The sequence below is a fragment of the Intrasporangium sp. genome (genome assembly GCF_040414665.1).
Classification (GTDB): Bacteria; Actinomycetota; Actinomycetes; order Actinomycetales; family Dermatophilaceae; genus Intrasporangium.
On record NZ_JBEDUL010000062.1, the window covers coordinates 1 to 44,083 of the forward strand.

At 68.8% G+C, this 44,083-nt stretch carries 41 protein-coding genes; 28 read left to right on the forward strand and 13 right to left on the reverse strand.

Annotated features, from left to right (window positions below):
* The first annotated feature begins 193 nt into the window (after positions 1 to 193).
* Together ABF401_RS06685 and ABF401_RS06690 are read left to right on the forward strand one after the other, a co-directional pair.
* The gene (locus tag ABF401_RS06685; protein WP_353508763.1) at positions 194 to 916 is read left to right on the forward strand and encodes a hypothetical protein; all 723 of its coding nucleotides are present in this window, start codon (positions 194 to 196) and stop codon (positions 914 to 916) included.
* A 2-nt stretch (positions 917 to 918) separates the two neighbouring features.
* Positions 919 to 2,298 carry a DUF2252 domain-containing protein gene (locus tag ABF401_RS06690; protein ID WP_353508764.1) on the forward strand — a complete coding sequence of 460 codons (1,380 nt, stop codon included), beginning with the start codon at positions 919 to 921 and terminating at the stop codon, positions 2,296 to 2,298.
* On the opposite strand, the gene typA is transcribed toward ABF401_RS06690, so the two are convergent.
* Positions 2,295 to 4,133 carry a translational GTPase TypA gene (gene typA, locus ABF401_RS06695; protein ID WP_353508765.1) on the reverse strand — a complete coding sequence of 613 codons (1,839 nt, stop codon included), beginning with the start codon at positions 4,131 to 4,133 and terminating at the stop codon, positions 2,295 to 2,297. The two genes, ABF401_RS06690 and typA, sit on opposite strands and share 4 nt — an antisense overlap.
* A gap of 13 nt (positions 4,134 to 4,146) precedes the next feature.
* Positions 4,147 to 4,632, reverse strand: coding sequence for a (deoxy)nucleoside triphosphate pyrophosphohydrolase (locus ABF401_RS06700; protein ID WP_353508766.1), 486 nt, complete (start codon positions 4,630 to 4,632; stop codon positions 4,147 to 4,149).
* Positions 4,633 to 4,860: 228 nt separating this feature from the next.
* Here ABF401_RS06700 and ABF401_RS06705 point away from each other — a divergent pair, with 228 nt between their 5' ends.
* The 5 genes from ABF401_RS06705 (at position 4,861) to ABF401_RS06725 (ending at position 10,872) form a co-directional block, all read left to right on the forward strand.
* The gene (locus ABF401_RS06705) at positions 4,861 to 6,543 is read left to right on the forward strand and encodes an ABC transporter substrate-binding protein (protein WP_353508767.1); all 1,683 of its coding nucleotides are present in this window, start codon (positions 4,861 to 4,863) and stop codon (positions 6,541 to 6,543) included.
* Between the two features lie 101 nt (positions 6,544 to 6,644).
* Complete coding sequence (locus tag ABF401_RS06710) at positions 6,645 to 7,655, forward strand: ABC transporter permease (protein ID WP_353508768.1); 1,011 nt, start codon at positions 6,645 to 6,647, stop codon at positions 7,653 to 7,655.
* A 6-nt stretch (positions 7,656 to 7,661) separates the two neighbouring features.
* Entirely contained in the window at positions 7,662 to 8,660 is a 999-nt protein-coding gene (locus tag ABF401_RS06715; protein ID WP_502908201.1) for an ABC transporter permease, read from the forward strand.
* Positions 8,661 to 8,665: 5 nt separating this feature from the next.
* On the forward strand, positions 8,666 to 9,697 hold the full coding sequence (locus tag ABF401_RS06720) for an ABC transporter ATP-binding protein (RefSeq protein ID WP_353508769.1): 1,032 nt from the start codon (positions 8,666 to 8,668) through the stop codon (positions 9,695 to 9,697).
* Positions 9,694 to 10,872 carry an ABC transporter ATP-binding protein gene (locus ABF401_RS06725; RefSeq protein ID WP_353508770.1) on the forward strand — a complete coding sequence of 393 codons (1,179 nt, stop codon included), beginning with the start codon at positions 9,694 to 9,696 and terminating at the stop codon, positions 10,870 to 10,872. Before ABF401_RS06720 ends, ABF401_RS06725 begins: the two co-directional genes overlap by 4 nt.
* An 11-nt stretch (positions 10,873 to 10,883) precedes the next feature.
* Here the strand turns inward: ABF401_RS06725 and ABF401_RS06730 are convergent, their stop codons facing one another.
* Complete coding sequence (locus ABF401_RS06730) at positions 10,884 to 11,105, reverse strand: helix-hairpin-helix domain-containing protein (RefSeq protein ID WP_353508771.1); 222 nt, start codon at positions 11,103 to 11,105, stop codon at positions 10,884 to 10,886.
* 300 nt (positions 11,106 to 11,405) lie between these two features.
* Here ABF401_RS06730 and ABF401_RS06735 point away from each other — a divergent pair, with 300 nt between their 5' ends.
* The 6 genes from ABF401_RS06735 to ABF401_RS06760 all read left to right on the forward strand — a co-directional run bounded on the left by ABF401_RS06735 (position 11,406) and on the right by ABF401_RS06760 (position 17,030).
* Complete coding sequence (locus ABF401_RS06735; RefSeq protein WP_353508772.1) at positions 11,406 to 12,110, forward strand: DsbA family oxidoreductase; 705 nt, start codon at positions 11,406 to 11,408, stop codon at positions 12,108 to 12,110.
* 131 nt (positions 12,111 to 12,241) lie between these two features.
* On the forward strand, positions 12,242 to 13,213 hold the full coding sequence (locus tag ABF401_RS06740; RefSeq protein ID WP_353508773.1) for an alpha/beta fold hydrolase: 972 nt from the start codon (positions 12,242 to 12,244) through the stop codon (positions 13,211 to 13,213).
* A gap of 136 nt (positions 13,214 to 13,349) precedes the next feature.
* A complete protein-coding gene (locus tag ABF401_RS06745; protein ID WP_353508774.1) occupies positions 13,350 to 14,963 on the forward strand; it encodes a serine/threonine-protein kinase in 1,614 nt (537 codons plus the stop codon).
* A gap of 17 nt (positions 14,964 to 14,980) precedes the next feature.
* Positions 14,981 to 15,361 (forward strand): ArsR/SmtB family transcription factor, encoded by a 381-nt coding sequence (locus tag ABF401_RS06750; RefSeq protein WP_353508775.1) that lies wholly within the window; start codon positions 14,981 to 14,983, stop codon positions 15,359 to 15,361.
* 53 nt (positions 15,362 to 15,414) lie between these two features.
* Complete coding sequence (locus tag ABF401_RS06755) at positions 15,415 to 16,113, forward strand: cation diffusion facilitator family transporter (protein ID WP_353508776.1); 699 nt, start codon at positions 15,415 to 15,417, stop codon at positions 16,111 to 16,113.
* Complete coding sequence (locus ABF401_RS06760; RefSeq protein ID WP_353508777.1) at positions 16,113 to 17,030, forward strand: cation diffusion facilitator family transporter; 918 nt, start codon at positions 16,113 to 16,115, stop codon at positions 17,028 to 17,030. The genes ABF401_RS06755 and ABF401_RS06760 overlap by 1 nt, the downstream gene beginning before the upstream one ends.
* 44 nt (positions 17,031 to 17,074) lie before the next feature.
* On the opposite strand, the gene ABF401_RS06765 is transcribed toward ABF401_RS06760, so the two are convergent.
* Positions 17,075 to 17,455, reverse strand: a complete 381-nt coding sequence (locus tag ABF401_RS06765; protein WP_353508778.1) for a DUF8817 family protein — start codon at positions 17,453 to 17,455, stop codon at positions 17,075 to 17,077.
* Positions 17,456 to 17,539: 84 nt separating this feature from the next.
* Here ABF401_RS06765 and ABF401_RS06770 point away from each other — a divergent pair, with 84 nt between their 5' ends.
* Complete coding sequence (locus ABF401_RS06770; RefSeq protein WP_353508779.1) at positions 17,540 to 17,848, forward strand: hypothetical protein; 309 nt, start codon at positions 17,540 to 17,542, stop codon at positions 17,846 to 17,848.
* A 68-nt stretch (positions 17,849 to 17,916) separates the two neighbouring features.
* Here the strand turns inward: ABF401_RS06770 and ABF401_RS06775 are convergent, their stop codons facing one another.
* The 5 genes from ABF401_RS06775 to ABF401_RS06795 form a co-directional block, all read right to left on the reverse strand.
* Positions 17,917 to 18,078 carry a hypothetical protein gene (locus ABF401_RS06775; RefSeq protein WP_353508780.1) on the reverse strand — a complete coding sequence of 54 codons (162 nt, stop codon included), beginning with the start codon at positions 18,076 to 18,078 and terminating at the stop codon, positions 17,917 to 17,919.
* A 215-nt stretch (positions 18,079 to 18,293) separates the two neighbouring features.
* Entirely contained in the window at positions 18,294 to 19,397 is a 1,104-nt protein-coding gene (gene ychF / locus ABF401_RS06780) for a redox-regulated ATPase YchF (protein WP_353508781.1), read from the reverse strand.
* 192 nt (positions 19,398 to 19,589) lie between these two features.
* A complete protein-coding gene (locus ABF401_RS06785; protein ID WP_353508782.1) occupies positions 19,590 to 22,130 on the reverse strand; it encodes an ABC transporter permease in 2,541 nt (846 codons plus the stop codon).
* A gap of 2 nt (positions 22,131 to 22,132) precedes the next feature.
* Positions 22,133 to 22,933 carry an ABC transporter ATP-binding protein gene (locus tag ABF401_RS06790; protein ID WP_353508783.1) on the reverse strand — a complete coding sequence of 267 codons (801 nt, stop codon included), beginning with the start codon at positions 22,931 to 22,933 and terminating at the stop codon, positions 22,133 to 22,135.
* A 125-nt stretch (positions 22,934 to 23,058) separates the two neighbouring features.
* Entirely contained in the window at positions 23,059 to 23,904 is an 846-nt protein-coding gene (locus ABF401_RS06795; protein WP_353508784.1) for a thioesterase family protein, read from the reverse strand.
* Positions 23,905 to 23,998: 94 nt separating this feature from the next.
* On the opposite strand from ABF401_RS06795, the gene ABF401_RS06800 reads away from it, so the two are divergent.
* From ABF401_RS06800 to ABF401_RS06815, 4 genes are all read left to right on the forward strand, one after another.
* The gene (locus ABF401_RS06800; protein ID WP_353508785.1) at positions 23,999 to 24,505 is read left to right on the forward strand and encodes a hypothetical protein; all 507 of its coding nucleotides are present in this window, start codon (positions 23,999 to 24,001) and stop codon (positions 24,503 to 24,505) included.
* 20 nt (positions 24,506 to 24,525) lie between these two features.
* Positions 24,526 to 24,594, forward strand: a complete 69-nt coding sequence (locus ABF401_RS06805) for a M15 family metallopeptidase (protein ID WP_502908202.1) — start codon at positions 24,526 to 24,528, stop codon at positions 24,592 to 24,594.
* Positions 24,595 to 24,672: 78 nt separating this feature from the next.
* A complete protein-coding gene (locus tag ABF401_RS06810) occupies positions 24,673 to 25,878 on the forward strand; it encodes a DNA recombination protein RmuC (RefSeq protein WP_353508786.1) in 1,206 nt (401 codons plus the stop codon).
* Between the two features lie 128 nt (positions 25,879 to 26,006).
* Complete coding sequence (locus tag ABF401_RS06815; protein ID WP_353508787.1) at positions 26,007 to 27,713, forward strand: substrate-binding domain-containing protein; 1,707 nt, start codon at positions 26,007 to 26,009, stop codon at positions 27,711 to 27,713.
* 43 nt (positions 27,714 to 27,756) lie between these two features.
* Here the strand turns inward: ABF401_RS06815 and ABF401_RS06820 are convergent, their stop codons facing one another.
* Entirely contained in the window at positions 27,757 to 28,776 is a 1,020-nt protein-coding gene (locus ABF401_RS06820; RefSeq protein WP_353508788.1) for a 4-hydroxy-3-methylbut-2-enyl diphosphate reductase, read from the reverse strand.
* Between the two features lie 240 nt (positions 28,777 to 29,016).
* On the opposite strand from ABF401_RS06820, the gene xseA reads away from it, so the two are divergent.
* Together xseA and ABF401_RS06830 are read left to right on the forward strand one after the other, a co-directional pair.
* The gene (gene xseA, locus ABF401_RS06825) at positions 29,017 to 30,333 is read left to right on the forward strand and encodes an exodeoxyribonuclease VII large subunit (RefSeq protein ID WP_353508789.1); all 1,317 of its coding nucleotides are present in this window, start codon (positions 29,017 to 29,019) and stop codon (positions 30,331 to 30,333) included.
* A 10-nt stretch (positions 30,334 to 30,343) separates the two neighbouring features.
* A complete protein-coding gene (locus ABF401_RS06830; RefSeq protein WP_353508790.1) occupies positions 30,344 to 30,634 on the forward strand; it encodes an exodeoxyribonuclease VII small subunit in 291 nt (96 codons plus the stop codon).
* A 68-nt stretch (positions 30,635 to 30,702) separates the two neighbouring features.
* Here the strand turns inward: ABF401_RS06830 and ABF401_RS06835 are convergent, their stop codons facing one another.
* A complete protein-coding gene (locus ABF401_RS06835; protein WP_353508791.1) occupies positions 30,703 to 31,287 on the reverse strand; it encodes a DUF4245 family protein in 585 nt (194 codons plus the stop codon).
* Positions 31,288 to 31,383: 96 nt separating this feature from the next.
* Here ABF401_RS06835 and glpX point away from each other — a divergent pair, with 96 nt between their 5' ends.
* The 8 genes from glpX to ABF401_RS06875 all read left to right on the forward strand — a co-directional run bounded on the left by glpX (position 31,384) and on the right by ABF401_RS06875 (position 41,230).
* Positions 31,384 to 32,376 carry a class II fructose-bisphosphatase gene (gene glpX / locus ABF401_RS06840; protein WP_353508792.1) on the forward strand — a complete coding sequence of 331 codons (993 nt, stop codon included), beginning with the start codon at positions 31,384 to 31,386 and terminating at the stop codon, positions 32,374 to 32,376.
* Positions 32,377 to 32,387: 11 nt separating this feature from the next.
* Complete coding sequence (locus ABF401_RS06845) at positions 32,388 to 33,374, forward strand: PfkB family carbohydrate kinase (protein ID WP_353508793.1); 987 nt, start codon at positions 32,388 to 32,390, stop codon at positions 33,372 to 33,374.
* A gap of 119 nt (positions 33,375 to 33,493) precedes the next feature.
* Positions 33,494 to 35,227, forward strand: a complete 1,734-nt coding sequence (locus ABF401_RS06850; RefSeq protein WP_353508794.1) for a substrate-binding domain-containing protein — start codon at positions 33,494 to 33,496, stop codon at positions 35,225 to 35,227.
* A gap of 292 nt (positions 35,228 to 35,519) precedes the next feature.
* On the forward strand, positions 35,520 to 36,872 hold the full coding sequence (locus tag ABF401_RS06855; RefSeq protein ID WP_353508795.1) for an ABC transporter substrate-binding protein: 1,353 nt from the start codon (positions 35,520 to 35,522) through the stop codon (positions 36,870 to 36,872).
* Positions 36,869 to 38,017, forward strand: a complete 1,149-nt coding sequence (locus ABF401_RS06860; RefSeq protein WP_353508796.1) for a carbohydrate ABC transporter permease — start codon at positions 36,869 to 36,871, stop codon at positions 38,015 to 38,017. The genes ABF401_RS06855 and ABF401_RS06860 overlap by 4 nt, the downstream gene beginning before the upstream one ends.
* Positions 38,014 to 38,877 carry a carbohydrate ABC transporter permease gene (locus ABF401_RS06865; RefSeq protein WP_353508797.1) on the forward strand — a complete coding sequence of 288 codons (864 nt, stop codon included), beginning with the start codon at positions 38,014 to 38,016 and terminating at the stop codon, positions 38,875 to 38,877. Before ABF401_RS06860 ends, ABF401_RS06865 begins: the two co-directional genes overlap by 4 nt.
* Positions 38,878 to 38,996: 119 nt before the next feature.
* Positions 38,997 to 40,718, forward strand: a complete 1,722-nt coding sequence (locus ABF401_RS06870) for a fumarate hydratase (protein ID WP_353508798.1) — start codon at positions 38,997 to 38,999, stop codon at positions 40,716 to 40,718.
* Entirely contained in the window at positions 40,715 to 41,230 is a 516-nt protein-coding gene (locus tag ABF401_RS06875; protein WP_353508799.1) for a beta-class carbonic anhydrase, read from the forward strand. The genes ABF401_RS06870 and ABF401_RS06875 overlap by 4 nt, the downstream gene beginning before the upstream one ends.
* 55 nt (positions 41,231 to 41,285) lie before the next feature.
* On the opposite strand, the gene ABF401_RS06880 is transcribed toward ABF401_RS06875, so the two are convergent.
* Both ABF401_RS06880 and ABF401_RS06885 read right to left on the reverse strand, forming a co-directional pair.
* A complete protein-coding gene (locus ABF401_RS06880; RefSeq protein WP_353508800.1) occupies positions 41,286 to 42,470 on the reverse strand; it encodes a low temperature requirement protein A in 1,185 nt (394 codons plus the stop codon).
* Between the two features lie 117 nt (positions 42,471 to 42,587).
* Positions 42,588 to 44,083 (reverse strand): M3 family metallopeptidase (locus tag ABF401_RS06885; RefSeq protein ID WP_353508801.1); only part of this gene is annotated, 1,496 nt, incomplete at its 5' end.

Consider the following 44,083-nt stretch of genomic DNA (forward strand, 5'->3'; position numbering starts at 1 on the left):
GGGGACGAGCCAGATCCAGCGGCTCGTGATCGCCAAAGAAGTGCTGCTCCCCCGCCAGGCCGAGGAGCCGACGCCCGAGGCCGAAGCGCTCGCCGCGAAGGAGTCCGAGGAAAGCCAGGCAGAGCAGGCGGCGGCGACCGTCTGAGACGGAGCGGTTGCCACCCTCGATCCAGGTGCTTAGGATCGAGGGACGATGGAGGCTGGCCGCAGGCAGATCAGCGTCGGCGACGTCCTCAACGAGACGTTCTCGATCTACGGGCAGAACTTCGGCGCGCTGATCGGCGGTGCGATCGTCGTGTTCGTTCTCGTCGGGATCGCGTCGGGGCTGCTCCAGAACTCCGGCGGCCTGGTGCTTGGCACCCTGGCCTTGATCGTCGAGCTGGTCGGGCGAGCGATCTTCGTCGGCTTCGTCGTCAGGCTGGTCGAGGACGTCCGCGACGGCCGCCGCGACCACACGGTCGGCGACCTTTTCTCATCGGCCTCCGACGCGATCGTGCCGCTGATCGGGTTCGGGATCCTGTTCGGGATCGGTGTCGGGATCGGGTTCATATTGCTTGTCATCCCCGGCCTCTTCCTGTTGACGATGTGGTCGGTCGGCGCGCCGGCGATCGTCGTCGAGAAGGAGGGGGTGATCGGGGCCTTCGGGCGCAGCTGGAATCTCGTCCGCGGCGACGGCTGGAGGGTTTTCGCGGTCCTGCTCGTCGTCTTCCTGATCGGGCTCGCGGTGAGCGCTGTCCTTCTCGCGATCGGGAACTCGATCGGCAATGGTGCCTCCCTGGTCGCCGGAATCGTCGCCGCTGTGATCACCGCTCCGATCTACGCGATCGCCGTCAGCGCCCTCTTCTTCGACCTCGGCGGCGGTGGGCAGGGCGCCTCCGCCCAGGCTTCCACCGCGACGGCGCCGCCGGCAGCCTAGCGATGGACCTCGCGGAGCGCGCGGCCACCGGCAAAGAGGCGCGCACGCGGGTGCCGCGCTCTGACCACGCGGATTGGGCGCCGCCGGCGGAGCGGGGCGACCCGGTCCAGGTCCTCGAGGAGCAGGCGACGTCGAGGGTCCCGGAGCTGCTTCCGATCCGATACGGGCGGATGGCCGTCTCGCCGTTCACCTTCTACCGCGGCGCCGCGGCGGTCATGGCCGCCGACCTGGCCGCGACGCCGACCTCGGGGCTCGAGGTGCAGATGTGCGGCGACGCGCATCTCTCCAACTTCGGCGTCTTCGCCGCCCCCGACCGCCGCCTCGTCTTCGACCTCAACGACTTCGACGAGACGCTGCCGGGGCCGTGGGAGTGGGACGTCAAGCGGCTCGCCGCGAGCTTCGAGATCGCCGCCCGCGACAACGGCTTCAAGCGCAAGGAGCGGCGATCGGCCGTCGAGACGGTCGTCCGCTCCTACCGAGAGTCGATGCGCGAATTCGCGAAGATGCGGAACCTCGAGATCTGGTACGCCCGGCTCGACGCAGAGGAAGCGCTCGAATCGCTGCAGACTGAGCGTCGGAAGGGCGTGAAGAAAGTCGAGAAGGCGGCGGCGAAGGCCCGGGCGAAGGACAGCGTGCGGGCGCTGGATCGCCTCACCGAACGGGTCGAAGGGGAGCTGCAGATCGCGAGCAGGCCACCGCTGCTGGTCCCGATTGACGAGCTGGTCGGGGACTTCGCCGGCGATTTCGATCCCGAGGAGGCGATACAGACCGTCCTCAAGGAGTACACCGACTCGATGAAGGGCGACCGGCAGCACCTCCTCTCGGAGTACCGCTACCGCGACCTCGCTCACAAGGTCGTCGGCGTCGGCAGCGTCGGGACCAGGGCCTGGATCGTGCTGATGACCGGCCGCGACGACTCCGACCCGCTCTTCCTCCAGGCGAAGGAAGCGGGGGCCTCCGTTTACGAGCCATATGTCGGCAAGAGCCGCTTTCGCAACCACGGCCGCCGCGTGGTCGAGGGCCAGTGGCTGATGCAGGCCGCCAGCGACAGCTTCCTCGGCTGGTGCGCCGGCGTCGAAGCCGATGGCCGGGCGCGCGACTACTACGTGCGCCAGCTCTGGGACGAGAAGGGCTCGGGCGACATCGAATCGATGCGCCCACGGTCGCTCGAGATCTACGCCAAAGGCTGCGGCTGGACCCTGGCCCGAGCCCACGCGCGCTCCGGCGACGCCGTCGCGATCGGCGCCTATCTCGGATCCAACACCGCGTTCGACGACGCGATCGCCGAGTTCTCGGACGCCTACGCCGACCAGAACGAGCGCGACCACGCCGAGCTCCTCGCCGCGATCGACTCCGGCCGGCTCGAGGCCGTCGACGCCTAGCGGGGAGCTGCTGCGCCCTGGCGGGCCGCCTTTTGGCGCCTGATCTTGTCCAGTTCCACCTTGCGCAGGCGAACCGAGGTGGGGGTCACTTCCAGGCACTCGTCGTCGCGCAGGAACTCGAGCGCGGCTTCGAGCGTCAGCTCTTTCGGTGGCGAGAGCCGGACCAGGACGTCGGCGCTCGCCGCCCGCATGTTGGTCTGCTGCTTCTCCTTGATCGCATTGACGTCGAGGTCTTCGGAGCGGCTGTTCTCGCCGACGATCATCCCCTCGTAGACCTCCTCGCCGGGCCCGACGAAAAGGGTGCCGCGGTCCTGCAGGCTGAGCAGCGCGTAGCTCGCGCTCGAGCCGCGACGGTCGGCGACCAACGAGCCCGTCGGCCGGGTGCGAAGATCGCCCGCCCAGGGCTCCCAACGGTCGAAGACGTGGTGCATGATCCCCGAACCGCGGGTCTCGGTCAAAAACTCGGTTCGCAGGCCGATCAAGCCCCGGGCCGGGATCAGGTAGTCCATCCGCACCCATCCTGTCGCGTGGTTGGTCATGTGGTCGAGGCGCCCCTTGCGGCCGGCGAGCAGCTGGGTGACCGCGCCGACGTGCACCTCGGGGACATCGATCGCGAGCCGCTCGACCGGCTCGTGGACCTTGCCTTCCAGCTCGCGGGTGATCACCCGTGGCTGCCCGGCGGTCAGCTCGAACCCTTCGCGGCGCATCATCTCGAGCAGGACGACCAGCTGCAGCTCACCGCGGCCCTGCACCTCCCACGCGTCGGGGCGTTCGGTGTCGGTGACGCGGATCGAGACGTTGCCGACCAGCTCGGCATCGAGCCGGGACCGGATCTGCCGCGCGGTCAGCTTGTCGCCCTCGGAGCCGGCGAGCGGCGAGGTGTTGATCCCGACGACGATCGAGAGCGAGGGCTCGTCGACGGTGATCACCGGCAGCGGCCGCGGGTCGTCGGGGTCGGCCAGCGTCTCGCCGATCGTCACGTCGGGGAGGCCGGCGATGGCGATGATCTCGCCTGGCCCGGCCTCCTCGGCGGCGACCCGGTCGAGGGCCTCGGTGACGTACAGCTCGGTGATGGCGGCGCGCTCGATGCTGCCGTCGGCGCGGCACCAGGCGATCCGCTGGCCGTTGCGGATCATCCCGTTGCGGACCCGGCAGAGCGCCAGCCGGCCGACGTAGGGATCGGCGTCGAGGTTGGTGACGTGCGCCTGAAACGGATGATCGGGGTCGAATTCAGGGGCCGGGATCTGCTCCAGCATCAGGTCCAGGAGGGGGGACAGGTTGGTTCCCTCGACGCCCTCCTCGAGCGAGGCCCAGCCGGCTTTCGCGTTCGTATAGACGATCGGGAAGTCGATCTGCTCGGAGTCGGCGTCGAGCTCGATGAAGAGCTCGTAGACCTCCTCGACGACCTCCTCGATCCTCGCGTCGGGCCGGTCGACCTTGTTGACGACGAGGATCACCGGCAGCCTCGCCTCGAGCGCCTTGCGGAGGACGAACCGGGTCTGGGGCAGGGGGCCCTCGGAGGCGTCGACCAGGAGCAGCGCCCCGTCGACCATCGTCAGCCCGCGCTCGACCTCGCCGCCGAAGTCGGCGTGGCCGGGGGTGTCGACGATGTTGAGCTTCACCTCGCCGTAGCGCACGGCGGTGTTCTTGGCGAGGATCGTGATGCCCTTCTCGCGCTCGAGGTCCATCGAGTCCATCACGCGCTCGTTCACGTCCTGGTTGGCGCGGAACGCGCCGCTCTGCCAGAGCATGGCGTCGACGAGCGTCGTCTTTCCGTGGTCGACGTGGGCGACGATGGCGACGTTGCGGATGTCCGCACGGGTCTGCAAGGGCATGAGGGACAGTCTCTCAGGATTTGGAGGGGCCGCTGAACGCGCCGCCGAGCCGGTCGGCGAGGGCCCCGACGATCGGCAGGTCGGCCGGCAGCCAGGCCACGTCGTAGAGGTCATCGGGACCCAGCCACCGCAGCTCGTCGTGGTCCTCGATCGGCGCGGGCTCGCCCTCGACGACTTCCGCGGTCCAGACCAGCATCTCGTAGCGGTCACCGATCGCCCACGTCGTGCCGGGCAGCGGACCCGGGACGTGGCGCCCGAGCCGGACCGTCACGCCCAGCTCCTCGAGCACCTCCCGGTGGAGCGCGGAGAGCGGCGACTCTCCCGGGTCGACCTTGCCGCCCGGCAGCTCCCACCCGCCGGCGAGGGCTGACGGCTCGGTGCGGCGTGCCGCGAGCAGCCGAGTCGGATGCTCCAGGTCGTCGACGATGGCGGCGCCGACGACGAGCAGCAGGGACGATCGCTCGTCCTGTCCCTCTGAGATCGGGTCGTTGGTGCTCATGTCGCCTTGGATCGTGTCACAAGCGATCCGGGAACCGTGCGGTCGCCCAACGGAGGTCCAGCGACGTTGCGTATCGGACGGATAAACATTGTCCGCGATGTGGGATTTCGCTCCCGATCTTCACTAGGTTCGTCCCCAGCCGGTCGCGGCGGCGCCATCTGCAGCCGTGGAAGGTCTCCTCTTGGCCGGCCCACTCCAGGGCCGCCATTGCACTAGAGCGAGGTAAACATGAAGTTCTTCCGGAAGGCCGCCCCGGTCGCGATCCTCGCGACTGCCGCGCTGGCCCTCGGGGCATGCGCCCAGTCCGAGCGCGACACCGGCAACACCGGTGCCACGAACGGCGGCGGCGCGAGCGGTGGCACCCTCACCTTTGGTGCCGCTGGAGCCCCCAAGCTGTTCGACCCCTTCTATGCCACCGACGGCGAGACGTTCCGCGTCACCCGCCAGATCTTCGACGGCCTGCTCAGCATCAAGCCGGGCACCGCCGAGGTCGTTCCGGGTCTCGCGGCGGAGATGCCGACGCCGTCCGCTGACGGTCTCAAGTGGACCTTCAAGCTCCGTACCGGGGTGAAGTTCCACGACGGCACCGACTTCAACGCCGACGCCGTCTGCAAGAACTTCGAGCGGATGTTCGACCAGAACCCGGCCGCGCAGAGCAGCGCAGCGTCCTACTGGTCCGACGTCATGGGTGCGTTCAAGGACAAGGCCGCCGATGCCCTGTACCAGGGCTGCAGCGTCACCGACCCCTCGACCGTCGTCATCTCGGTCAGCCGGCCCACCTCGAAGTTCCCCACCGCCCTCAGCCTCTCGTCGTTCTCGATGCAGAGCCCCACGGCCATGGAGAAGGGCAACGCCAACGACGTCAAGGCGCAGGGTGACGGGTTCGTCTTCCCCGCGTACTCGCAGAACCCGGTTGGCACCGGCCCGTTCAAGTTCCAGGGCTACGACCAGGCCAACGGCACCGTGACCCTGGTCCGCAACGACAACTACTGGGGCGAGAAGGCCAAGCTGGACAAGCTCGTCTTCAAGGTCATCCCCGACGAGTCCACCCGTCGCCAGGAGCTCAAGGCCGGCAGCATCCAGGGCTACGACCTGCCCAACCCGGTCGACTGGCAGGGCCTCAAGGACGAGGGCAACCAGGTGCTCGTCCGCCCGGCGTTCAACATCCTCTACATGGGGCTGAACCCGAAGAAGAACCCGAAGCTCGCCGACCTCAAGGTCCGCCAGGCGCTCTACTACGCGCTGAACCGCGACCAGCTCGTCAAGACCCAGCTCCCGGAGGGCGCCTCGGTCGCGACGCAGTTCATGCCGGACACCGTCAAGGGCTACAACAAGAGCCTGCAGGCCGTGCCCTACGACAAGGCCAAGGCCCAGCAGCTGCTCAAGGATGCCGGCGCCGAGGGCCTGCAGCTCCAGTTCGCCTACCCGACGGAGGTCTCACGTCCGTACATGCCGGACCCGCAGAAGATCTTCGAGGCGCTGCGCACCGACCTCGAGGCCGCTGGCGTCAAGGTCACGGTCGTTGCCAAGCCGTGGAACGGCGGCTACCTCGAAGGCATCGACCAGGGCCTGTTCGACGCGTGGATCGTCGGCTGGACCGGTGACTACGACTCGGCGGACAACTTCATCGGTACGTTCTTCTCCTCGGACCAGAACGACTTCCAGACCCACAGCCAGCCGTGGGGCAAGGAGCTGTCCGACAAGCTCAAGGCCGCCGACGCGATCATCAACCCGGACGAGCGCGCCACCGCCTACGAGCAGGTCAACAAGGACATCATGGAGATGTACCTGCCCGGTCTGCCGCTGACGCACTCCCCGCCGGCCATCGTCGTCGGCCCGAACGTCCAGGGACTCGTCGCGTCCCCGCTGACGGCCGAGGAGTTCGACACGGTGACTGTTAGCGGCAAGTGATTCTCACCCGAGGACTCATAGGGTAGGGACACTTCACATCGGCCGGGGGCCGTCCCAAGATTGGGACGGCCCCCGGTCGTGAGAAAGGATGGCGCCAGACCATGTTGCGATACCTCGTGCGACGGCTGCTTCAGATGGGCGGCGTGGTCGTGGTTCTCTCGATGCTGCTCTTCCTCTGGTTGCGATCACTCCCCGGTGGCCCGGTTTCGGCGTTGCTCGGTGAGCGGTCGACCCCCGAGCGAGCTGCGGAGCTGTCCCATGCGCTCGGGCTCGACCAGCCGATCTTCGTGCAGTACTGGAACTACCTCACGCGGATCGCCCACGGTGACTTCGGTCCGTCCAACGGCGTGCTCCCCGGTCGTGACTCCTTCGAGATCTTCCTGAGCCGCTTCCCGGCCACGATCGAGCTCAGCATCCTGGCGATGCTGCTCGCCGTCATGGTCGGGATCCCGCTCGGCTACTACGCCGCCCGGCGCAAGAACAGCTGGCTCGACAACGTGTCCGTCATGGGCTCGCTCGTCGGCGTGGCGGTCCCCGTCTTCTTCCTCGCCTTCATGCTCAAGCACTGGTTCGCCGTCGAGCTCCAGTGGCTGCCGGTGTCCGGGCGTCAGGATCCGACGATGGACGCGACGCGGGTCACCGGGTTCTTCGTGCTGGACGGAATCCTCACGCAGGAGTGGGACGCGGCCTGGGACGCCTTCCGGCACCTCATCCTCCCCGCCGTCGCCCTGGCCTCCATCCCGTTCGCCGTCATCTTCCGGATCACCCGGGCGTCGGTGCTCGACGTCGTCGAGGAGGACTACGTCCGAACCGCCAACGCCAAGGGCCTGACCTCGAGGGTGATCCGCGGCCGGCACATCCTGCGGAACGCGCTGCTGCCCGTCGTCACGACGATCGGCCTACAGATCGGTGCCCTGCTCGCCGGAGCGGTCCTCACAGAACGGGTCTTCAGCTATCCCGGAATCGGCCAGGCCCTCGCATCCGGTATCGAGCTGCGTGACTACCCGGTCCTCCAGGTCCTCATCCTGGCTGCGGCGGCCATCTTCGTCGTCGTCAACCTCATCGTCGACATCACCTATGCCGTCATCGACCCACGGATCAGGACGAGGTGATCTGCCGTGACCCAGTTGCCCGACCAGACCCCGGACCAGACCCCGGAACCCGCAGCCTCCGCTGCCCCCACCGGGGCAGCCGCTGGCGCGGTCACGGACACCGTGGCGGATGCCGGCCGCGTCGCAGGTGGGGAGGGTGAGTCGCTCATCGCGAGTGCGTGGCGGCGGCTGCGCCGCAACCCGATCTTCCTCACCGGCGCCGTCATCACCATCGTCTTCGTCATCCTGGCCATCGTCGGTCCGTGGATCGCGCCTCACGACCCGGCCGCCCAGCCCCTGCTCGACCAGGTCAGGCCCCAGTCCAACCCCGTCCCGAAGGCCCAGCCGGGCTTCCCGCTCGGCGGCGACACGGTCGGGCGGGACCTCTTCTCGCGACTGCTCGTCGGCGGTCGTCAGACCCTCATCGTCGGCGTGCTCGCCACTCTGGGCGGGCTGATCGGTGGCCTCATTCTCGGCACCCTCGCCGGCGCGATCGGCGGCAAGGTCGACACGGTGGTCATGCGCATCGTCGACGTCATGCTCTCGATTCCGGGCCTCATCCTCGCCGTCTCGATCGCGGCGATCGCGGCGAGTCCGAGCCAGACGACCGTCATCATCGCCATCGCGGTGGTGCAGATCCCGATCTTCGCCCGTCTGCTGCGTGGGTCCATGCTGGGGCAACGGGCGAGCGACCACGTCCTCGCTGCCCGCGCCCTGGGCGTCAGGCCCCGCGCCGTGGTCTTCCGCCACATGCTGCCGAACTCGCTCGGCCCGGTCATCGTCCAGTCGACCCTCGTCCTGGCCACGGCGATCATCGAGGCGGCCGGCCTGTCCTTCCTCGGCCTGGGCAACCCCGACGACCGGCAGCCCGAGTGGGGGCAGATGCTTGGAAACTCCCAGCAGCTCGTTGGCGCCTACCCGCATCTGGCCATCTATCCCGCGCTGTGCATCATCGTCGTGGCCCTCGGCTTCACCCTCATGGGAGAGTCGCTGCGCGAGGCCCTCGACCCGAAGAGCCGGAGGTGACCGGGATGTCCCAGACGATCGCGTCCACGAGTGCGAGTGACCGTCAGAGCTACGGTGGCGACGAGCCGCTGCTCCAGGTGCGTGGCCTCACGGTCAGCTTCACCGGGTCGGGTGAGGAGCCTTTCACCGCAGTGGACGGTATCGACTTCGACGTCCGCCCCGGGCAGACCGTGGGTCTCGTCGGGGAGTCGGGCTGTGGCAAGTCCGTGACCTCGCTGGCGATCATGGGCCTGCTGCCGAAGCGTGGCAACCGGGTCGAGGGGGAGGTCCGCTTCGCCGGGACGGACCTGTTGCGGCTGTCCGACGCGGAGCTGCGCGACAGGCGGGGCAAGGACCTCGCGATGATCTTCCAGGACCCACTCAGCTCGCTCAACCCTGTCGTCCCGGTCGGCGTGCAGGTGGCCGAGGTGCTCGAGCGGCACAAGGGCATGTCGCGCAAGGCCGCCATGGCCGTCGCCCGGGAGATGCTCGACAAGGTCGGCATCCCCGACCCGAACCGCCGGCTGAAGGACTACCCCCACCAGATGTCCGGCGGGATGCGCCAGCGTGCGCTCATCGCCATGGCCCTGGCGTGCGAGCCCCGCCTGCTCATCGCCGACGAGCCGACGACCGCCCTCGACGTGACGATCCAGGCGCAGATCCTCACCCTCCTGAAGAACCTCGTCGAGGAGACGGGTACTGCTCTCATCATGATCACGCACGACCTCGGCGTCGTCGCGGGCCTCTGCGACGAGGTCAACGTCCTCTACGCCGGGCGCATCGTCGAGCGCGCCGAGCGGCACCCACTGTTCGAGCGCCCGCGCCATCCGTACACGCATGGCCTGCTCGAGTCGATTCCCAAGCTCGGGGTCGGTCGCGGCGAGCGGCTCAACCCGATCCCCGGCTCGGTGGCCGACAACCTGCCGTGGACGAGCAGCTGCGCCTTCACCCCCCGGTGTCCCAACGCCATCGAGACGTGCCGGCAGCAGACACCACCGCTGGTGGAGGACTACGGTCGTGCCCTGCGCTGCTTCAACCCCGTGGAGGAGAGTCGATGACCTCGACCGTGAACCCGGATCGCGACACGAGCGGGGCGGCCGAGACCGAGACTGATCGCCCCGACGTGCTGCTCGATGTCCGTGGGGTCAAGGTGCACTTCCCGATCAAGAAGGGCGTCATCTTCGACAAGGTCATCGGCCACGTGTACGCGGTCGACGGGGTCGACCTGCAGATTCGCCGGGGTGAGACCTACGGCCTGGTCGGCGAGTCCGGCTGCGGCAAGTCGACCCTGGGTCGGGCCATCCTCAACCTCGAGCCGCCGACCGAGGGCTCGGTCCGGTTCGACGGGGTGGACATCGCGAGCCTCAAGGGTGAGGAGCTGCGACGCAAGCGTCAGGACCTCCAGATGGTCTTCCAGGACCCGATGAGCAGCCTCGACCCGCGGCAGTCGGTCGAGTCCCTGCTCCTCGAGTCGATGAAGGCGCACGGCCTCGTCGAGGACGGAGCCACCGCCGGCCAGCGCCTGCGTGAGCTGCTCGCTGCCGTCGGCCTGCCTCCCGCGGCGCTGAAGAAGTACCCGCACGAGTTCTCGGGCGGCCAGCGCCAGCGGATCGGCATCGCCCGGGCGCTCTCGGTCAACCCGAAGCTCATCGTCGCGGACGAGCCCGTCTCCGCGCTCGACGTCTCCGTACAGGCGCAGGTCATCAACCTGCTCGAGGACCTTCAGGAGGAGTTCGGCCTGACGTACCTGGTCGTCGCCCATGACCTCGCCGTCGTGCGGCACATCAGCGACCGCGTCGGGGTGATGTACCTCGGGGCGCTCGCCGAGGAGGCACCGGCCGACGACCTCTACGCGCGGCCGCTGCACCCGTACACCCGGGCGCTGCTCTCGGCCGTGCCGGTGCCGGATCCCGTCGTCGAGGACCAGCGCGAGCGGATCCTGTTGACGGGTGACCTGCCCTCACCGGCCAACCCACCCTCCGGTTGCCGCTTCCACACCCGCTGTCCATGGCGCCAGCCGACCCGGTGCGACACCGAGCGACCGGCGCTGCGCGTCGTCGACATCGCCGGGGTTCCCCGGGACCATCGGGTGGCCTGCCACTGGGCGGAGCAGATCGCGTCAGGCGAGCTGCGTCCGCACGAGGTGAAGGCGATCGCCGTCGAGCAGACGGTCCTGGGCGACGACGCGGGCTCACCCATCCTCGGTCCGACCTCCATCGGCGAGATCGGCTGACGCAGGGACCGTTACGAGGGATGCCCCTCCGCGTCGGCCTCGGTCTCGGCGAACTCGAGGCCGTGACGGGCCAACGCGTCGGCCCAGGCCTTCATCGCCGTCGGACCGACCCCGTGGAGCGCGGCGATAGCCGTCGCTGGATGCCGGGAGAGCTCCTGGAGGGTCCTGATCCCGGCTTCCTGCAGCGCCCGGTCAGCCGGGGCGGAGACGTGCGGTACGTCCAGATCAGGCATGACCGCTCCCTTCGTCGGTGGGCTGTCCATCCATGATGCACACTCCGGCAGGCCCGCAGGGCTCGGGAAGGCCAGGGAGCACTGAGCGAGTGTGGGCTGGGAGCGAGCCCAGCGGCATACGGCATGGGAACTGTCCCAAGACAGCAGGAAGAGGTGCCACTCGCTCGGGGGTCCGAGTGGCACCTCTTTCACTCTCAACAGCGCACGAGGACGCAATCGCGTTACACCTGCGGTCATGGAATTTTCCTCGCGTGCCCGTGGCCGGGGAAGCAAACGCCGAGATGGACAGTTGAACGTTCTATGAACGTCGACATCTGGTCTGATATCGCCTGCCCGTGGTGCTTCATCGGCAAGCGCCGCTTCGAGAAGGCGCTCGCCGCGTTCCCGCACCGTGACGAGGTGACGGTCACATGGCACAGCTACCAGCTCGACCCGACCATCCCGGAGCACTACGACGGCAGCGAGCTCGACTACCTGGCGAAGGTCAAGCGGATGGACCCGGCGCAGGTCCGCGGGATGCTCGACCACGTGACCTCGACTGCCGCCGCGGAGGGGCTGCAGTACGACTTCAACCGGCTCGTCGTGGCCAACAGCTTCTCGGCACACGAGCTGCTCCACCTCGGGAAGGAGCGTGGCGCCGCAGGCACGGTCAAGGAGGCACTGCTGTCCGCCCACTTCGAGAAGGGCCAGGACATCGGTGACCGGAACGTCCTCGTCGGCATCGGCACCTCGGCGGGGCTCGACGCAGCCGAGGTCGACACCGCGCTCGACAGCCGCCGCTACCGGGATGCGGTGGAGGCGGACATCCGGCAGGCTCGCAGCCTCGGCATCCAGGGCGTGCCCTTCTTCGTGATCGAGAACAGATGGGGCATCTCGGGCGCCCAGCCTGCCGAGCTCTTCTCCCAGGCGCTCGAGCAGGCCTGGCGCGAGACCAACCCGCTCGTCATGGTGCATCCGGACGGCGACCACACCGCCGCCTGCGGCCCGGACGGCTGCGCAATCTGAGCGGCCATCCGTGACACCCCAGGGCAGGTCTCGGTCCTGTCACGACCCGTGTGAGGATGACCCCTTCGGGCCGGCCCCCGACGCTGCTGGGGTTACTGTGGAGTAAATATTCGAGGAGCCAAGGAGGCGCGGTGAGCTCAATCAGCCCTCGGGAGGTGACCCTGCACGGACACACGCTGTCGTACGTCGACAGCGGGTCCGGCGAGGCGATCCTGTTCGTCCACGGGCTGCTCGGCTCGCACCGCAACTGGCGCCACCTGGTCGACCGCCTCGACAACACCAACCGCGTCATCGTCCCGGACCTCTTCGGTCACGGCGCCTCTGAGAAACACGAGGGGGACTACTCCCCCTCCGCCCAGGCCGCCACCCTCCGGGACCTCATCAACCGCCTGGGCATCGACCGCGTGACCATCGTCGGGCATTCCCTCGGGGGCGGCATCTCCCTCGCCTTCTGCTACCTCTTCCCGGACCGGGTCGAGCGTCTCGTCCTCGTCGGCACCGGCGGGCTCGGACGGGAGGTGAGCCCAGCGTTACGGGCGGCCACGCTTCCGGTCGCCGACTGGGTGCTGCCCGTCATCGCCTCGCCATGGGTTCGCGGCGGTGCCGAGCTCGTCGGCCGGGGGCTGTCCCTCTTCGGCTGGCGCGCGAGCCATGACATCCGGGCGGCCTGGGAGGGCTTCACCGAGCTGAGCGATGCCGACGCCCGGCGGGCGTTCCTGGCGACGACACGCGCCGTCATGAACGCCCACGGGCAGACCATCGCGGCTCACGAGTACCTTCTGGAGCTCGCCGGGCTACCGGTCCTCGTGGTCTGGGGAACCAACGACATGGTCATCCCGGTCGATCACGCGAGGCGCCTGGGGGATCTCGCGCCGGAGTGCCGGGTCGAGATCTTCGACGGTGCCGGCCACTTCCCACACCTCGACCAGCCGGACCGTTTCTCCGACGTGCTACGCGACTTCATGGCGACCACGGACCGGGGCGACGGAAGCCCGACGAGTTCGGCGACCACCGGAGGCGCTGCCGAGCGCCGGACACCAGGGCGGCCCGAGTCCCCTCGCCACGAGGACCGATCCACCACCCGGGCGGATCGCCCCGCCTGAGCAGCGCCTCCGCTGCGAAGGCGCGCCGCCGACGGACGTCCCGACGGATGACGGTCTGACGCGCCCACACGCGGATGGGTACGGTCCTTGGGTCCGACCGGCGGAGCTACCGCACGTGACGAGAGGGATCCAAGGAATGAGCGCCGACGATGTCGTCATCGCAGGGCGGTACGTCCTGCTCGAGCGCATCGGCCTCGGCGGCATGGGCTCGGTGTGGCGAGCGCAGGATGAACGCCTGCAACGAACTGTCGCCGTGAAGCTGTTGCACCTGCCTCCGGGTGCGAGCGAGTCCGACGCTCGGGTGGCCAAGGAGCGCGCCATGCGCGAGGCCCGCCACACCGCCCGTCTCCACCACCCTCATGCCGTCCCGGTCTTCGACGTCGTCGAGCACGAGGGGCAACCCTGCCTGGTCATGCAGTACCTGCCGTCCCACACGTTGCAGGTGGTGCTCGCCGAGAACGGGACCATGCCCATCGACGAGGCCGCACTCGTCGGTGCCGAGATCGCTTCCGCCTTGTCGGCCGCACACGCTGCAGGTGTCGTGCACCGTGACATCAAACCAGCCAACATCCTCATCACCGAGGACGGATCTGCCAAGATCACCGACTTCGGGATCTCACAGGTGCTCGGCGATGCCCGGTTGACCTCCACCGGCATGCTGACCGGCACCCCGGCCTATCTGGCTCCGGAAGTGGCCCGAGGTGAGCCATCCTCGGCCGCGTCGGACGTCTACTCCCTGGGTGCGACCCTGTTCGCGGCGGTGGAGGGCTCGCCGCCGTTCGGGACGGACGAGAACCCGATGGCGTTGCTGCACCGGGTCGCGTCTGACCCGCCGACCCGGCCCGCCAAGGCCGGCGCGCTCACGCCCGTGCTCCTCGCCATGCTCGAGCGGGATCCCTCGGCTCGCCCCTCCATGGCCGAGGCAACCGATTGGCTCCAGCGACTCGACCTGTCGGCTCCGCCGGGCGATCAGCCAACCGCCTCAATGCGACCGGTCACGACGATGCCGTTGCCGACTGCCTCCGCTGGCCCACCCGCACCGCCGACGGTCCCGGCGTCAACGCCCCCAGCCGGTGGACTCGCCGGCGCGGCCGCCCTCACCCGCTCAGCGCCTCCTCCGCCCACGCCCGAGCCCTCGGCCAACAGTGATCGCACTGACCGCCGCTCGCGCCGCGGGATCGCGGTGCTCGCCGCGCTGGTGGCCATTGCGGCTGTTGGCTTCCTGGCCCTTCAGGCTCTCCTTGGCGACGGCGACCGAACCCCTGCCGCGGCACCACCCACGGACTCGTCAGTCGCCAAGAGCCCCTCGCCCTCCCCCACCACGCCGACCAAGCGCACCACCACGACGGCGGACAGCACGCCCATCCCGCCAGCCTCGACCGGCCCCAGCGCGGCCCCCTCGGCATCGCCGACCACCGGGCCGCCGGAACGGGTCCGCTTGGTGCGCGCGCTGCAGGACTACTACGCCCTGCTGCCCGACGACACCGAATCGGGCTACGCGCGCCTCACGGACCGGTACCGCCGCACCACGGCCGGTAGTCAGGATGCGTACCAGGCGTTCTGGGACAAGATCAAGCGCGTCAGCATCCGGAACCCCTCGGCGACCTCGGGCGGCAGGGTCGAGGCGACCATCACCTACACGTTCGACGACGGGCGCGTGGTCGAGGAGCGGACGGCCTATCGACTGGTGGAGCAGGAGGACGCCCTCAGGATCGACAGTTCCACGGTGCTCGCGAGCAGACAGCGCTAAGGAGATATCATCGCCAGATGTCGATGCTGATGCGAACCGCCAACGATCGCGCCAACACTGAGGCATCGGCGCTCATCGCGGCGGCCTGCCTGTTCCACGGGTTCCAGGACCCGTCGAGGCTCGCCATCCTGCAGCACCTGGCGCTCGGTGAGCACAGGGTCGTCGACCTGACGGCCCACCTCGGGCTGGCCCAGAGCACGGTCTCCAAGCACCTTGCCTGCCTCAAGGACTGTGGCCTGGTCAGTTCCAGGCCCGAGGGACGCGCATCGGTGTTCTCTCTCAACCACCCCGAGGCGCTGATGGACCTGTTCGCGGCGGCAGAGCGACTCCTCGGGCTGACCGGGGACGCGGTCACCCTGTGCCCCAGGTACGGCATCACCGCCACCGAGAGCGCATGATGGCCACCGGCGAACGGGAACCCTGGCCGTCCCGGGCCGTAGGAGGCAAGCGGATGCTGGCCCCGAACGTCCCCGGCTCATCGACGCTGGGCGAGGCCGAGACGGAGCGGTTGACCCGTCGGGCGCTGCGTCTGGCGCAGTTCACGGTCGCCTACAACGTGGTCGAGGGGGCAGTCGCCATCGGCGCGGGCCTCGTCGCGGGACTCGTGTCACTCGTCGGCTTCGGGTTCGACTCGGGGATCGAGTCGGCCGTCGCCATCCTCGTCGGGCTCCGGCTGGCCGCACGACTGCGGCATGGCGACGCGGACGAGCGGAAGGAGCGCTGGACCCTGCGGGCGGTCGCAGTGAGCTTCTTCGTGCTCGCGGCGTACGTCGTGTTCGCGGGCCTGCGATCGCTGATGGATGGAGAGGCGCCCGACCAGTCGCTGGTCGGCATCGTCCTGCTTGCCGCGTCCATCGTCGTGATGCCTGCCCTGGCCGTCGCCAAACAGCGCGTGGCGATGCGGCTCGGGGGTGACAAGCTGATCCTCGCCGACGCAGCCGAGACGAAGATCTGCGTGCTGCTCAGCATCTCCACGCTGCTCGGGCTTGGCCTCTACAGCATCACGGGCACAACCTGGCTGGACCCCGTGGCTGGTTTCCTCATCGCAGCCTTTGCCGTCCGCGAGGGCCGGGAGGCCTGGGAGGGCGAGCTGGTCGAGGACGATCCCCAGGACCACCTGGTTTCCCGTGCGAGCGGGGAGGTGAACTGATGGGCGCCGGCCACGGCCATGGCGGTGGGGCTTCGGCTGGGCACGCCGGTGGTCGTCATCGTTGGCGGCTGCGGGTGGCGTTCGTCCTCATCGCCGCCTTCTTCGTCGTCGAGCTCGTCTTCGCGCTGTCGTCCGGGTCGCTCGCGCTGCTCTCCGACGCGGGTCACATGGCCTCCGACGTCGTCGCGCTCGGTGCCGCGCTCGTCGCGACGACGGTCGCCACCCGCCCGGACTCGACCGGCCGGCGAACCTATGGGTCCTACCGGGCGGAGATCCTGGCCTCCGGGCTGGCGGTCCTGCTCATGCTCGGAGTCGCCTTCTATGTCGTCGTCGAGGCCATCGGCCGGATCGGCGACCCCGTAGAGGTCCAGACCGGCCCGATGCTGATCGTCGGAGCACTGGGACTCGCCGTTAACCTCGCGGCCCTCCTGCTCCTGCGCGGTGGGTCCGCCGAGTCCCTCAACGTCAAGGGCGCCTACCTCGAGGTGGTGGCTGACACCGCCGGTTCCGTGGGCGTGCTCGTCGCCGGCTGGCTGGTCGCCACCACGCAGAATGCGGTGTGGGACACCGTCGTCGCGGTGGCCATCGGGATCTTCGTCGCCATCCGCGCGGTGATCCTGGGGCGGCAGGTCCTCGCCGTCCTCGCCCAGCACGTCCCCGAGAGCGTCGACATCGACGAGGTCACCACCGACCTGGAGGCGATCCCCGGCGTGCACGATGTGCACGACCTGCACCTGTGGACGCTCACGTCCGGGATGCTCGTCGCCACGGCACACCTCGTCTCGGAGGAGGGCGCGCACACCCCAGACCTGCTCGACGGGGCCAAGGAGGTGCTCCGCGACAAGCACGGTGTGCTGCACGCGACCCTCCAGGTTGAACCGGCACGCAGCCGCGAATGCCACGAACTCGACTGGTGACCCCAGTCGCTTGACCACCGGCCCGACGGCCCCGCGGCTGGTGGCTACACCTCGCCCTCCTGCCGGGCGAAGCCACCGAGACGCACGAGGTTTCCATCGAGGTCGATGATGTGGAACTCGACCGCACCGGATGGCTCGCTCAGGGGGGCGCTCATCCGAGCCGGCTCGGGCACCTCCACGTCCGCCCACCTCGCGTGCGCATCCAGCGCTTCACCCGGGGTGCCGAATCTGATGTAGCACGCGACGTCGTTCGTCCAGCGGTCCACCGCTTGGTCGTGCCAGAAGTGCAGCTCGATGCCGAGGTCCGCGTGTCGCAGGATCAGGTAGTCCGGCCAACGCCCGCGAGCACCGAATCCGAAAGCCGCCCAGAACGTTGTCGTCCGGTCGAGGTCGGCACTGGGAAGGATCGGGATCGTCTCGGTCACCACATCAGTGTGCCCTCGACCCCGCGGGTGGACCGCCGTCCCCGAAAAGCCCCCGCGGTCGGCCCCGGCAAGATATGAAGGGACATGCCCAACTGGGACGCCCTGAGCAAGCTCATCGGCTGGATCCCCGGCGCGGCGCTCGGGGGCCTCATCGGCGGGATCCTGGGCCTGCTCGGCTTCGAGTCGGTTGCAACGACGTGCGCCACCCAGACGATCGACGGGCCGTTAGGGCCGCTGACGATGAGCTTGCCGTGCGTGCAGACGGTGTTCGGCGACATCTACGCCGCCACAGGCTTCGCCGCCATGACCGGAGTGATCGGGATGGCGATCGGGATCGTGGGTCAGCTTGTCCACCAAGCAGTGACGAAGCCGGCTCCCGACGCAGGCCGTTAGACGTTGAAGCGGAACTCGACCAAGAGACCTCCGGTCATGGAAGAAACGCAGCGTGGCCGGCACAAGTCTTACGGCGGCCCGTACCGCTCCCACAGTTCATCGCGTAGGGCACCCTGCACCCGCTTGGCATCGAACACGCCCTTGCTGCCCTCGAACTTGCCCTGTTCCAAGTCCGAAATAATGAACCACTCTGGCCCGTAGTCGTCCTCTGTGACTTTCTCGACGGCCATCGAGCCAGCAGACCTTGTAGTCGACACTGTCGTGCCGTTTGCGCCCAAACGGCCAGTACCGGAAGTGACTCACATTCGTGACAAGATGCGCCTCCACCCGTCCGTGACGACGCAATTCCCAGACGGCATCACGGAAGGGGTCAAGTCGCGGGTCGCGAGGGGAGTCTTCCTCGGATGTCATGGCGCCCTGTCTACAGGAGCGCCGTTCGGCCCTGCTACTTCTTAGCGGCAGTTGTTGCACCGTGACGGAATTCGACGACGTCGCCGTCCTGCATGACGTAGTCCTTGCCCTCGATCCGTACCTTGCCGGCCGCCTTGGCCGTCGCCATCGACCCAGCGGCCACCAGGTCGTCGAACGAGACGACCTCCGCCTTGATGAACCCGCGCTGAAAGTCGGTGTGGATGACGCCGGCCGCTTGCGGTGCGGTCCACCCCTTGCCGATCGTCCACGCGCGCGCCTCCTTCGGCCCGGCGGTCAGGTACGTCTGCAGCCCCAGCGTGTGGAACCCCTGTCGCGCGAGCTGGTTCAGCCCGGACTCCTTCGCCCCGAAGCTCTCGAGCAGCTCGAGCGCGTCGTCCGGCTCCATGTCCATCAGGTCCATCTCGAGCTTGGCGTTGAGGAACACCGAGTCCGCCGGGGCCACCGACGCGCCGAGCTCGCGTTTGAGCTCCTCGTCGGCGAGCTGGTCCTCGTCGAGGTTGAAGACGTAGATGAACGGCTTCGTCGTCAGCAGACCCAGCCCCCTCGCCAGCTCCGCGTCCACCCCGGCAGCGAGCCCAGCGGCATACAGCGTCTTGCCCTCCTCGAGCACCTGCTGCGCGGCGAGCGCGGTGGCGAGGACCGCCTGGTCCGTCTTCTTGCCCTTGACCTCCTTGTCGAGGCGGGGCACCGCCTTCTCGAGCGTCTGGAGGTCGGCGAGGACGAGCTCCGTCTCAATGGTCTCGATGTCGCCGGCGGGGTCGACCTTGCCGTCGACATGGGCGACATCGTCGTCGGTGAAGACCCGCACGACCTGGCAGATCGCGTCGGACTCGCGGATGTTGGCGAGGAACTTGTTGCCGAGCCCCTCCCCCTCGCTCGCGCCGCGCACGAGTCCGGCGATGTCGACGAAGCTCACCGTGGCCGGCAGGATCCGCTGGGACCCGAAGATCTCCGCGAGCACCCCCAGCCGCTCGTCGGGCAGCGGCACGACGCCGATGTTCGGCTCGATCGTCGCGAACGGGTAGTTCGCGGCGAGCACGGTGTTCTTGGTCAGCGCGTTGAAGAGCGTCGACTTGCCGACGTTGGGCAGTCCGACGATTCCGATGGTGAGGGCCACGGGGTCAAGAGTTTAGTCGCCGTGTGGCGGGCTCCCGACCACGCCGTCGTATGCCGCTGAGCTCGCTCTCCGCGCACGCCCGGTCCCAGCCGGGCTGGGCCGGGCGGGTCAACCAGCCGGACGTACATGGGCGGGTGAGCTTGGCGGAGCGGTGGCGCGCCCGCTCGTTCCGGTTGGTTGACCCATCGATGGTCACTCCGTCGCGATGGCGTCGAGGACCTTCATCCGGGAGGCCCGGACGGCCGGCACGATGGCGGCGAGGACGCCGAAGATGACGGCCACGGCGAGGAAGGCCACCAGGCTGCCGACCGGCAGCGCCAGCTCGGTCAGGTCCTCGGACAGGGACTGGCGCAGCAGGACTCCGATGCCCAGGCCCAGCCCCATGCCGAGCAGCGCCCCGAGCAGCGCGATCGCCACCGACTCGAGGGTGACCATTCGTCTCAGCTTGCGCCTGCTGAGGCCGACCGCGCGCAACAGCCCGATCTCCCGGGTGCGCTCGAGGACGCTGAGGCCGAGGGTGTTGACGATGCCGATGACGGCGATGATGACGGCGAGAGCCAGCAGCGCGTAGATGATCGCCAGCAGCTGGTTGATCTGGGCGCTCACCATCTCGGTGAATTCCACCTTGTCCTGGACCGACACGATCGGAATGCCCTTGACGACCCGGTCGAGCGCCGTCTGGACCGCCGCGAGGTCGGCGCCCTCGTCGACGTTGATGCTCAGGGTGACGTCGCTGCGCTTGAGACCGGCCTGCTCCAAGACCGACATCGGGACCGTGATCGAGCCGGTGGCATAGGACTCCTCGATGATGCCGGCGACCTTGAGGTCGATGGACTTGCCGCCCGGGAAGGCGACGGCGAGGACGTCCCCGATCCCGACGGAGTGGTCGGCCGCGGTGTCCTTGGTGAGGAGCACCTCGTCACCGGAGATCGCCTGCGTCCCCGCCACCATGTCGAGCTGGTAGATCTGGTCGAAGCTCGCGTCGTTGCCGGTCACCGTGGCCTGCTCGCCGCCGACCAGGGCGGGGGTGTACTGCTGACGGCTGACCGTCGCGACGCCGTCCACGCGCTCCATCTGGTCGCCGATGCTCGTCGGGAAGCTCTGGAAGGTCGGCGACTGGACGAGGAAGTCGCTGCGGAACTGCTCGTCGATCACCGCCGCGTTGGTCCTGTCCGTAGAGGCAGCGAGCACGCCGACGGCTGACACGACGGCGAGGCCGATCATCAGGGCCGAGGCAGTCGCACCCGTCCGGCGCGGGTTGCGCAGTGCGTTCTCGCCAGCGAGGCGGCCTGCCGTGCCGAACACGCGGCCGAAGACCGCCCGGCAGGCGACGAGGACGGGGTGGCCGAGAACGGGGGCCAGTACCGCGACGGTGACGACCCAGATCACCGCGCCGGCTCCGATCCACAGGGCGCTGCTCCCCGGCGCGTCGGTGAAGCCGGCCACGACGAGCGCGCCGCCGAGGACGAGGGCGATCGTGCCGAAGAGCAGCCGGCGGTGCATGCCCTTCTCCTGGACGGTCAGGTCGTCCCGTAGCGCCGCGACCGGCGAGACCTTCGACGCCCGGCGCGCCGGCACGAGGGCGGCCACCATGGTGACGATGATGCCGACGACGTACGCCGCCGCGACGGTGCCCAGGTTCAGCGTGAGCACATCGCCGGAGATGTCGAGGCCGATGGCGCGGAACACCGCGGCCAGGGCGCGCGACAGGCCGAGCCCGAGCAGCAGGCCGAGCGTGCTGCCGACAAGCGCCATGAGGAGGGCCTCGATCAGCACTGACCGGGTCACCTGCTTCTTGCTCGCCCCAAGGGCTCGCAGCAGGGCGGACTCGCGCACGCGCTGGCCGACGAGGATCGAGAACGTGTTGAAGATGATGAACGCGCCGACGACGATCGCGATGACCGCGAAGGCGGTGAGGAAGGTCGAGAAGACGCCGAGGAACTGCCCGACCTGGTCCTGCGACTCCTTCACGACCTGATCGCCGGTGATTGCCGTGAAGCCCGCAGGCACGACCTTCTTGGCGGCTGCGACGAGCTCGTCCTGGGTCACCCCGTCGGCGGCCGTGAGTGCGACCGACGTGAAGGCGTCCCGCCCGCCGAGGAAGATGTCCTGTGCCTGCCCCGTCTCCAGCAGCACGAGGGTCGCCCCGGCGGTGCCGCCGCCGTTGAGGTTGCCCGTCCCGACCAGCTCGAACGTCCTCCTGGGCTCCCCGAAGGGCACGATGAGCGACACGGTGTCGCCGATCCGGTAGTTGCCGCGCTCTGCCGAGGACGCGTCGAGGGCCACCTCGCCAGCTCGCTCCGGCCAGCGGCCCGAATCGAGCTCCAGGACCGGCTCACCGAGCATGTTCTCGCTCTCGGCGTAGTTGAAGGCAAGGGTGGGGGCACCCTGTCCGCCGACCACCTTGCCGTCCTTGCCGAGCAGGTAGGAGCCCAGTCCGTCGACCGACCCCGCCGCCCTGGCCACTTCAGGGAGCGCGTCCAGCCGGGCGACGTCGTCAGGTGACAGCAGGGCCGACGTCCCTGCCCCGGCGGCCTCGAAGGAGACCTCGCCCTCGGTGCGGACGATCCCGTCCTGCGTCGAGCCCTTGATGATGTTGTCGAAGGTGGCGTTGAGTCCGCTGCTGAAGGCCATCACGCCGGCGAGGAAGCCGATGCCGAGCACGATGGCGAGCGTGCTCATGAGGAGGCGCAGCTTGCGCGCTACGAGGTTGCGCCAGGTCAGGCGGAGCATGGTCAGCCCGCCACCTTCGCGTCGGCGGTGGCTCGCTGGGCGGCCGACGTGGCCGCGGCGTCGTGGAGCCGCGCCATCCGCTCGAGGATCTGGTCCCGGTCCGGAGCGCGCAGCTCATCGACGATCCGGCCGTCGGCGAGGAAGAGCACCCGGTCGGCGTAGGACGCCGCCACGGGGTCGTGTGTGACCATGACGACCGTCTGGCCGAAGTCGTCGACGCTGCGACGCAGGAAGCCGAGGACCTCGGCCCCGCTCGTGCTGTCGAGGTTGCCGGTCGGCTCGTCGGCGAAGACAATCGAGGGCTTGCTCACGAGAGCGCGAGCACAAGCAACGCGCTGCTGCTGGCCACCGGACAGCTCGGCGGGGCGATGGCCGAGGCGAGGCCGGAGGCCGACCGCGTCGACCACCTCATCGAACCACGCCTGGTCGGGCTTGCGGCCGGCGAGGCTGAGCGGCAGGACGATGTTCTCCTCCGCGCTGAGGGTGGGCACGAGGTTGAAGGCCTGGAACACGAAGCCGATCCGCTCGCGGCGCAGCGCCGTGAGGTCGTTGTCCTTCAGCTGTCCGAGGGCGACGCCGTCGACGACGGCCTCGCCAGAGGTCGGGGTGTCGAGTGCGGCGAGACAGTGCATGAGGGTCGACTTGCCGGACCCCGAGGGGCCCATCACGGCGGTGAACTCGCCGCGCATCAGGTCGACCGTGACACCGTCGAGGGCCCGTACCTGGGCATCGTCCTTCCCGTAGGTCTTCACCAGGTCGACGGCGCTCGCCGCCGCCCCGCGGTTGTCGGAAAGGTCGTTCATCGTGGGTCCCCCAATGTCATAGGTCGGTCAATCACCCGGGCAGTCTCATCTGCAACCCCACTCCCCGACATCAGGGATGCACCCCGATCCGACCCTGATGGCGGTGATCCGACCCCGACGGGAGGTCAGGGGGTCGTGCGCAGGGGACGCACTCCGCACAACTGGCGCGACTGGGCCACGAGGTTGCCGGCCGAGTCCCAGATCCGGGCATCCTCCTCGAGCATCCCTCCGGCGTGGTTCTCCGTTGACAGTACGACCTGCAGCCAGCCCGGCGCCGGGCGCCGGCGGATGTGACCGGTGAACTCGAGGGTCGGCGTCCATCCGTAGAGGCCGAGGTCGAAGGCCACCGGAGGGAACGCGTCGAGGGCCAGGGCGAGCATTGTCGTATCGGGCTCGCGGTGGTCCCGCAGCCGCAGCCAGCCGCGGATCTGACCCTGCATCGACGGCTTGCCCATGGCCCACCCGGCCGTCGCGGGATCAAGGCGCAGGTCGACCCGATCGAGGAAGCTGCTGTGCGCGAGGAACTCTGGCGGGGCCTGTTCCGACGAGAGGCACTCGTGCGGGGGCGGCATCTTCGGCGGCATCGACTGGCGGCTCGCATCGACTTCGTCGAGGTTGCCGAAGGAGGCGATAGCCCGCATCCGCTCGACCTGCCGGCCGTCGACGTCCTGCGAGACGCTCAGCTCGCCGGTTGACAGCAGGCGGCCGGTCCGCATGATCTCGGTGGATACGGTGAAGGCGCCCGGCAGGGACGCCGTCATGAAGTACGCGCTGACGACGACCGGATCGACGTGGCGGGTCTTCTCGTCGGGGTCGTCGGACAGATGCTGCCCCAGGGCGGTGAGCCCCGCCGCCATGACCACACCCCCATTGACGGCATTGCCGATCATCCACGACTCGCTGAAGGTGCCGTGCCGGGTGGCCGCTGTGTTCCCGGGCTCGAGCCGGATGGCCTCGTCGTACTCGCTCACACGTCGTGTTGTAGCAGACGCCCCTCAGGGTCGAGACAACCATCGCCCTGCCGTGCGACATCTTCCCGGTAACAACACGCGAAAGGGGGACACCATGTCTCCAACGAAAGTGCTGCCATTCGCGGGCCTCGGGTCAACGATGCTGCTTGCGGGCTCCCTCGTGCCCCCGGGCGCCCCTGCCCCGGCGGCCGCCGCAGACGCCACCCAGCTCATCTCGACGTCCGACCCCATCCAGGCCGTGATCAAGACGGTCACCACCGCGGACGTCAGGTACACGTGGCGCGCCGGCTGCCCGGTCGCGCCGGCGCGCCTGCGCAAGGTCGAGATGAACTACCGGAGATACGACGGCACCATCAAGCGCGGCGTCCTCATCGTCCGGGCGTCACATGCCTCGGCGGTCGCAGCGATCTTCCGCGACGCCTACCGGAATGGCTTCCGGATCAACCGGATGGACAACCCGAACCTCTGGTACGGCAACGACGAGAAGATGATGGCCGCCGACAACACCTCGGCCCTGAACGCCTTCGCCATCACCATCGCCGACCGGATGCCGGCGCGGAGAACCTCTAACCATCAAATGCCAGTTCCACCGTTGTTCTGACAGACCCGACCAAGAACATCATCAACCGGGGTGGGATCTGGGGTGGTTCCTGGCGCTATCCCGACTACCAGCACTTCGAGCTGCATTGAGCCTTGGGTCAATGCTGCGCGTGGTGGTCCCGCGTGGTGGTCCCGCATGCTGTCGGTGCGCTCTGCCACGGTTGCGCCATGGATGCACCAGCGCTGCTCAGCGGTCTCGTCGTCGGGCTGGTCCTCGGCGGGCTCATCGCCTTCGTTTGGGCGCGGGGCTCGTTCCTGTCACGGGCGACTGCCGCGGAGGCCGAGCGAGACCTGCTGCTCGGGCGCGTGGAGGATCTCGAGCTGGCGCGCGCCGAGTCCGCCGATACGGCCACCCTCCTGGCGCCGCTCCGGGACACGATCGGTCGGGTCGAGCGGCAGGTGGGCGCCCTCGAGCGCGATCGGGTGGAGCAGTTCGGCGAGCTCGGCGAACGGCTCACAGCCGTGAGCCGATCGACGGAGTCACTCCGATCCGAGACGGCCACCCTGGCGGGCGCCCTCAGCGCCTCCTCGGTTCGCGGCGCCTGGGGCGAGGTCCAGCTGCGCCGGGTCCTCGAGCTGTCCGGGCTGTTGGCGCGGTGCGACTTCGACGAGCAGGTCACGCGGACCTCGCGCCACGGCGCAACGGTGCGGCCGGACGCGGTGATCAACCTGCCGGGTGGGCGCCACGTCGTGGTCGACAGCAAGGCACCCATGTCCCACTTCCTTCAAGCCCAGGCAGAGACGGTGGGGGCTGAGGAGCGCGCCGAGCTGCTCGGCTCGCATGCCACCGCGCTGCGCCGTCACGTCGACACCCTCGCTGGCAAGGCGTACTGGACCGCCTTCAGCCGCGCGCCGGAGGTCGTGGTGTGTTTCGTCCCTGGCGAGGCCATTCTCGGTGCCGCGCTCGCCGACGACCCCGGGCTCTATGAGCACGCCCTCGGCCGCAAGGTCGTGCTCGCCTCACCCGGCACGCTCTTTGCCGTGCTCCGCACCATCGGCGCCGTCTGGCAGCAGGACGCGCTCGAGCAGAATGCACGCGACCTGCTGGCCCTCGGCCAGGATCTGCACGTCCGCCTGTCGACCCTCGGGACCCACGTCACGTCCATGGGACAGTCGCTTGCGCGCAGCGTCGAGCACTACAACCGGTTCGTCGGGACGCTCGAGTCACGCGTCCTCGTCACAGCGCGCCGACTCCACGAGCTGGGGATCGGCCAGGACCCCGCGCCGAGCGTCGACCCGCTCGAGTCGGCGCCACGATCGTTGAGCGCGCCAGAACTGCTCGACGACCTCGGTCGCGCGGCACGGGACGGCGCACATCTGGCCCGCGAGCGGGTGACGGATCGGCCAGCGGCGTCAACCGAGGCCACCGCCTAGGTCCGACAAACCCCGCGCAGTCCGGCGCCCAACGTCGCGAGTGGGGCACGAATGTCGCATTTGGGGCGGACCGGAGTGGACTTCCGGAGGTTACCCCCAGACAATTGCCGCGTGGATGGTGGTGCGCAGTGACCGCGGGTGGGGGGCCCGCCCCAGACGAGGAACGTGGTCCGACGGGTCGGCGGATCGGGCCCTACGAGCAGTCGCTCCGTGAGTCGGCCCGTCGCGCCGAGCAGATGCACCGCTCCCGAGTGCGGAAGACACGTCGTCGGCGCGCGATGATCGCGGTGGTGACCATCGTCGCCGTCGCCGCCGCTGGCTTCGCCGGCTGGCGACTGCTCGCTCCCGAACCACCACCCACCGGGGTGCCATCGACGGCAGCGGCCCCCGTCTCGTGCGCGAACCCGACGCCGGTGACCATCGCCGCCGCCCCGGCCGTGGCGCCGATCGTCGCCTCGCTCGCCAAGACACTCAGCACGCACGAGGACGGACCGTGTGCTGCCTTCACGATCCAGGCTGTCGAAGCGTTCGCCTCGGCCCGGACGGTGGGCACCTCGGCCGAACCGACGGCCTGGGTCACCGACTCCGCGGAGTGGATCCAGCATGCGCAGTCGCTGGCCGCCCGTGAGCTGACGGTCGGCGCCCCGTTCGCCTCCAGTGGCATCGTCGTGGCGCTGCCCCGTGCGGCGGCTGACGAGCTGGGCAATCAGGCGACCTGGTCCACGATCATGACCGGAGGGACGCCGATCCGCGTCCCGGACCCGAATCGCTCTGCCCTCGGTGCCGCGGCTCTGGGCGCTGCCGCTCCCGGCCTGCCGCCGGCCCAGCTGACCGAGATCGCCAAGGCCAACGCCTCGACGCCAGTGCCGGACCTCGAAGCCGTGGCCCAGTCGAACACACCCCTCGGATCCGTCGTCCCGGCCGCGCAGCTGGTCGCGTTCAACGAGGCGGACTCCCATCAGGACCTGGCTGCGCTTGCGCCGAGCGACGGAGCCGCCTTCCTCCAGTACAGCCTCGTCACGGTCAACCAGAAGCCGGAGGTCGCGAGGCTCATCGCGGACTTCGCCTCGTACCTGTCGACCGACGAAGCCAAGGACACCCTCGCCAAGGCCGGATTCACCACACCGGACGGGCCCGACGCCCGGGTGCCGGCGCCCCTCTACGGCACGGTGACGCAGAAGCCCGCGCCCGAAGCGGCCGTGCTCGCGGGCGTCAGGGGCGCATGGACGAGCGCGGCACCGAAGGCTCAGGCCCTGCTCGCTCTGGACGTCTCCGGCGCGCTGCTTCGCCGCACTCCTGAGGGCACCCGGCTCGACCTCCTGCAGGCAGCGGTCCTGCGCACCATCGCCGGCCTCCCGCCGTCCAACACCCTTGCTCTCTGGGCCTACTCCCTTCACATCGGCACCAAGGGAGACGACTTCCGGCCTCTCCAGGGCGTGGGGGCCCTCAGCGACAGCAAGCACTTCCTCGGTCTCCGCGAGAGCATCGCCGACCTCGACCGGACGGTGGGCGGTGGCCGCGGCCTCTACGACACGATCGCCGCCGCCTACGAGCAGGCCCACTCGACCTTCACCAAGGGCTCGGACAACTCCGTCGTCATCGTCACGGCAGGGCCCAACGAGGACGACTACGGCGCATCCCTCCAGATCCTCACCGACCGCATCACCAAGCTCAAGGATCCGGCCCGTCCCGTGCGGGTCGACATCATCGGCTTCGGCACGGAGCCGGATGCCAAGGCGATGACCGCCATCGCGAAGCTGACCGGCGGCCGCTACCTACCTGCACCGGAGCCGGCCGACCTGGACGCCGCCCTGTCGACGGCGTTGGGCGGCTGACCCAGGGCCCGGCGGTCCCGTGGCCGTCGGGGGCCAAGGGTCGTCAGTGGAGCGAGCCGGCGTCCTCGAACGCGGCGTCATGGCGGACCGACCCTGCCTCGTTCCCCGAGAGGCGCTTGATGTCGCGGCGCAGCTCGTTGGGCAGGGCGAAAAGGAGTGACTCCTCGGCGGCCACCACCGGCTCGACCGACTCGTAGCCCCGCGCCGCGAGCCATGCCAGCACGTCCCGGACGAGCACCTCGGGCACGCTCGCGCCCGACGTCACCCCGACGGTGGAGACTCCATCGAGCCAGGCCTCGTCGATCTCGTCGGCATAGTCGACGAGGTGCCCGGCACCCGCGCCGTGCTCGAGCGCGACCTCGACGAGGCGGACGGAGTTCGACGAGTTGCGCGACCCGACGACGATCATGAGATCGGTGTCCTTCGCCATCTGCTTGACGGCCCCCTGGCGATTCTGCGTCGCGTAGCAGATGTCGTCGCTCGGCGGGCTCTGCAGGGCGGGAAACTTCTCCTTGAGCCGTTTGACCGTCTCCATCGTCTCGTCGACCGACAGCGTGGTCTGGGAGAGCCACACGACCTTCTCGGGGTCGCGGACCGTGACGTTGTCGACGTCGTCGGGCCCCTCGACGAGCGTGATGTGCTCTGGCGCCTCGCCGGAGGTGCCGACGACCTCCTCGTGGCCCTCGTGGCCGATGAGCAGGATGTCATAGTCGTCGTCTGCGAAGCGGACTGCCTCGCGGTGCACCTTGGTCACGAGGGGGCAGGTCGCATCGATCGTCTTGAGGCTGCGAGCGCGAGCCTCGTCGTGGACGACCGGGGCGACCCCGTGCGCCGAGAAGATGACCGTGGCGCCCTCGGGCACCTCCTCGGTCTCCTCGACGAAGATCGCACCGCGCTTCTCGAGGGTGCTGACGACGTGCTTGTTGTGGACGATCTGCTTGCGGACATAGACCGGCGGCCCATAGAGCTCGAGCGCCTTCTCCACCGTCACGACCGCGCGGTCGACGCCGGCGCAGTAGCCACGGGGAGCGGCGAGGAGGACCTTCTTCTCGGGCTGAGTCATGCGTCCATGCTAGGTGGGCGGGTGGTGGCAGCCCCAATCGTGGCCGTATGCCGCTCGCCTGGCTCTCCGGCACTGGAGCCTCACGCGGGCTGGCCCACTGATTCGTGAGGCGAATCAGTGGGTCGCTGATCTGCAACACACTGATTCGTGAGGGTGATCAGCGGGCCAGGCCCGGGCCGCAGGTCCAACGGCGCGCTCCCCCGCGGCCGAACCCGGCGGCATACGACCTATCTTAGGGCTGTGTCCGCGAACCCGTTGCCACACCCGCTCCCGGAGAAGGCGGCCGACACCACCGCCGAACGGCCTTGGCCGGTGCGCCTCCTGAGCATCAAGATCGCCGACTACGTCGACCGGATGTCCCAGCTGTGGGTCGAGGGCCAGGTCGTCCAGTTCAACCCACGGGGCGGCACGGCGTTCCTCACCCTGCGGGACCCGGACGTCGACATGTCGCTGTCCGTGTCCGTGCCGATGAATGCCGTCAACGCGATGGCCACTCCCCTGACTCAGGGCGCTCGAGTCGTCCTGCAGGCCAAGCCGACGTTCTGGACCAAGCGTGGCACGCTTCAGCTCGAAGCACGGCAGATCCGTCCTGTCGGCATCGGGGACCTGCTGGCCCGGGTGGAGATGCTCAAGCGGACCTTGGCGGCGGAGGGCGTCTTCGATGCCGAGCGCAAGCGGCCCATCCCTTTCCTCCCGCGGCGGGTCGGACTGGTGACGGGTCGCAACTCGGCAGCCGAGAAGGATGTCGTCGAGAACGCGAGGCGGCGCTGGCCCGCAGTCCGCTTCGAGATCCGGGAGGTTGCGGTCCAGGGCAGCGCCGCCGTCACCGAGGTCGTGGCTGCCCTCGCCGACCTCGATGCCAGGGCAGAGGTGGACGTCATCGTCATCGCACGTGGGGGTGGGGCGTTGGAGGAGCTGTTGCCCTTCTCGAACGAGGCGATGATCCGGGCCGTGGCGGCGGCCCGCACGCCGGTCATCAGCGCCATTGGCCATGACGTCGACCAGCCGCTGCTCGACCTCGTTGCCGACTGGCGCGCGTCGACGCCGACGGATGCCGGCAAGAAGGTCGTTCCCGACGCGGCCCGTGAGACCGCCCTCGTCACTGGCAGTCGTGACCGTTTGCGCACCGCCGCCTCCCGGCGGCTCGAGGGCGAGCGGCGGGGGCTGCGCTCCCTCGTCAGCCGTCCGGTGCTCGCCGACCCGGTCGCCCACATCCGGGTGCGACGGGAGGAGCTCAAGGGCCTGCGCGAGCGTGCGGCCCTGCGCACGGAGGCGAGGCTGCACCGTGCGGCAGACCAGATCCAACACCTCCGCCGCCAGGTTCTCGCCCTCTCGCCGCAGTCGACCCTGGACCGCGGCTACGCCGTCGTCCAGCACCGGGACGGCCGGGTCGTGATGGACCGCGAGGACGTCGGCGTTGGAGAACTGCTCCGCGTGCGGGTGGCCCGTGGCGACTTCGGAGTGCGGCCGGTGAGCAACGGCACCGAGGAGGTGCGACCGCCAGCCCCACGTCAGGGTCGGACGCCGAGCAGGACACCGTCGAACCCGGCGTCATAGGGTGTCCGGCATGGCTTCCGGCATTGCTGAGGACCCGAACGCGGCATTTCCCGAGATCGCGCAGATGCGCTACGAGGACGCACGCGAGGAGCTCATCGCGATCGTGGCCAAGCTCGAGGCCGGGCAGGTGCCCCTGGAGGACTCCATGCAGCTGTGGCGTCGCGGGGAAGCCCTGGCCGCCCACTGCTCCACGTGGCTCGACGGTGCACAGGCGGAGATCGAGGGGGCCACTCGGGAGCGTGACGCGACATCGTCCAAGGGCACCGGTGACGGGCCCCCGCAGGACCAGCCGAGCGGCTAGGCGTCATCTCGACGCCACGGAGTGGGCACTGCCGCGTGGGAGCGAGCCCAGCGGCATACGGCATCGTCCTAGGAGGCGGGGGCGACCTGGCGCAGGGCGGCGACGAAGGTCTTGAGCTCGTCCTCGGAGGTCGTGCCCGTCACGGCGAGCGTCGTCGTGTCGGAGCCGGCCGCGCGCTCGACGTAGCTGACCTGCGTCCCTGAGCGAGAGACGTAGCGCTCGAAGGTGCGGGCCCCGACGCTGACCGAGCCGTCGCGCGCCCCGTCGTTGACGGACCGGGCCACCCAGCCGGCTGTGACGCCGGTCCCCTCCTTGAGCGCGATGTCGCCACCCGCAGGCGTTTCCCACACCGTGGTGAAGGTCGGGACCTTCTCGGTCCCCGGAGCGTACGTCGCAACAGTGGGAACCCAGCCCTGACCCAGGCCTTGCGGCAGCTCGAGTGGCACGCCGGTCTGGGTCATCGTGGCTCGCGCTTTCCCGAGGGCGTCGACGGCCGGACGGTCCACCTTGTCGATCCGTGGCACGAGGGCGACGAGGGCGGCGACGAGGAGACCGATGAACAGCAGGGACCGAAGCATGTTGGGAAGGGAGCCCATCGAGTAGCGGCTGGGGCGGGGGGCGTCGGTCGTCGACACGGTCTCCGGGACGGTCATGGGACCATCGTCCCCGAGTCCTGCGGCCGCTCCAAACCGGTCCCACGGCCCCGATAGGCTGGCGCCGACCGCGACGCCGCAGAGCCGGAGGACCCCATGAAGCACAGCCCGCCCGATCGCAACCTGGCCCTGGAGCTCGTGCGAGTGACCGAGGCTGCGGCGATGGCGGGCGGTCGCTGGGTGGGGCGGGGTGAGAAGAACAAGGCCGACGGAGCTGCCGTCGAGGCCATGCGGGCCATGATCTCCACGGTCAGCATGAACGGCATCGTCGTCATCGGCGAGGGCGAGAAGGACAACGCCCCCATGCTGTTCAACGGGGAGCACGTCGGTGACGGGACCGGCCTCGAGTACGACGTGGCCGTCGACCCGATCGATGGGACGACGCTGACGGCCAAAGGCATGCCCAACGCGATCTCGGTCATGGCGGTCGCCAACCGCGGCGCCATGTACGACCCTTCCGCGGTGTTCTACATGGACAAGCTGGCCACAGGGCCGGACGCCGCCGACGTCGTCGACATCCGGCTGCCCGTCGCGGAGAACATCCGCCGTGTCGCCAGGGCGAAACGCGAGACGACGGCCGACGTCACGGTCGTCATGCTCGACCGGCCCCGGCACGACAGGCTGGCCGACGAGGTCCGTGCGACGGGGGCCCGCATCCGCTACATCACGGACGGCGACGTCGCCGGCGCGGTCATGGCCGCCCGGCCGAACACCGGTGTCGACCTGCTCCTCGGCATCGGCGGCACGCCCGAGGGCATCATCGCTGCGTGCGCCATCAAGTGCGTCGGCGGGGTCATCCAGGGCAAGCTGTGGCCCAAGGACGACGAAGAGAAGCAGAAGGCCATCGATGCCGGCCACGACCTCGACCGCGTCCTGTCCACGGAAGACCTCGTCACGAGCGACTGCTTCTTCGTGGCGACGGGCGTCACCGACGGCGAGCTGCTCCGGGGCGTCCGCTACGGCAGCAACTCCGCTCGGACCAACTCTCTCGTCATGCGATCGCGCAGCGGGACGATCCGCACGATCGAGAGCGAGCACAACTTCAGCCGTCCGGGCTGGTTCGGCAGCCCGGACATGATCGAGGACTGAAGGCGCCGGCCGTGACCGACCGCCGCCCCCTGGGCAGCGCTCGCCGTGGTCGCACGCTCGTCATCGGGGAGGCGCTCATCGACGCCGTGGCCGCCCCGGGGCGCCGGGGGGATGACGCAGACACCGGCGCCGACGCGACGGTCGAGCACGTGGGCGGCAGCCCCGCGAACGTCGCCGTCGGCCTCGCCGCGCTCGACCACCCGGTCACCCTCGCGACGTGGATCGCGACCGACGACCGCGGCACCCGGATCGCGGATCACTGCCGGGAGCGGGGCGTGGAGCTGACACCCGGGTCGCAGGGCGCCCCCTTCACCTCCGTCGCGCATGCCACCATCGACGGCACGGGCGCTGCGACCTACCGCTTCGAGCTGGAGTGGCAGCTGCCGGCCGTCCCCGGGCTCACCGGATACGAGCACGTGCACACGGGCAGCATCGCGGCGGTCCTCGAGCCGGGCGGCGGCGCGGTTCGGGACACCCTGCGGACCGCACGCCCGACGGCGACGATCTCCTACGACCCCAACGTGCGGCCCGCGCTCATGGGCGACCCCGGTGAGGCGCGTCGGGTCATCGAGGAGTGCGTGGCCCTCTCCGACGTCGTCAAGGTGTCGGACGAGGACCTCGCGTGGTTGCGCCCCGGGGAAGCGGTGGACGACATCGTCGCGGACTGGGCGGGAGGGGGCCCCAGCCTCATCGTGGTGACCCGCGGCGGTCAGGGGGCCCTGGTCAGGCTGACCCGAACCCGTGAGACGCACTTCGCGCCCGTTCCCCCGGTCACGGTCGTCGACACCGTCGGAGCAGGGGACTCGTTCATGGCTGGCCTCATCTCCGGTCTGCTCGACACCGGCCTCGCCGGGGGGCCGGCTGGCCGCGACCGGCTGGGCCGAGCCGAGCTCGCCGACGTCGGGCCCGCGATCGATCGGGCGATCGCCGCCAGTCGGCTGACGGTCGGTCATCCGGGGGCCCATGCCCCGACGCGCGCCGACCTGGCCCGCGGCTGACGCGTCATTCGACAAGTACCGCGGTCCCGAGCAACAATCAACGGCGAATCCCGCGCTATGTTGCCGGTGATTCATGTCGTGACGCCCGCGCCCAGGGCGTCCTCGTGTAAGGAATCCCGTTGACCAACCCCCCACCTCCACAGCGTCCGTCCACCCCGTACGACCAGACCCTCACTGAGACGAGGGCGGCACGGAAGGCGTTCGAGGCCCAGATCGCCGCGGCCCGTCGTCGCCGTCGAGTGGGTGCGATAGCTGCGATCGTGGCTCTCGTCGCTGCTGTCGCGGGAGGAGCGACGTGGTGGCTGGGTCGCGACACCTCGCCCGCCTCGACGCCCGTCGCGAGCCCCTCCGGCAAGAACTGCGACACGCTGACGCCGGTCACTCTCTGGGCGGCTCCCTCGATGCAGCGAGCGGCTCATGAGCTCGCCAAGGTCTACCAGAAGAAGCCCGACTCGCCTTGCGTGAACTACGAGGTGTTCGCCCGCAAGCCGGTCGAGGCCATGCTTGGTCTCGGCAAGGAGCAGCCGGAGCGGCCCGACGCCTGGATCCCCGACTCCCCGCTCTGGGTCGAGCGGGTCAACCAGGTCGCCAAGCTCGGGGCCAAGCAGGTGACGCCGTTCGCCAAGAGCGCCCTCGTCGTCGCCATGGACCGCGGGGAGGCCGACCAGCTCGACGGCAAGGCAGCGTGGCTCGAGCTCGTGGCCTCGGACACGCCGATCCGCCTGACCGATCCCAGGAGCACGACGGCGGGCCTGCTCACGCTCTCGACGACGTTGCCACTGCTCAGCAAGGAACAGGGCCGGGTCATCATCCCCAAGCTGGCCCAGCAGATGGCCGCCTCTGATGACCAGCTCTTCGAGACGTACCTGACCAAGCCGGAGGAGGCCATGGCCTTCCCGACGTCGGAGGCCGCCCTGGCCCAGCACAACCGGTTCAACCCGAAGAACAAGATGGTGGCGGTCGTCCCGTCCGAAGGGACTCCGTCGTTCGAGTACAGCCTCATCACGACGTCCGAGGACCCGGCGCGCAGGAAGGGCATCGACGCCCTGCGCGAGTTCCTCAACACCGCCGAGGCAGCCAAGATCATGGCCACGTTCGGCCTGCGCTCCACCGCTGTCCCCGTGACCCTGCCGACGCCGGAGGGCAGCATCGGCGACATCAAGGCCACGGCGTCGCCGAACGCCGCCCAGGTGGCCGCGGCCACCGACGTCTGGCAGTCCGCGACGACCGACTTCCAGCTCCTCTCGGTCTTCGACGTCTCCGGCTCGATGAACGAGAAGGTCGGCAACACCACCCGTGTGAAGATCACCCAGGAGGCGGCCGGGATCGCGCTCAACGCCCTGCCCAGAACAACCAAGCTCGGCCTCTGGGTCTTCTCGAGCGACAAGGGACCGAACGGGGAGGACTACAAGAAGATCGTGCCGATGGGCGCCCTCTCGGACGAGCAGCACCGGGGCCGGATGGCCGCTGCCGCCGCCTCGCTGGGCAAGGAGGTCGAGGGCTGGACCGGTCTCTATGACACGATCTGGGCGGCCTACCAGGAGGTCAAGGCGAACTATGACCCGGAGCGCGTCAATGCCGTCGTCGTCCTCACGGACGGCAAGAACGAGGACCCGGGTGGCGGCCTCTCCCTCGACCAGCTGATGGCCAACATCCGTCAGGCGACCGACCCGAAGCGGCCCATCGCCATCACGACGATCGGCATCGGCCCGGACGTCGACGCGGAGGCGCTGCGCAAGATCTCGCGCGGCTCGTTCTCGGAGTTCTACGGGGCGCCCAGCCCCGCTGACATGACCACGGTGCTCGCGAAGGCCCTGTTCGACCACGAGTGCAAGGACGGGGTCTGCGTCTGAGCCAAGGCGTGAGGACCCGAGCGAGGAACGAGCGAGGCCCGGAGCGCCGATTCGGCTCAGGCGCCAGAGAATGCGTCTGAGCCCAGGCTGAGGTGATCACGCCACCATCGACCTTGGCCGTATGCCGCTGAGCGCGCTCGCGCTCGGCGGTGACCTCACGCTGCTCTCCTTCACAACGTTTCGCTCACGCCTACTGGCCTCTGTCCCCTGCAGGGGGTAGGAATAGGGCATGTGGGGTGACCCACGTCACGTACCAAGCGGTCAGGTGCACAACCCAGGCGAGGAGTGGCGAATGAGCGGGAACGGTAAACGAGTCATGGTGGCGGGCGGGGCCGTCCTCGCGATGACGCTCATGGCGGGGTGTCTGTCGAGTGGGACCCCGAGTGGTGGCGGCGGCGGAGCAGGCGGCACCGGTAGCTTCGTTGACGGCGGCAGCGCCGACAACGACAAGAAGGTGACCATGCTCGGGACGTTCGGTGGCGACGAGGAGAAGAACTTCCTCGCATCGCTCGCCCCCTTCGAGCAGTCGAGCGGAATCAAGATCCAGTACGTCGCCGACCGAGACTTCGCCACGACCATCAAGCAGAAGGTGAACTCGGGCGACGCGCCGGACATCGGGCTCTTCGCGCAGCCGGGCGGCCTGATGGAGTTCGCGGCCGACAACAAGGTCCAGGCCCTCGACTCGATCCTCGACGTCAACTCGCTCAACTCCTCGCTCGTCCCGGGCCTGCTCGACTCGGCGAAATACAACGGCAAGGTCTACGCCGCCCCGATGAAGCTGGCGGGCAAGAGCCTCGTGTGGTACCCGAAGAAGGCCTACACCGCGGGCGGCTACTCGACCGCACCGGCGACGATGACCGAGCTGCAGGGCGTCGCCGACAAGATCAAGGGCAGTGGGACAGCGCCCTGGTGCATGGGCTGGGAGTCGGCCCAGGACACCGGCTGGGTCGGAACGGACTGGATCGAGCAGTACGTGCTCGGCATGTTCGGTCCTGAGGTCTACGACCAGTGGACGAGCCACAAGATCCCGTTCAACGACCCGCGCATCATCCAGGCGTTCGACGAGTTCGCCAAGATCGCCAAGGGCGACGGCTACGTGCTCGGCGGCCCGAAGGGCGTCCTCAGCACCCCCTTCGGCGAGGCCATGCTTCCGGCCTTCGACAACCCGCCGCGGTGCTTCCTCGAGCGCCAAGGCAACTTCGTCACCTCGTTCCTGCCCAAGAACGTCCAGGCCAACCTCCCCGAGGAGGTCGGGGTCTTCGCCTTCCCGAAGTTCGACAACGGTTTCGACGGTACGGCGATGGTCGGTGCGGCAGACATGGCGGCGCTGTTCAACGGCAATGACCCCGACGCTCAAGCGGTCATGAAGTTCCTCGCCTCGCCCGACTTCGGCAAGGAGTGGGCGAAGGCCGGCGGATGGCTGTCGCCGCACAAGACGTTCGACACGAGCCTGTACGGCGACGAGACCACGAAGCAGGTCGCCGACATCGTCTCCAAGGCGGGCGTCTTCCGTTTCGACGGATCCGACCTCATGCCCAAGGCGGTCGGCTCCGGTACGTTCTGGTCCGAGCTGATCAAGTGGGAGAACGGCCAGTCCTCGAAGGAGACGGCTGACAACATCGAGGCCAGCTGGCCGAAGTCATGAGCACGCAGACCGTCACGCCTCCGCAACGAGCCGCACCGGACGAGGCTTACGCGGCGCTGCGGGCGCGTCCGCGCAAGATCATCATCGGCCTCATCGGGATGGCCGTGGTGGTCTGGGCCCTGGCCAACCTCTTCCTCGCCTTTGGCTACTACCCGGAGCGGTTCGGCAACAAGATCGTCATCGCCCTGCTCGCGATCGTGGCCGGCGTCGCCGGGGCGGCCCTGCTCTTCTGGTTCCTCAACATGTTCGTCGAGGGTCTGCCGGAGCGGCTCACCCAGGGAGTCATCCCCTATGCCTTCCTGATCCCGGGCTTGCTCTTCGTCGCCCTCATGCTGATCTACCCGACGTTCCAGTCGATCAACTACTCGTTCGCCAACTCCGACAGCACGGCCTATGTCGGGCTGCAGAACTACCGGACCATCTTCAGCGACAGCGAGTTCTGGAACGCGATCATCAACAACATCCTGTGGCTGATCATCGTCCCCGCGTTCGTCGTCGCCTTCGGCGTCGTCGTCGCGGTGCTGTCCGACAAGCTGTCAGCCAACGGGGAGAAGTTCGCCAAGAGCCTGATCTTCCTGCCGATGGCGATCTCGGCCGTGAGCGCGTCGGCGATCTGGCTGCTCGTCTACGCGTACAACAACCCCGGGCAGGCGCAGACCGGCCTGCTCAACGCCATCTGGGTGGCACTCGGAGGAGAGCCCCAGGCCTGGCTGCAGATCGAGACGGCCAAGCTCAACTCGATCCTGCTCATGGTCATCCTCATCTGGCTCCAGGCCGGCTTCGCGATGGTCCTGCTCAGCTCGGCCATCAAGGGCGTGCCAGAGGACACGCTCGAGGCCGCCCGCATCGACGGTGCCTCCGAGTGGCAGATCTTCTGGCGGGTCGTGATCCCTCAGATCATGGGCACCATCATCACGGTCTTCGTCACGGTGTTCATCACGGTGCTCAAGGTCTTCGACATCGTCTACGTCACGACCAACGGCGCCTACAACACCAACGTCATCGCCAACCTCTTCTTCAACAAGCTGTTCGGGGCGAGCGAGGCGGGACAGGCCTCGGCCATCGTCGTCGTCCTGCTCGTGGCGGTCATCCCACTCATCTGGTTCCAGATCCGGCACTTCCGCAGCGAGGAGACGAACCGATGAGTCGCAGGCTCATGAAGGACGGACGGCCGCTCAGCCCGTTCTCGATCGCCGTCATGGCAGTCCTGGCGCTGCTGTGGTCCATCCCCACCATCGGCCTGTTCGTCACGTCCTTCCGCAGCCGTGACGACGCCGCCTCGTCCGGGTGGTGGACGGCCCTGTTCAACCCCTTCTCCTCGCAGTGGACCACGAGCAACTACACCGGCGTCTGGGAGGGAAACGACTTCGCCGCCGGGTTCGTCAACAGCATCGCTGTCGCCGTGCCGGCAACGATCATCCCGATCATGTTCGCGGCCTTCGCCGCCTACGCGTTCACCTTCATGAAGTTCCGGTTCAAGGAGCTGCTCTTCCTGCTCATCATCGCGGTCATGGTGGTGCCGATCCACGTCGCGTTCCAGCCGATGCTCAACCTGCTCGGTCCGCGCGGCCTCGGCATCTCCGGTCAGTACATCGCGGTCTGGCTGCTGCACACCGGCTTCGGTATGCCGCTGTGCATCTACGTCCTTCGCAACTACATGACCACGCTGCCGACCAGCGTGGTCGAGTCGGCGAAGATCGACGGGGCAACGCACTTCCAGACGTTCTGGCGGCTCGTGGCACCCATGTCGATCCCCGCCATCGCGGCGTTCGCGACGCTCCAGTTCCTCTGGGTGTGGAACGACCTGCTCGTCGCCAAGCTCTTCCTCAACGCCGACAACGCGACAGTCATCGTCAAGCTCCAGCAGCTGCTCGGCACGCAGGGCCAAGGTCAGGAGCTGCTCACCGCCGGCGCCTTCATCACGATCATCATCCCGATGATCGTCTTCGTGGCGCTCCAGCGGTACATGGTCCGTGGCATGACGTCCGGAGCCGTCAAGGGCTGACCCGTCCACGCACGTGCCCTCCCAGCGCAACTAGGCTGGGAGGGCACGTCCGTATGCCGCCGAGCTGAGCGGCATACGGAAGCGTTCTCCCAGCCCGCCAAACACCCAAGGAGACCTCTGTGGCCGAGTTCGCCTACGAGGACCTGCTGCCGATCGGCAGCGACGAGACGCCCTACCGGCTGCTCACGCAGGAAGGGGTGCGCACGGTCGACGGGCCAGGAGGACGCACGTTCCTCGAGGTCGACCCAGAAGCGCTGCGGCTGCTGACGGAGACAGCGATGCACGACATCGCCCACTACCTGCGCCCCGGGCACCTACGGCAGCTCGCGAACATCCTCGACGACCCGGAAGCGAGCAACAACGACAAGTTCGTCGCCCTCGACCTGCTCAAGAACGCCAACATCGCGGCCGGCGGTGTCCTGCCGATGTGCCAGGACACCGGCACGGCGATCGTCATGGGCAAGCGTGGCCAGCAGGTGCTGACGCCCGGTGTCGACGAGGAGGCGATCAGCCGCGGGGTCTACGACGCGTACACGCGGCTCAACCTGCGCTACTCGCAGTTGGCGCCGGTGACGACGTGGGACGAGCGGAACACCGGGTCCAACCTGCCCGCCCAGGTGGAGCTCTACGCCGACACGGCTCCCGGTCACGAGACGACGTACAAGTTCCTGTTCATGGCCAAGGGCGGCGGCTCGGCGAACAAGAGCTACCTCTACCAGGAGACGAAGGCGATCCTCAACGAGGAGGCGATGATGCGCTTCCTCGACGAGAAGCTCCGGTCGTTGGGGACCGCAGCCTGTCCGCCGTACCACCTCGCCATCGTCATCGGCGGCACGAGTGCCGAGTTCGCTTTGAAGACAGCGAAGTACGCGTCGGCGAAGTACCTCGACACGCTGCCGAAGCAAGGCTCCATGCTGGCGCACGGATTCCGCGACGTCGAGCTCGAGGAGAAGGTGCTCGAGCTGACCCGGCAGTTCGGCATCGGAGCGCAGTTCGGCGGCAAGTACTTCTGCCACGACGTCCGAGTTGTCCGGCTGCCGCGGCACGGGGCGTCCCTGCCCGTCGCGATCGCGGTGTCGTGCTCGGCCGATCGTCAGGTGCTGGGCAAGATCACGCCAGAGGGCGTCTTCATCGAGCAGCTCGAGACCGACCCGGCGCGGTTCCTGCCCGACGAGTCACACGAAGGCCTCGAGGGGTTGGGCGAGCACGCCGAGGACGCGGTCGGAGTCTCGTCGATCAGCAAGAACGTCGTCGTCAGGATCGATCTCAGCCAGCCGATGGACGCCATCCTCGCCGAGCTGTCCAAGCACCCCGTCAAGACGCGCCTGTCGCTGACCGGGCCCTTGGTCGTGGCGCGCGACATCGCCCACGCGAAGATCAAGGAGCGGCTCGACGCGGGCGAGGAGATGCCGCAGTACCTCAAGGACCACCCGGTCTACTACGCCGGTCCGGCCAAGACTCCCGAGGGGATGCCGTCCGGGTCGTTCGGGCCGACGACGGCGGGGCGGATGGACTCCTACGTCGACCAGTTCTTGGCCGCCGGCGGGTCGAAGGTCATGCTCGCCAAGGGCAACCGGAGCAGGCAGGTGACCGACGCGTGCGCGGCTCACGGCGGCTTCTACCTCGGTTCGATCGGCGGGCCGGCGGCGCGGCTCGCGCAGGACTGCATCAAGAAGGTCGAGGTCCTCGAGTACGAGGAGCTCGGCATGGAGGCCGTCTGGCGGATCGAGGTCGAGGACTTCCCGGCGTTCATCGTCGTGGACGACAAGGGCAACGACTTCTTCGCCGAGGTGAGCAAGCCGCTGGCGATGACGATCACGAAGCGGCCGGGTCTCGCATGACCGACAAGATCGAGAACCCGACCGGCTTCGCGGACCTGCTGGACAACAACCGCACCTACTCCGAGAACTTCCATCTCGCCGGCTTCGACGGCATCGCGAAGGCGGGCGTGGCGATCGTCACGTGCATGGACTCGCGCATCGACCCGCTCGGGATCATCGGTCTCGAACCCGGCGACGCGAAGATCTTCCGCAATCCCGGTGGGCGCGTCACCGAGGCGGCACTCGAGGCGCTCGTGCTGGCCACCCACCTGCTCAACGTGAACCGGATCCTCGTCGTGCCGCACACCCGCTGCGCGATGACGTCGAGCACCGAGAACGACCTGCGCCAGCGGATCACCGAGCTGTCGGGGATCGACGCGTCCTGGCAGAGCTTCGGGGTCATCGACGACCAGGTCCAGAAGCTGCGCGAGGACCTGGCGAAGGTCCGCTCGCACCCCCTCATCCCCGACACGGCCCTGGTCGGCGGTTTCATCTACGACGTCGACACCGGTCTGCTCCAGCCCGTCCCCTGACGCCGGGAAACCGCCTACCGCCGCCCTTCGTCGAGTGTGCAGCTCGTCCCGAACGTCACTCGTCGAGCGCCGGGACCAGGTCGCGGCCGGACCAGACGAACTGGGCCACGGCTGCCGCGAGGACAAGCCCGATGAGCAGCACGCTGGCACCGATCGACGGACCGACGAGCGCAGCCACAACGACCAGTCCGGCGGTCACGAGCGCGCTCGTCGCTGAGCTGGCCCGGCCGTCGGCGACGGCGTGCAACACTCCCAAGACGGTGAGGTAGATGGCGATCGCACCGGCGAGAGCCAGGCCGACCAACCGTGTCGACGCGTGCGCCTCGTGCGTCGCCACGTCAACGGCTGCAGCAAGCGCGGCTCCCGTTGCGGCGACACTCGCGAAGACGGCGAAATGCCCGTAGCCAGCGACGAAGTTGTGCCGCAACGGCCCCTCGAACAGCTCCAGGTGGTCGCGCTTGAAGTAGATCCACCAGAGCGAGTAGACGACGAGGAGCCCGCCGACGATGACGGCGAGCAGGTCGCCGGTCACCCCGGATTCGAGCGCTCCCTGAACCGCGAGGACCGCGGCCAGGACGACCTCACCGAGCACGATGATCGTGAAGAGCGCATACCGCTCCGTGATGTGGTGCGGGTGGTGGGGTGTCCGATGTCCACGCTCGGCGAAGAGCGGCACGAGGAGCTCCAGGATGATGCCGATCGCGAACGTCGCATAGAGCCACCGCCGGTCGTCGACCAGCAGCCGCCCGATCCAGAACATTTGGACGAGGGCGATACCCGCCGCGTACCGCAGAGCCGTGGCCCGCCCCGCTGCGTCGCCGGCTGCCGCCCTGAGCCAAAAGCCGACCATCGCCAGGCGCATCACCGCGTAGCCGGACACCACCAGCCCTGACTGTCCGTCGTCGAAGAGGTCCGGGATACCCGCTGCCAACATGAGGGAGCCCGTCATGATGACGAACGTGAGCAGGCGGTAGACGACATCGTCACAGTCGTAGGCCGAGGCGAACCACGTGTAGTTCATCCACGCCCACCAGATGGCGAAGAAGGCCAGCAGGAAACCGACGAGGTCTGCCGCGTGACCCTCGGCGATTCCGTGGTGCCACTGCGCCGCTGCGCTTGCGATCGCGACGACGAAGACGAGGTCGAAGAACAGCTCGAGTGGAGTCGCGACGCGGTGCGGCTCATGCGGGTCGCGCGGTCCCATGAGCCGGCGCAGCGGGACGGTGTTCGTCGGGCTCACGTTCGCCATCCTGCCAGCCCCGGTCATGCTGCGGGTCTCGACACGAAGGCGCTCGACGCGGGCCGAGCGATGCGCTGGGACCGAGCTCAGCGGCATACGGCCGAGTTCTCGTCGGTCTCAGAGGAGGCCGCGGCGCTCGAGGAGGTGGCGCGGGTCGGCGTCCCGTCCCCGGAACTCACGGTAGGACGCCAGGGGATCTGCAGCGCCTCCGATGCCGATGACGTACCGGCGGTATCGGTCGCCGTTCTCGCGCGTGAGCCCGCCGTTCTCGATGAACCAGGCCACGGTGTCGGCGTCAAGCACCTCGCTCCAGATGTAGGCGTAGTACTGCGCATCGTAGGCGTAGGCGAAGGAATGCGCGAAGTAGGTTGACGAATAGCGAGGCGGCACCAAGGGATTCGCAAGCCCAGCGTCTTCCAGCGCGGCTCGCTCAAAGGCACCCACATCCGTCACTGACGCTGCCTCGTCGACGTCGAGGGCATGCCACGCCTGGTCCAGGAGAGCGGCCCCGAGGTACTCGCTCGTCGCGAACCCTTCGCCCCAGGACCGCGAGGCGATGAGGCTGTCCACGAGATCCTGCGGCATCGGCTCGCGCGTCTCGTGGTGGATGGCGTAGTTGGCGAGGACCTCGGGCCAAAGCATCCACATCTCGTTGACCTGGCTGGGGTACTCGACGAAGTCGCGATAGACGCGGGTACCGGCGAAGTGGGGATAGGTGACGCGGGCGAGCAGTCCGTGCAGGGCGTGGCCGAACTCGTGGAAGAACGTGGTGACCTCGTCGTAGGTGAGCAGGGTCGGCTCGCCCTTGGCCGGCTTGGGCACGTTGAGGTTGTTCGTCACGACGGCGTTGGGCTCGTCGAGCAGGGACGACTGGTGGACGAGACTCGTCATCCAGGCGCCGCCCTTCTTGGTGTCCCGCGTGTAGAGGTCGAGCAGGTAGAGCCCGATCGGGGCGCCGTCCTCACGCACCTCGAAGACCCGCACGTCCGGGTGGTAGCCCGGCAGGTCGTGGCGCTCGTGGAAGGTGAGGCCATAGAGCCGCTCGGCCGCGAAGAAGATCCCGTCGCGGAGCACCCGCTCGGCCTCGAAGTAGGGACGCATGGCTGCCGTGTCCACGTGATATGTCGTAGCCCTCACCCGGTTGGAGTAGAAGGCCCAGTCGTGCGCCTCAATCGGGATGCCGGCCTCGATCTCGAGGGCTGCCTGCTCCTTCCGAGCGTTGGCCGCTGCGGCGCGGGCCATCGGGGCGAGTCGCTCACGGACCCGGTCGGGTGAGCCCGCGGTCGAGTCGGCCAGGGCGGCCGCGCCATGGGTGGGGTAGCCCAGGAGCCGGGCCCGCTCTGCCCGGAGCCGGACGATGTCGAGGACGAGCCCACTCGTGTCGTGTTCGTTGCCGCGGCTGCCGCGGGCGCGCTGGGCGTCGTGGAGCCGGCGCCGCAGCGCGCGGTTGGTCAAGGAGGCCAAGTGGGGGTGGTTGGTCGGCAGGACGAGACTGATGAGGTACGAGCCGTCGTGGCCGTGCTCCCTGGCCGCCTCGCCCGCGGCCGAGATCTCGCCGGCGGTGAGCCCATTGAGCTCGGTGACGTCGTCGACCAGCACGGCGAGGTCGTTGG

Excerpts from the sequence above, each read along its gene's own strand:
- ABF401_RS06685 (WP_353508763.1), top strand. The coding sequence starts at position 194 with ATGGAGGCTGGCCGCAGGCAGATCAGCGTCGGCGACGTCCTCAACGAG.
- ABF401_RS06690 (WP_353508764.1), top strand. The coding sequence starts at position 919 with ATGGACCTCGCGGAGCGCGCGGCCACCGGCAAAGAGGCGCGCACGCGG.
- typA (WP_353508765.1), bottom strand. The coding sequence starts at position 4,133 with ATGCCCTTGCAGACCCGTGCGGACATCCGCAACGTCGCCATCGTCGCC.
- ABF401_RS06700 (WP_353508766.1), bottom strand. The coding sequence starts at position 4,632 with ATGAGCACCAACGACCCGATCTCAGAGGGACAGGACGAGCGATCGTCC.
- ABF401_RS06705 (WP_353508767.1), top strand. The coding sequence starts at position 4,861 with ATGAAGTTCTTCCGGAAGGCCGCCCCGGTCGCGATCCTCGCGACTGCC.
- ABF401_RS06710 (WP_353508768.1), top strand. The coding sequence starts at position 6,645 with ATGTTGCGATACCTCGTGCGACGGCTGCTTCAGATGGGCGGCGTGGTC.
- ABF401_RS06720 (WP_353508769.1), top strand. The coding sequence starts at position 8,666 with ATGTCCCAGACGATCGCGTCCACGAGTGCGAGTGACCGTCAGAGCTAC.
- ABF401_RS06725 (WP_353508770.1), top strand. The coding sequence starts at position 9,694 with ATGACCTCGACCGTGAACCCGGATCGCGACACGAGCGGGGCGGCCGAG.
- ABF401_RS06730 (WP_353508771.1), bottom strand. The coding sequence starts at position 11,105 with ATGCCTGATCTGGACGTACCGCACGTCTCCGCCCCGGCTGACCGGGCG.
- ABF401_RS06735 (WP_353508772.1), top strand. The coding sequence starts at position 11,406 with ATGAACGTCGACATCTGGTCTGATATCGCCTGCCCGTGGTGCTTCATC.
- ABF401_RS06745 (WP_353508774.1), top strand. The coding sequence starts at position 13,350 with ATGAGCGCCGACGATGTCGTCATCGCAGGGCGGTACGTCCTGCTCGAG.
- ABF401_RS06750 (WP_353508775.1), top strand. The coding sequence starts at position 14,981 with ATGTCGATGCTGATGCGAACCGCCAACGATCGCGCCAACACTGAGGCA.
- ABF401_RS06755 (WP_353508776.1), top strand. The coding sequence starts at position 15,415 with ATGCTGGCCCCGAACGTCCCCGGCTCATCGACGCTGGGCGAGGCCGAG.
- ABF401_RS06760 (WP_353508777.1), top strand. The coding sequence starts at position 16,113 with ATGGGCGCCGGCCACGGCCATGGCGGTGGGGCTTCGGCTGGGCACGCC.
- ABF401_RS06770 (WP_353508779.1), top strand. The coding sequence starts at position 17,540 with ATGCCCAACTGGGACGCCCTGAGCAAGCTCATCGGCTGGATCCCCGGC.
- ABF401_RS06775 (WP_353508780.1), bottom strand. The coding sequence starts at position 18,078 with ATGGCCGTCGAGAAAGTCACAGAGGACGACTACGGGCCAGAGTGGTTC.
- ABF401_RS06785 (WP_353508782.1), bottom strand. The coding sequence starts at position 22,130 with ATGCTCCGCCTGACCTGGCGCAACCTCGTAGCGCGCAAGCTGCGCCTC.
- ABF401_RS06790 (WP_353508783.1), bottom strand. The coding sequence starts at position 22,933 with ATGAACGACCTTTCCGACAACCGCGGGGCGGCGGCGAGCGCCGTCGAC.
- ABF401_RS06800 (WP_353508785.1), top strand. The coding sequence starts at position 23,999 with ATGTCTCCAACGAAAGTGCTGCCATTCGCGGGCCTCGGGTCAACGATG.
- ABF401_RS06810 (WP_353508786.1), top strand. The coding sequence starts at position 24,673 with ATGGATGCACCAGCGCTGCTCAGCGGTCTCGTCGTCGGGCTGGTCCTC.
- ABF401_RS06820 (WP_353508788.1), bottom strand. The coding sequence starts at position 28,776 with ATGACTCAGCCCGAGAAGAAGGTCCTCCTCGCCGCTCCCCGTGGCTAC.
- ABF401_RS06830 (WP_353508790.1), top strand. The coding sequence starts at position 30,344 with ATGGCTTCCGGCATTGCTGAGGACCCGAACGCGGCATTTCCCGAGATC.
- ABF401_RS06835 (WP_353508791.1), bottom strand. The coding sequence starts at position 31,287 with ATGACCGTCCCGGAGACCGTGTCGACGACCGACGCCCCCCGCCCCAGC.
- glpX (WP_353508792.1), top strand. The coding sequence starts at position 31,384 with ATGAAGCACAGCCCGCCCGATCGCAACCTGGCCCTGGAGCTCGTGCGA.
- ABF401_RS06855 (WP_353508795.1), top strand. The coding sequence starts at position 35,520 with ATGAGCGGGAACGGTAAACGAGTCATGGTGGCGGGCGGGGCCGTCCTC.
- ABF401_RS06860 (WP_353508796.1), top strand. The coding sequence starts at position 36,869 with ATGAGCACGCAGACCGTCACGCCTCCGCAACGAGCCGCACCGGACGAG.
- ABF401_RS06865 (WP_353508797.1), top strand. The coding sequence starts at position 38,014 with ATGAGTCGCAGGCTCATGAAGGACGGACGGCCGCTCAGCCCGTTCTCG.
- ABF401_RS06875 (WP_353508799.1), top strand. The coding sequence starts at position 40,715 with ATGACCGACAAGATCGAGAACCCGACCGGCTTCGCGGACCTGCTGGAC.